Annotated in this window: 53 protein-coding genes and 1 riboswitch (1 of these 54 cut by a window edge); of the genes, 22 read left to right on the top strand and 31 right to left on the bottom strand. The window is 70.7% G+C overall.

Going from position 1 to position 57,508, the window contains the following annotated elements:
* The first annotated feature begins 276 nt into the window (after positions 1-276).
* Entirely contained in the window at positions 277-720 is a 444-nt protein-coding gene (locus NNI01S_RS12290; protein WP_063020209.1) for a Rieske (2Fe-2S) protein, read from the top strand.
* Between the two features lie 10 nt (positions 721-730).
* On the opposite strand, the gene NNI01S_RS12295 is transcribed toward NNI01S_RS12290, so the two are convergent.
* The 3 genes from NNI01S_RS12295 to NNI01S_RS12305 all read right to left on the bottom strand — a co-directional run bounded on the left by NNI01S_RS12295 (position 731) and on the right by NNI01S_RS12305 (position 2,887).
* On the bottom strand, positions 731-1,198 hold the full coding sequence (locus tag NNI01S_RS12295) for a VOC family protein (RefSeq protein WP_063020210.1): 468 nt from the start codon (positions 1,196-1,198) through the stop codon (positions 731-733).
* An 82-nt stretch (positions 1,199-1,280) separates the two neighbouring features.
* Positions 1,281-2,000 carry a sensor domain-containing protein gene (locus NNI01S_RS12300; RefSeq protein WP_063020211.1) on the bottom strand — a complete coding sequence of 240 codons (720 nt, stop codon included), beginning with the start codon at positions 1,998-2,000 and terminating at the stop codon, positions 1,281-1,283.
* A complete protein-coding gene (locus NNI01S_RS12305; protein WP_063917453.1) occupies positions 1,997-2,887 on the bottom strand; it encodes a hypothetical protein in 891 nt (296 codons plus the stop codon). The genes NNI01S_RS12300 and NNI01S_RS12305 overlap by 4 nt, the downstream gene beginning before the upstream one ends.
* Before the next feature lie 209 nt (positions 2,888-3,096).
* On the opposite strand from NNI01S_RS12305, the gene lspA reads away from it, so the two are divergent.
* The 3 genes from lspA to NNI01S_RS12320 are packed head-to-tail and all read left to right on the top strand — an operon-like array spanning position 3,097 to position 5,277.
* Positions 3,097-3,696 (top strand): signal peptidase II, encoded by a 600-nt coding sequence (gene lspA, locus NNI01S_RS12310; RefSeq protein WP_063020212.1) that lies wholly within the window; start codon positions 3,097-3,099, stop codon positions 3,694-3,696.
* Positions 3,693-4,619 (top strand): RluA family pseudouridine synthase, encoded by a 927-nt coding sequence (locus NNI01S_RS12315; protein WP_063020213.1) that lies wholly within the window; start codon positions 3,693-3,695, stop codon positions 4,617-4,619. The genes lspA and NNI01S_RS12315 overlap by 4 nt, the downstream gene beginning before the upstream one ends.
* On the top strand, positions 4,612-5,277 hold the full coding sequence (locus NNI01S_RS12320) for a hypothetical protein (protein ID WP_063020214.1): 666 nt from the start codon (positions 4,612-4,614) through the stop codon (positions 5,275-5,277). Before NNI01S_RS12315 ends, NNI01S_RS12320 begins: the two co-directional genes overlap by 8 nt.
* A 12-nt stretch (positions 5,278-5,289) precedes the next feature.
* On the opposite strand, the gene NNI01S_RS12325 is transcribed toward NNI01S_RS12320, so the two are convergent.
* Both NNI01S_RS12325 and NNI01S_RS12330 read right to left on the bottom strand, forming a co-directional pair.
* On the bottom strand, positions 5,290-6,108 hold the full coding sequence (locus NNI01S_RS12325) for a PhzF family phenazine biosynthesis protein (protein WP_063020215.1): 819 nt from the start codon (positions 6,106-6,108) through the stop codon (positions 5,290-5,292).
* Positions 6,109-6,189: 81 nt separating this feature from the next.
* Positions 6,190-8,613, bottom strand: a complete 2,424-nt coding sequence (locus NNI01S_RS12330; RefSeq protein ID WP_063020216.1) for a cation-translocating P-type ATPase — start codon at positions 8,611-8,613, stop codon at positions 6,190-6,192.
* 33 nt (positions 8,614-8,646) lie between these two features.
* Between NNI01S_RS12330 and rarD the strand changes: the two genes are divergently transcribed.
* Both rarD and NNI01S_RS12340 read left to right on the top strand, forming a co-directional pair.
* The gene (rarD, locus tag NNI01S_RS12335; RefSeq protein ID WP_439956127.1) at positions 8,647-9,591 is read left to right on the top strand and encodes an EamA family transporter RarD; all 945 of its coding nucleotides are present in this window, start codon (positions 8,647-8,649) and stop codon (positions 9,589-9,591) included.
* Positions 9,592-9,859: 268 nt separating this feature from the next.
* Entirely contained in the window at positions 9,860-10,360 is a 501-nt protein-coding gene (locus tag NNI01S_RS12340) for a PaaI family thioesterase (RefSeq protein ID WP_063020218.1), read from the top strand.
* A gap of 106 nt (positions 10,361-10,466) precedes the next feature.
* On the opposite strand, the gene NNI01S_RS12345 is transcribed toward NNI01S_RS12340, so the two are convergent.
* The gene (locus NNI01S_RS12345) at positions 10,467-10,967 is read right to left on the bottom strand and encodes a WKL family lipoprotein (RefSeq protein WP_063020454.1); all 501 of its coding nucleotides are present in this window, start codon (positions 10,965-10,967) and stop codon (positions 10,467-10,469) included.
* 193 nt (positions 10,968-11,160) lie between these two features.
* Positions 11,161-12,489, bottom strand: coding sequence for a DNA polymerase IV (locus NNI01S_RS12350; RefSeq protein WP_157114763.1), 1,329 nt, complete (start codon positions 12,487-12,489; stop codon positions 11,161-11,163).
* A gap of 405 nt (positions 12,490-12,894) precedes the next feature.
* Here NNI01S_RS12350 and NNI01S_RS12355 point away from each other — a divergent pair, with 405 nt between their 5' ends.
* A complete protein-coding gene (locus tag NNI01S_RS12355; RefSeq protein WP_218019187.1) occupies positions 12,895-13,782 on the top strand; it encodes a UTP--glucose-1-phosphate uridylyltransferase in 888 nt (295 codons plus the stop codon).
* A 358-nt stretch (positions 13,783-14,140) separates the two neighbouring features.
* On the opposite strand, the gene NNI01S_RS12360 is transcribed toward NNI01S_RS12355, so the two are convergent.
* The 23 genes from NNI01S_RS12360 to NNI01S_RS12470 form a co-directional block, all read right to left on the bottom strand.
* Positions 14,141-14,692: an NlpC/P60 family protein gene (locus NNI01S_RS12360; protein ID WP_063020220.1), complete on the bottom strand. Its 552-nt coding sequence runs from the start codon at positions 14,690-14,692 to the stop codon at positions 14,141-14,143.
* A 559-nt stretch (positions 14,693-15,251) separates the two neighbouring features.
* On the bottom strand, positions 15,252-18,386 hold the full coding sequence (gene ileS, locus NNI01S_RS12365) for an isoleucine--tRNA ligase (RefSeq protein ID WP_063020221.1): 3,135 nt from the start codon (positions 18,384-18,386) through the stop codon (positions 15,252-15,254).
* A 271-nt stretch (positions 18,387-18,657) separates the two neighbouring features.
* Positions 18,658-18,858: a hypothetical protein gene (locus NNI01S_RS33420; RefSeq protein ID WP_084488747.1), complete on the bottom strand. Its 201-nt coding sequence runs from the start codon at positions 18,856-18,858 to the stop codon at positions 18,658-18,660.
* Between the two features lie 77 nt (positions 18,859-18,935).
* On the bottom strand, positions 18,936-19,793 hold the full coding sequence (gene wag31 / locus NNI01S_RS12375) for a DivIVA-like cell division protein Wag31 (RefSeq protein WP_063020222.1): 858 nt from the start codon (positions 19,791-19,793) through the stop codon (positions 18,936-18,938).
* Positions 19,794-19,862: 69 nt separating this feature from the next.
* A complete protein-coding gene (locus NNI01S_RS12380; protein WP_039797136.1) occupies positions 19,863-20,165 on the bottom strand; it encodes a YggT family protein in 303 nt (100 codons plus the stop codon).
* An 89-nt stretch (positions 20,166-20,254) separates the two neighbouring features.
* Positions 20,255-21,037, bottom strand: a complete 783-nt coding sequence (locus NNI01S_RS12385; RefSeq protein ID WP_063020223.1) for a cell division protein SepF — start codon at positions 21,035-21,037, stop codon at positions 20,255-20,257.
* Between the two features lie 105 nt (positions 21,038-21,142).
* A complete protein-coding gene (locus NNI01S_RS12390; protein WP_063020224.1) occupies positions 21,143-21,904 on the bottom strand; it encodes a YggS family pyridoxal phosphate-dependent enzyme in 762 nt (253 codons plus the stop codon).
* A 52-nt stretch (positions 21,905-21,956) separates the two neighbouring features.
* Positions 21,957-22,685 carry a peptidoglycan editing factor PgeF gene (gene pgeF, locus NNI01S_RS12395; RefSeq protein WP_063020225.1) on the bottom strand — a complete coding sequence of 243 codons (729 nt, stop codon included), beginning with the start codon at positions 22,683-22,685 and terminating at the stop codon, positions 21,957-21,959.
* A gap of 265 nt (positions 22,686-22,950) precedes the next feature.
* Positions 22,951-24,195 (bottom strand): cell division protein FtsZ, encoded by a 1,245-nt coding sequence (gene ftsZ / locus NNI01S_RS12400; protein ID WP_063020226.1) that lies wholly within the window; start codon positions 24,193-24,195, stop codon positions 22,951-22,953.
* Positions 24,196-24,545: 350 nt separating this feature from the next.
* Entirely contained in the window at positions 24,546-25,268 is a 723-nt protein-coding gene (locus tag NNI01S_RS12405; RefSeq protein WP_439956124.1) for a cell division protein FtsQ/DivIB, read from the bottom strand.
* A gap of 6 nt (positions 25,269-25,274) precedes the next feature.
* Positions 25,275-26,714, bottom strand: a complete 1,440-nt coding sequence (gene murC / locus NNI01S_RS12410) for a UDP-N-acetylmuramate--L-alanine ligase (RefSeq protein ID WP_063020456.1) — start codon at positions 26,712-26,714, stop codon at positions 25,275-25,277.
* A 128-nt stretch (positions 26,715-26,842) separates the two neighbouring features.
* Entirely contained in the window at positions 26,843-27,946 is a 1,104-nt protein-coding gene (gene murG, locus NNI01S_RS12415; protein WP_174554397.1) for an undecaprenyldiphospho-muramoylpentapeptide beta-N-acetylglucosaminyltransferase, read from the bottom strand.
* The gene (ftsW, locus tag NNI01S_RS12420; protein ID WP_435825068.1) at positions 27,943-29,298 is read right to left on the bottom strand and encodes a putative lipid II flippase FtsW; all 1,356 of its coding nucleotides are present in this window, start codon (positions 29,296-29,298) and stop codon (positions 27,943-27,945) included. The genes murG and ftsW overlap by 4 nt, the downstream gene beginning before the upstream one ends.
* Positions 29,299-29,611: 313 nt before the next feature.
* Positions 29,612-31,069, bottom strand: coding sequence for a UDP-N-acetylmuramoyl-L-alanine--D-glutamate ligase (gene murD, locus NNI01S_RS12425; protein WP_063020228.1), 1,458 nt, complete (start codon positions 31,067-31,069; stop codon positions 29,612-29,614).
* A 47-nt stretch (positions 31,070-31,116) separates the two neighbouring features.
* The gene (mraY, locus tag NNI01S_RS12430) at positions 31,117-32,193 is read right to left on the bottom strand and encodes a phospho-N-acetylmuramoyl-pentapeptide-transferase (protein ID WP_063020229.1); all 1,077 of its coding nucleotides are present in this window, start codon (positions 32,191-32,193) and stop codon (positions 31,117-31,119) included.
* Positions 32,190-33,728 carry a UDP-N-acetylmuramoyl-tripeptide--D-alanyl-D-alanine ligase gene (locus NNI01S_RS12435; RefSeq protein WP_063020230.1) on the bottom strand — a complete coding sequence of 513 codons (1,539 nt, stop codon included), beginning with the start codon at positions 33,726-33,728 and terminating at the stop codon, positions 32,190-32,192. Before NNI01S_RS12435 ends, mraY begins: the two co-directional genes overlap by 4 nt.
* Positions 33,725-35,308 (bottom strand): UDP-N-acetylmuramoyl-L-alanyl-D-glutamate--2,6-diaminopimelate ligase, encoded by a 1,584-nt coding sequence (locus tag NNI01S_RS12440; protein WP_063020231.1) that lies wholly within the window; start codon positions 35,306-35,308, stop codon positions 33,725-33,727. Before NNI01S_RS12440 ends, NNI01S_RS12435 begins: the two co-directional genes overlap by 4 nt.
* Before the next feature lie 301 nt (positions 35,309-35,609).
* Positions 35,610-37,373, bottom strand: coding sequence for a peptidoglycan D,D-transpeptidase FtsI family protein (locus NNI01S_RS12445; RefSeq protein WP_157114768.1), 1,764 nt, complete (start codon positions 37,371-37,373; stop codon positions 35,610-35,612).
* 131 nt (positions 37,374-37,504) lie between these two features.
* Positions 37,505-38,293, bottom strand: a complete 789-nt coding sequence (ftsL, locus tag NNI01S_RS12450; RefSeq protein WP_084488748.1) for a cell division protein FtsL — start codon at positions 38,291-38,293, stop codon at positions 37,505-37,507.
* Positions 38,294-38,420: 127 nt separating this feature from the next.
* Entirely contained in the window at positions 38,421-39,395 is a 975-nt protein-coding gene (gene rsmH / locus NNI01S_RS12455) for a 16S rRNA (cytosine(1402)-N(4))-methyltransferase RsmH (RefSeq protein WP_063020460.1), read from the bottom strand.
* Positions 39,396-39,578: 183 nt separating this feature from the next.
* Entirely contained in the window at positions 39,579-40,010 is a 432-nt protein-coding gene (gene mraZ, locus NNI01S_RS12460; RefSeq protein WP_039797118.1) for a division/cell wall cluster transcriptional repressor MraZ, read from the bottom strand.
* A gap of 401 nt (positions 40,011-40,411) precedes the next feature.
* Positions 40,412-40,825: an SCO2097 family morphological protein gene (locus NNI01S_RS12465; protein ID WP_063020233.1), complete on the bottom strand. Its 414-nt coding sequence runs from the start codon at positions 40,823-40,825 to the stop codon at positions 40,412-40,414.
* A gap of 153 nt (positions 40,826-40,978) precedes the next feature.
* On the bottom strand, positions 40,979-41,419 hold the full coding sequence (locus NNI01S_RS12470; protein ID WP_063020234.1) for an SAV_6107 family HEPN domain-containing protein: 441 nt from the start codon (positions 41,417-41,419) through the stop codon (positions 40,979-40,981).
* Between the two features lie 169 nt (positions 41,420-41,588).
* Between NNI01S_RS12470 and NNI01S_RS12475 the strand changes: the two genes are divergently transcribed.
* The 5 genes from NNI01S_RS12475 to NNI01S_RS12495 all read left to right on the top strand — a co-directional run bounded on the left by NNI01S_RS12475 (position 41,589) and on the right by NNI01S_RS12495 (position 46,694).
* The gene (locus NNI01S_RS12475) at positions 41,589-42,200 is read left to right on the top strand and encodes a GNAT family N-acetyltransferase (RefSeq protein ID WP_063020235.1); all 612 of its coding nucleotides are present in this window, start codon (positions 41,589-41,591) and stop codon (positions 42,198-42,200) included.
* A 7-nt stretch (positions 42,201-42,207) separates the two neighbouring features.
* Positions 42,208-43,773, top strand: coding sequence for a phytoene desaturase family protein (locus tag NNI01S_RS12480; RefSeq protein WP_063020236.1), 1,566 nt, complete (start codon positions 42,208-42,210; stop codon positions 43,771-43,773).
* Complete coding sequence (locus NNI01S_RS12485; RefSeq protein ID WP_084488749.1) at positions 43,770-44,630, top strand: carotenoid biosynthesis protein; 861 nt, start codon at positions 43,770-43,772, stop codon at positions 44,628-44,630. Before NNI01S_RS12480 ends, NNI01S_RS12485 begins: the two co-directional genes overlap by 4 nt.
* 194 nt (positions 44,631-44,824) lie before the next feature.
* A complete protein-coding gene (locus NNI01S_RS12490; protein WP_157114772.1) occupies positions 44,825-45,493 on the top strand; it encodes an LppM family (lipo)protein in 669 nt (222 codons plus the stop codon).
* A gap of 34 nt (positions 45,494-45,527) precedes the next feature.
* Complete coding sequence (locus NNI01S_RS12495; RefSeq protein WP_084488751.1) at positions 45,528-46,694, top strand: glycosyltransferase family 2 protein; 1,167 nt, start codon at positions 45,528-45,530, stop codon at positions 46,692-46,694.
* A 25-nt stretch (positions 46,695-46,719) separates the two neighbouring features.
* Here NNI01S_RS12495 and NNI01S_RS12500 read toward each other — a convergent pair whose 3' ends face one another.
* Positions 46,720-47,427 carry a hypothetical protein gene (locus tag NNI01S_RS12500; protein WP_063020239.1) on the bottom strand — a complete coding sequence of 236 codons (708 nt, stop codon included), beginning with the start codon at positions 47,425-47,427 and terminating at the stop codon, positions 46,720-46,722.
* 372 nt (positions 47,428-47,799) lie between these two features.
* Positions 47,800-47,893, top strand: a riboswitch (SAM riboswitch).
* A gap of 27 nt (positions 47,894-47,920) precedes the next feature.
* Between NNI01S_RS12500 and NNI01S_RS12505 the strand changes: the two genes are divergently transcribed.
* From NNI01S_RS12505 to NNI01S_RS12550, 10 genes are all read left to right on the top strand, one after another.
* Entirely contained in the window at positions 47,921-48,925 is a 1,005-nt protein-coding gene (locus tag NNI01S_RS12505; protein WP_063020240.1) for an amino acid ABC transporter permease, read from the top strand.
* Positions 48,922-49,689: an amino acid ABC transporter ATP-binding protein gene (locus tag NNI01S_RS12510; RefSeq protein WP_063020241.1), complete on the top strand. Its 768-nt coding sequence runs from the start codon at positions 48,922-48,924 to the stop codon at positions 49,687-49,689. Before NNI01S_RS12505 ends, NNI01S_RS12510 begins: the two co-directional genes overlap by 4 nt.
* A gap of 14 nt (positions 49,690-49,703) precedes the next feature.
* Positions 49,704-50,663, top strand: coding sequence for an ABC transporter substrate-binding protein (locus NNI01S_RS12515; RefSeq protein ID WP_439956125.1), 960 nt, complete (start codon positions 49,704-49,706; stop codon positions 50,661-50,663).
* Between the two features lie 122 nt (positions 50,664-50,785).
* Complete coding sequence (locus NNI01S_RS12520; RefSeq protein WP_063020243.1) at positions 50,786-52,405, top strand: ABC transporter substrate-binding protein; 1,620 nt, start codon at positions 50,786-50,788, stop codon at positions 52,403-52,405.
* Positions 52,406-52,407: 2 nt separating this feature from the next.
* Positions 52,408-53,403: an ABC transporter permease gene (locus tag NNI01S_RS12525; RefSeq protein WP_063020244.1), complete on the top strand. Its 996-nt coding sequence runs from the start codon at positions 52,408-52,410 to the stop codon at positions 53,401-53,403.
* A 146-nt stretch (positions 53,404-53,549) separates the two neighbouring features.
* Entirely contained in the window at positions 53,550-54,347 is a 798-nt protein-coding gene (locus NNI01S_RS12530; protein ID WP_157114774.1) for an ABC transporter permease, read from the top strand.
* Positions 54,344-55,966 (top strand): dipeptide ABC transporter ATP-binding protein, encoded by a 1,623-nt coding sequence (locus tag NNI01S_RS12535; RefSeq protein ID WP_063020245.1) that lies wholly within the window; start codon positions 54,344-54,346, stop codon positions 55,964-55,966. Before NNI01S_RS12530 ends, NNI01S_RS12535 begins: the two co-directional genes overlap by 4 nt.
* On the top strand, positions 55,966-56,478 hold the full coding sequence (locus tag NNI01S_RS12540; RefSeq protein WP_063020246.1) for a hypothetical protein: 513 nt from the start codon (positions 55,966-55,968) through the stop codon (positions 56,476-56,478). The genes NNI01S_RS12535 and NNI01S_RS12540 overlap by 1 nt, the downstream gene beginning before the upstream one ends.
* A 73-nt stretch (positions 56,479-56,551) precedes the next feature.
* Complete coding sequence (locus tag NNI01S_RS12545; protein WP_063020247.1) at positions 56,552-57,358, top strand: DUF1684 domain-containing protein; 807 nt, start codon at positions 56,552-56,554, stop codon at positions 57,356-57,358.
* Positions 57,355-57,508 carry the 5' portion of an LLM class flavin-dependent oxidoreductase gene (locus NNI01S_RS12550; protein ID WP_063020248.1) on the top strand. The gene runs 1,007 nt beyond the window's last position, so only the first 154 of its 1,161 coding nucleotides appear in the window; its start codon is at positions 57,355-57,357; its stop codon lies beyond the right edge, outside the window. The genes NNI01S_RS12545 and NNI01S_RS12550 overlap by 4 nt, the downstream gene beginning before the upstream one ends.

Consider the following 57,508-nt stretch of genomic DNA (forward strand, 5'->3'; position numbering starts at 1 on the left):
CCCCAAGGTGTTCGAATCGATCGCCCGCGGGTAACCACAAAAAGCGGCGGACCCGGCCACGAACAGATGAGGGGGTCCGGGTCCGCCGCTCGCCTTCCCCGCCCCGCCCGCATGCTCGCCGTCCCAGCACGACACGCCCGACAGCGACGCTCGAGCACACCGGATTGAACCGCGCGACGGCCCTACTCCGTTGACGAGGCGGAAAGCGGCACCGGCGCAACGCCGGCCGCGCCGTCGAGCCGCCCAACGGCTCGGTCTTCGGAACGGAAACCTCACATGACATTCGACGAACAGCTCCGCACCCGGCGAAGGGCGGTCATCGCCGCCGGTGCGGGCATCGCCGCCGCGGCGGCGGTCACCGCCTGCACCCCCTACGGCAAAGGCGATACCGCGCCGGAGACCGCGACCGCCGGAGACCGGCCGATCGACGCGGACCGGCCCGCGCACGCGCTCGCCGAGACCGCCGACATCCCCGTCGGGGGCGGCGTGATCGTCGGCGACACCGTGGTGACCCAGCCCACCGCGGGCACCTTCGTCGGGCTCTCCTCGGTGTGCACCCACGCCGGTTGCAAGGTCGCGACGGTGTCCGGCGGCACCATCAACTGCGCCTGCCACGGCAGCAAGTTCGGGCTGGACGGCTCGGTGGCCGGCGGCCCGGCCACCAGACCGCTTGCGCCGAAGACCATCCGGGTCACCGGTGGTTCGGTGGTGGCCGGGTGAGCCGTCCGGATCAGGACCCGCCGAACAAGTCGGCCATCCTGCGGTCCATCTCGTCGGGCGGCACGTCCTCCACATGGGTGGCCACAGTCCACCGGTGGCCCCACGGATCCTCGAAGGCGCCGCTGCGATCACCGTAGAACTGGTCGGTCATCGGTGTGAGCTCCTTCGCGCCCGCGGCCAGCGCGGCGGCGAAGGCGGCGTCGGCGTCCTCGACGTACACGTACAGGTTGACCGGCGTGCCACCGACCGTCCTGGGGTCGAGGAAATCCATATCGGGCGCCGGATCGCCGAGCATGACGACCGAATTGCCGAACATCAGCTCGCAATGCGCGATCTTGCCGTCCGGACCGGGCATCCGCATGCGCTCGGTGGCGCCGAAAACGTTCTTGTAGAAATCGATCGCCGCCGCCGCGCCGTCGATCGCCAGCCCCGGCGAGACCACCGGATAGCCGTCCGGGACGGGTTTGACATCAGACATGGAAAACCTCCGGTCGAGGCGTTGTGTCGGACCATGCCGAGCCTATTCCGGCGACCGGCGCAATTGGCCGGTTCCTCGGAAATCAGGGACCGGCGACACCCTGCAGGCGGCGCACCTGGGCCGCGGTGAGCGCGCCGAGCACCTCGGGGTCCACTGCCTCCGGCGCGGTCACCGCGACCTGCACCAACGTGCTTCCCACCTGGACGATCGCGACCGACGAGCCGAGGCTCAGATCGTCACTGGTGGAGCGCACCTGGAAGGGGGCGGCGGCATCACCCACGGGCGGCTGGACGAGCCCGCCGATGCGGTAGTCCACCGCGATGTCGGAGCCGTCGACACTCGTGTAGTGGGCGCAGCGCCGCAGAAGATCCTGTGCCTGGGTGAACGCGGCCGCGACCGCGCCCGGCGGGTAGCTTGCCGCGTCGATATCGATGCTGGAGAAATTCGGCCCGGCGTATTGCGTGGACGCCTGCGCCGACGCACCGGGGTATTGCGCGCCGAGCGGAGCGAGCACTTTCACGCATTCGGCCGGATTCGTCGGCGAGGAGCCGGTGGCACCCGCTCCGGTGTCGGCGGGCGATGGGAGCGCGGTGAAGCCCGCGGGCAGGTCGGTGTCGCTGAGCAATCGTTGGCGCAACCCCGCGGCGTCGGTCTCGGGACCGGTAATCACCGGGGCCGCGGTCACCACGGGCCCCAGCGGCGGAAGCTCGGGCGGTCCGGACGCGGCGCGGTCCCCCGAGCCACATCCGATGGCGACGACGAGAGGCGCGATCGCGGCCAGCAGCCCGCACGTACGGTTCACTCGGCCCACGACACCTGCGTATCGATCGTCTGCTGCAGCGTGCTGTCGCTGTGCGGGTCGCGGTAGGCCTGGTGACCGCCGACGGTGATGGAACCGGCCACCGGCAGCGGCAGACCGAGATCCACCGTGATGGTGCCCGCGCCCTGCATGACGTAGTCCCGGATGTCCAGAGTCCCCGCGTTGTTCGGCAAATTCCACACCGGCGACTTCGGCTTCTGGGTGACGTGCAGTTCGATGGTGAGCCGGTCGCCGTCGCGTTTGCTCAGCGTCGCGGTGGTCACCTGGTCGAGCAGGACGCCGCTGCTCACCTCTTGGCGCACCGTCCACACCGCGCCCTCGCCGACGGGCTCGTCGGGGAACGCGATCGACCGGTAGACGGCCTGATAGAACGCCTGCTCCAGGGCGGCGCGGGCGGTGTTGGACGCATCCGGCGCGGGCTCCAGCCGCAGTGCGGTGATCGCGCCCAGATCGCTGAGGTCGAAGCCCGCGTGCGAGCCGCCGATCTTGGTGAGCGCTTTGGCCAGCGTCGGGTCCGGCGAGGTGACCGTGCCCAGGGTCAGATCGATGCCCTCCGCCGTGGTCTGCGCGGTCATCGGGATGGTCAGCGCCGGTGTGGAGAAGTCGCGCTTGGGCTGTTCATCGATCTGCTGCTCGATGTGGTGGGCGGTGTAGAGCGTGACCCGCTGCACCGTGCCCGCCGGATACTCCGGCCGCAGCAGCGAGCGGGGCTCCGCGCCCGCCGATTCGACCGTGGCCACCGCGGCCGCGATCGGCACGGTCACTTCCTTGCCGATGCCGAGCGGCTCCGTTCCGTCGGCCTCGCCGCTGGACTCGGCGCCGTCACCGCAACCGACGCCGAAGGCGGAGAGCCCGACCGCGAGCACCATGAGCAGCACACCAGAGCGCGCGCTCCGTGCGGAGCCGGCGCTCCGATGAAGGCGGGGGGAAGACAACACCGTCACGTGCAACAGGGTACGACCGATTCCTGAGTGTCAGCTGGGACATCCGGCTGTGCGCCGCTCGGCGTGCCCCGAACCCAGGGCGCGCCGGGGCGGGGCAATCGGACGCGCGCACCGGGCCTGATTCCGCTCGAGAGATGATGGTCGGTGTGAGTGACGACCGGCCGCCCGAGGAAAGCCCAGCGAACACCGCCGATCCGACGACCGCGTCGGCTCCCCCGCAGCGTCTGCGGGCGCTGCTCGTCCTCGCCGCGGTGGTGTTCGGACTGGATCTGCTCACCAAGACCCTCGCGGTGGCGAAACTGACACCGGGTGAGCCGGTATCGATCGTCGGCGACTTCGCGCGCCTGAGCCTGGTGCGCAATCCGGGTGCGGCGTTCTCCATGGCCACCGGCATGACCTGGTTGTTGACCCTGGTCGCCGCCGCCGTGGTCATCGGCGTGGTGCGCATCGGCCGCACCCTGCGCTCCCTGTGGTGGGCGATCGGACTGGGCATGGTGCTCGGCGGGGCGCTGGGTAACCTGGTGGACCGGCTGTTCCGCGCGCCCGGCCCGCTGCAGGGCCACGTGGTGGATTTCGTCGCCATCGGCTGGTGGCCGGTGTTCAACGTGGCGGACTCCGCCATCGTGTGCGGCGCGATCCTGCTGGTCGTGCTCACCGTGTTCGGCTTCGAACCGAACGGCACCCGAGTGGGCCACGGCAAGACCGGCGGCGCGAGCGAGGGCAGCGCGGCATGAGGGAGACCAGGACCATGCCCGTCCCCGACGGGCTCGACGGCATGCGCGTCGACGCGGGCCTGGCCCGCCTGCTCGGCCTGTCGCGCACCGCGGTGGCCGCGCTCGCCGAGGAAGGCTCGGTGCAGCTCGACGGCATCGCCGCGGGCAAATCCGACCGGCTGACCGCGGGAGCCTGGCTCGAGGTGATCTTCCCCGAACCGAAGCGGGAGCTGACCATCGAGGCCGAGCCGGTGGAGGGCATGAAGATCCTCTACGCCGACGACGACATCGTCGCAGTGGACAAGCCGGTCGGCGTGGCGGCGCACACCGGCGTCGGCTGGAGCGGGCCCACCGTGGTGGGCGGCCTGGCCGCGGCCGGGTACCGCATCTCCACCTCGGGAGCCCACGAACGGCAGGGCATCGTGCACCGCTTGGACGTCGGCACCTCCGGAGTGATGGTGGTCGCGCAATCCGAGCACGCCTACACGGTGCTCAAGCGCGCGTTCAAGCAGCGCACCGTCGACAAGCGGTATCACGCCTTGGTGCAGGGCCACCCGGATCCGAGCAGCGGCACCATCGACGCCCCGATCGGCCGGGCCCGCGGCAACGACTGGAAGTTCGCCGTCACCGCCGACGGGAGGCCCAGCGTCACCCACTACGACACCGTCGAGGCGTTCCACGCCGCCAGCCTGCTCGACATCCACCTGGAGACCGGCCGCACCCACCAGATCCGGGTGCACTTCTCCGCGATTCGTCACCCCTGCTGCGGCGATCTCACCTACGGCGCCGACCCGCGCCTGGCCGAGCGGCTCGGGCTGCAACGCCAGTGGCTGCACGCCCGGTCACTGGGCTTCCAGCACCCCGCCGACGGCCGCTATCTGGAGATCACCAGCGAATACCCCGACGATCTGACACACGCGCTGGACGTCCTGCGCGATGCCTGAGCGCCGGGTGCCGCCGTGGCGCGGGATCGTCCTGGGCGCGACGGCGCTCGCGCTGATCGTGCTGGTCTTCGCGCTGGGCGCGGTGCAGCAGCCGTATCGCGCCGCGGTGGCCACCGACCGGCTCGGGCCCGACCAGGGCGAGCAGGTCGCGGACTACCTCGCCCGAGCTCGCGATTCGCTGAACGCCGACGGTGACGAACCGCGCTGGGCGCTGGTGTCGTTCACCGAATCCTCCGTTCCCGGCGGCATTCCCGCACACAACGGCGGCTTGCGCGTCTCCCAGGTGCTCTACCGGGTGCCGATCGACCGCGTGCAGACGCCGCTGGTGGCCGTGCCCGTACCGGAAGGTGTCGCCGCAGCGGTCGATTCGGCGCGCGACGCGGCCTGGCTGCTGCCCCACCCCGCCGACGATCGCGCCGCTCGGGTGATCGCGTTCTCCGCTGCCCGGCTGCGGGACGGCTGCGGTTGCGTCGTCGGGCTCGTCGTCCGCGGCTCCCCGGCGCGGTTGCGGGACCTGGCCGGGCAGAACGGCATCCGCGCGGTCCAGGCGCTGCCCGCCGACGCGGTGGCGGGCAGTTTCGCGGTGGCGCCGCTGCTGCCCGAGCACCGCGACGTCGTCGCGCCCGGCCCCGACGACGGAGCGGTCCCGCGGCCGTGAGCGCGCGGGCGCTCAGTCCGGCAGGGTGACCACGCCGTCGAGGTAGCGGCGGCACCGCCCGAACAGCAGCACACGCTGGCCCGCCAGTTCACAGCGCAGGCTGCCGCCCCGGCGCGAGAGCTGCCTGGCCCGCAGTTCGGTGCGGCCGAGCTGCTCGCTCCACAGCGGAACCAGCTGAGCGTGCGCGGATCCGGTCACCGGATCCTCCGGGACGCCCACGCCCGGGCCGAAGAAACGGGAGACGAAATCGACCGAGTCGCCGGGGGCGGTGACGATCGCGGCGCGCGGCAACGCGGGGAACGCCGACAGCACCGGCGCGGCGTCGCGCACCTCCTGTTCGGTCGCCACGACGATCACCTCGTCGGTGCCGGAATACGCGCGCACCGGACGCACCCCGAGCGCCGCGACCAGCGCCGGGTCGGGCTGCACGGGAATGCTCGGGACGACCGGCAGGTCGAGGACGAACTCGTCGTCGTCGGTGCGGTCGACGTGCAGCCAGCCGCTGCGGGTGTAGAAACTCACCCGGTCCTCGCCGGGATGCATGTCGACCAGAATCTGCGCGGCGCTGGCCAGCGTGGCGTGCCCGCACAGCGCCACCTCCACCTTCGGCGTGAACCACCGCAGGTGGAAAGCGGGCCACTCGCCCGGCGGCACGCCCGCCTCGGGAGGTAACCGCGAGGTATAGAACGCGGTTTCGGCGAGGTTGTTCTCCTCGGCCAGCTGTTGCAGCAACGCATCCGGCAGCCACGACGGGAGCGGCATCACCGCGGCCGGGTTGCCCGAGAACGGTGCGTCGGCGAACGCGTCGATCTGGTGCAGCAGTACCTCCATAATCTCCAGAAGGTACTCCAACTCTGAATGGCCGCTTCGCACAAGGCTTCTCGTGGCGCGGCGAGTCAGGCGTCCAGTCTGTCAGGCGGCCCCGCCGGGCGAGCTCGGCAGCAGTTGCCGCTCGTCGCCGAGCAGCGCCGCGCTCACCCACCACGCCGCCTCGACCAGCACGATGCCCACCACGCCGCAGGCCACCGCCGCGCCGGTGAGCGTGAGGTCGGAGGGATCGAGTTTGAAGAACTCCCGGGTGAACGGCACGGTGAACAAGAAGACGTACGCCGCCACCGACACCGCGATCAGCACGACTTTCCACCAGACGTACGGCCGCGCGACGATCGCCAGCACCCACACCGCGATCATGATCAGCGTGATGAGGGCGGTGGTGCCCGCCTGTACCTTCTGCTGCTCGGTGGCATCCGGACCCGCGTAGGCGATCAGGTACGCGACGAAGGTGGCCGCGCCGATCACCACGCCCGACGGGATGGCCAACCGCATGACGCGCCCGACGAAACCCGTACGGGCTCGCTCGTTGTTGGGCGCGAGCGAGAGGACGAACGCCGGGATGCCGATGGTGAACCAGGCCGCGATCGTGACGTGGCGCGGCAGGAACGGATACCCGATGGGCTCGTAGTCGAAGATCTGGGAACCGATCCCGGCGACGCCGACCAGAAAGGCGAGCAGGACGGAGTACACGGTCTTGGTGAGGAACAGATTCGAGACGCGCTCGATGTTGCCGATCACCCGGCGCCCCTCACCGACCACGTACGGCAGTGTGGCGAACTTGTTGTCCAGCAGGACGATCTGCGCCACCGCCCTGGTCGCGGGGCTGCCCGAGCCCATCGCCACGCCGATGTCCGAATCCTTCAACGCCAGAACGTCGTTGACTCCGTCGCCGGTCATCGCCACGGTGTGCCCGCGCGACTGCAGCGCCGCCACCATCGCGCGCTTCTGATCCGGACGGACCCGCCCGAAGGTGGTGTTCCCGTCCAGCACGCCGGCCAGTCCGTCGCGGTCTCCCGGCAACTCGCGCGCGTCGATCGGGTGCTCGCCGCCCGGCAGATCGAGCGAGGAGGCCACCGCGCCGACCGAGACGGCGTTGTCACCGGAGATCACCTTGATCGCCACGTGCTGGCTCGCGAAGTAGTCGAGTGTGTCGCGAGCGTCCGGTCGCACCTTCTGCTCCAGTACGACCAGCGCGGCGGGGCGTACGACGCCGGGGGCGTCGGCCGCGTCCACCGCACGGTCGCCGCGCGCCAGCAACAGCACGCGCAGACCGGAGGCGCCGAGCTCCTCGGCAACCCGCGCGTCCGCGGAGCCCGGGTCAAGCAGCACGTCCGGCGCGCCGAGCAGCCAGTCGCCGTGCTCACCGTAGGAGCAGCCGCTCCACTTCTTGGCCGAGGAGAACGGCGCGACGGCGGTGCGCTGCCAGCCGGGACCGTCCGGCAGGGCCTCGGCGATCGCCTGCACGCTCGCGTTGGGACGCGGATCGTCGGCGGCGAGCGCGGCCAGCGCCGCACGCACCTCGGCGTCGTCGAAGGTGTGCAGGGTCTTCAGGTCCGACAGCCGCATGCCGTTCTCGGTCAGGGTGCCGGTCTTGTCCGCGCACACCACGTCCACCCGGGCCAGTCCCTCGATCGCGGGCAGCTCCTGCACCAGGCACTGGTGCCGGCCCAGCCGCACCACGCCGACGGCGAACGCGATCGACGTCATCAGCACCAGCCCCTCCGGCACCATCGGCACCAGCGCGGCCACCATGCCGGTGACGGCGGGCCGCCACGACTCCCCGCTGGAGACCAACTGGTTGTAGATGCTCAGCAGGCCCGCGGGAATCAGCAGATAGGTGATGAACTTCAGGATCTTGTCGATACCGGTGCGCAGCTCGGAGTGCACCAGGGTGAACTTGCTCGCCTCCTCGGCCAGCTGCGCCGCGTAGGCGTCGCGGCCCACCTTCGTCGCCCGGTACGCGCCGGACCCGGACACCACGTAGCTGCCCGACATCACCGTGGCGCCGACGCCTTTGTCGATCGGGTCGGCCTCGCCGGTGAGCAACGACTCGTCCACCTCGAGCTGCGCGGATTCCTCGACCGTGCCGTCCACCACGATCTGATCGCCGGGACCGAGTTCGATCAGGTCGTCGAGCACCACCTCGTGCGGCGCGACTTCGACGGCAGTGCCGTCCCGGCGGACGGTCGGCTTGGCCTGGCTCACGATGGCCAGCTCGTCGAGGGTGCGTTTGGCGCGGATCTCCTGGATGATGCCGACCGCGCTGTTGGCGACGATCAGCAGGCCGAACATGCCGTCGATGATCGATCCGGTGGCCAGCACCAGCACGAACAGGACACCGAGGATGGCGTTGATCCGCGTGAAGACGTTCGCGCGCACGATGTCGCGGACCGAGCGGCTCGCCCGATCCGGGACGTCGTTGGTCAGACCGTCGCGGCGGCGTTGCTCGACTTCGGCCGCGGTCAGTCCGGTGGCGCCGGACGCCTGCACGGTAATCGACATGACCGCAAGGCTACGGGACAACTACGTTCGTAGATCGTGCGGCGAAGCAGGTCCATCCCCGGTGTGGCGTTCGGAGCGAGCGCGTACTTCTTGTGGGGACTGTTCCCCGCGTTCTTCGGCTTGCTGGCGTTCGCCGGCCCGGGGGAGGTGGTGGCGCAGCGGATCGTCTGGACGCTGGTCGTCGTGCTCGCGGTGCTCGCCGTGAGCGGGCGGATCCGCGAATTGCGCGGCATCGGCGCCCGCGTCTGGCGACTGGCGGCCGTCGCCTCCGCCGCGATCGCGCTCAACTGGGGCGTGTACGTCTACGGGGTCACCTCGGGTCACGTCGTGGAGTGCGCGCTCGGCTACTTCATCAATCCGCTGGTCACCGTGGTGTTCGGTGTGGTGCTCTTCCGTGAGCGGCTGACCGGCGCCCAATGGGCCGCCCTCGGGCTCGGTGCGGCCGCGGTGGCCGTGCTCACCGTCGACTACGGCAGACCACCGCTCATCGCCCTGGCCCTGGCCTGTTCCTTCGCCACCTACGGCCTGGTGAAGAAGGTGATCCCGCTGGACGCGCTGCGCGGCATCGCGGCCGAGGGCATCGTCGCCGCGCCCTTCGCGCTGGCGTTCGCGATCGTCCTCGCGCTCGCCGGGCACAGCGAATTCGCCTCCGGTCCAGCGCATACCGCCCTGATGGTGGCCACCGGACCGGTCACTCTGGTTCCGCTGCTGCTGTTCGCCGTCGCGGCCCAGCGAGTCGCGCTGTCCACCATGGGCCTGCTGCAATACCTCACCCCCGCCCTCCAGATGGCGTGGGGCGTCGCGGTCGCGCACGAGCCGATGCCCGCCTCCCGATGGGCCGGCTTCGCCCTCATCTGGGCGGCGCTGGCGATCTTCACCGCCGACGCGCTGCGCCGAGCCGGACGCGCGCGGCACAGGTCGCGCCCGGTCACCGCCGAATCCGGCACTCACGCGAACGAAACGCAGTCCCCGGCGTGAAGTCGCCGACATCATGCCGATACCCCGGCGGCCAGTGGGCGCCCGCCTCGGACGTCCTTCGAGAACTCGTTCGCCTCGGCCCGGATACCACGAGTCTGCGAGAGGAATTGCGCGAGACCCTGACCGACACCACGAATGACCTGCCGTGGTGAACAGTCAACGCGTGCTGGCCGATACGTGCACAGCTTGTGAAGATCTGTCGGAAATGGTCGCAGAAGTGTCGGATCCGACACTTCTGTGGGCTGCGGCTTCCTCGTAGCGTCGACACATGACCGCGCCCAGACCCCTTCGCACCGCCCCGGGGCAGCCACCGGCCCAGACCACTTCCGACCTACTCGGCATGACCGGACGGGAAATCCTGCAGGGAACGCTCGACGGACGATTCCCGGGCGCGCCGATTCTGAGCGCACTCGGTTTCCGGCTGGCCCAGGTCGGCCACGGGTCCGTGGTATTCGAGGGCGAGCCGGACGATCAGTTGCTGGGTCCGGCGGGCGGGATGTACGGCGGCTTCGTGGCGACACTGCTCGAATCGGCCCTCAGCGCGGCAGTGCTGACGCGATTGGCGGGCGGGACGCGTGCCACTTCGGTCAAGATCGGTATGGATATCCACCGTGCCGTGCGTGGCGATACGCGCACGCTGCGCTGCGCGGGTACCGCGATCCACGTCGGCCCCACCACGGCCAGCGCGGAGGCCCGCCTGATCGGCGCCGAAGACGGCGAGCTGTACGCGCAAGCCACCTCGATGTACGCGATTCTGCGCATGCTCTGAGCGGCGCACCGGCGCCGGGGAGCCGCGACTCCCGGTTACGCCGGCGCCACACACAACGACCGGCCGGCCGCCGAGAAGAGCGCGGCGGCCGGCCGGTCGAGTGAACTCAGCTGCAGGCCGCCGACTGCTGGCCGAGGTTGGTCAGCATGGTGCAGGCCCATTGCTTCTGGATCTTCCACTTGCCGTTGTCGGCGACGAACGGCACGTCGACGATGTTCTCCTGGCCGTTGAGGATGAACTTGGCCTTCGCGTTCACGCTGTCGCCGAACGAGGTGACGTCGGTGACCTCGATCTTCACGTCGGCGCCCGCCGCGGCCTGGGACAGGCGGTCCGGCAGCGTCGGATCGGCCTCGGCGCCCTGGACGTTGTCCAGCTTCTCGGCGGCGGGCACCGACGGGTCCAGCGCACGGGCGAGGGCGGTGTTCAGCTCCGCGGGAGTGGGGACCGGCGGCAGGTTCGCGCTCGCGGTCGCCGACGCCTTGGCGCTGGTCGACGTCTTGGCGGCGGGCTTGCTGTCCTTGTCGTCGCCACCGCAGGCGGTCAGGCCAAGCGCGGCGACGATGGCCAGCCCGGCGATCGCGATGCGTCCAGTCTTACGAAGCTTCAACTGCTCGTCCTTTGCGTTCGAGAGGTCCGTGTCGTGTCCACCATGGCAGCCGCCCCCGAACCGGCGGCGCTGCACGAGGTCCCAGGCTACCGGCACCGGGCGGCGCCGCTCGGATCCACACTGGACCGTCGATGGTCGTCGGCAGCGAAGGTACGCGCCCGGCCGGGCGATGTCGAGCCACGGCACGTGCCGGTCAGAGCAAGCTGCCCAGCGGATCGGCCCGGGTGAGCGCGGCATCGCCCGCGGCGAAGGTGCGCGCGGGACCCGGACCGGTAGACCGGGTTTCGAAGCGGACGGTCACGACGCCGAGCCCGGCGCCCTGCACCCAGCCGTGGCCGTACTCGGGGTGCGTCACGTCCATGCCGGGATGCCAGACGGCCACCGGCAAGACCGGCTCGGCGGTATGCGGGGCAGCGTCCAGGCCGGTGGAGCGCGCCGGCTCGGGTTCGGGTCCGGTGGTGGTGATCTCGGCCGCCGGTCCGCGATCCAGTTCGGGGAACAGCGATTCCTGGCGGACGGTCGACAGCCCGCCGTAGCCGACGCCGACGAGGCGGATCGGGCCCAGTTCCCGCGGGTCGAGCGCCGAACGCTGCGCGGCCGCGGCGAGCGTGGCCAAATCCTCGGTGGCGTAGGGCAGAGTGAAGGACCGCGTGACGATGCTCATATCGGATTTCTTCAGTTTGAGCACCACCGTGCGCGCCGCACGCCCGTCACCGGTCAGGCGCCGGTGCGCCGCGGCGGCCATGTCCTCGATGGCCGGACGCAGCTGCGCGAGGCTGACGATGTCGGTCTCGTAGGTGGTCTCGGCGCTGATCTGCTTCGCCTCGGTGCGTTCGGCGACCGGCCGATCGTCGATGCCGCGGGCCAGCCGATGCAGCGCGGCGCCCACGCTGCCGCCGAGAATCGACATCGCCTCCGATTCCGGTAGAGCCGCGAAAGCGCCCACGGTCTCGATGCCCAGCGACCGCAATCGGCTCTCCGCCACCGGTCCGATGCCCCACAGCTTGCGCACCGGCAGACCCGCGAGCAGCTGTGGCTGTTCGACCGGCGAGATCACCCGGACGCCATCCGGTTTGGCCAGGCCGGAGGCGATCTTGGCCAGCTGCTTTCCGGTGCCCGCGCCCACGGAGGCGGTCAGCCCGGTCCGTTCACGCACCACCGCGCGCAATTCCTCGCAGAACGCGTGCACCCGGGCGGCCGTCGCGCCGGCCAGCTCGGCGGGCTCGCCGAACGCCTCGTCGTACGACAGCGTCTCCAGCACCGGGATCCGGCTGCGCAGCGCGTCGAAGACCTGCCCGCTGACCACGCCGTAGACCGCTCCGCGCGGCGGCACCACCACGGCGGTGACACCGACCAACCGGCGCGCCTGGTGCATCGGCATCGCCGACCGGGCGCCGTACACCCGCGCCTCATAGCTGGCCCCGGCCACGACCCCGCGCCCGCCGGTCCCGCCGACGAGTACCGGCCTGCCGCGCAACGTCGGCCGGGTCAGCTGTTCGACGGAGGCGAAGAACGCGTCCATATCTATGTGCAGAACCCAGCGCCGGGCGGCGCTGTCCGCGTCGGCGAGCACCGGAAGACGCCGGGGGCTCGCCGCGCCGTCGCCGCGGGTCGTCCCGATCCCGGCCGGCGGCGCGGTCGCACGCTCGACGCTCGGGTTCTCGGTACGCACGGGTGCAATGTACGCCCGTCCACCGACAATCCGGAGCCGACGGCGACGCTGTCGGATGGCTGTGCGCTAGCTGTCGGTTACCTACCGGTATCGGCACGGGCTCCGGCTCGCCTCCCGGCACCCCTCCGGCCCGCCGGGACAGCCGTGATCTGCCCTTTTCCGCACCGGACCGGGTACGCGACAGTCTCGAAACAACCGCCGACGTGCCGCGGCCACGGAGCCGGGCGCACGGTCCGATATGTGATGATCGGACCCATGAATATCCGCAAGGCCGTCATCCCGGCCGCCGGTATCGGCTCCCGGCTGCTTCCGCTGACCAAGGCGATCCCCAAGGAGATGCTGCCGGTCGGCGACAAGCCGGTCATCGAGCACACGGTCCGTGAGCTGGTCGCTTCGGGCATCACCGACATCACCATCGTGGTCAGCGGCGGAAAATCATTGATCCAGGACCACTTCCGCCCCAACCCCGCGCTGGTCGCGCAGCTGCGCGCGGACGGCAAGACCGCGTTCGCCGACGCGGTCGAGGAGGTCGGCGAGTTGTCCCGCCTCGGCCACATCACCTACCTCGACCAGCACGGCCCGTACGGCAACGGCACCCCGGTGCTCAACGCCGCCCGCAATCTCGGCGACGAGCCGATGCTGGTGCTGTGGCCGGACGACGTGTTCGTCGCGGACGTGCCGCGCGCGCAGCAGCTCATCGATGCCTACGAGGCCACCGGAGCACCCGTCCTCGCGCTGATGCCGATGGACCCCGCCGAGTCGCAGCGCTACGGCGTGCCGGTGGTCGCCGACGACCACGGTAGCGGTCTGCTGCGCATCACCGGGCTGCGGGAGAAGCCCAAGCCGAAGGACGCGCCGTCGTCCTTCGCCGCGATCGGCGGATACGTCGTCACGCCCGGCATCATCGACGAACTGCGCAGGCAGACCGAAGCGTGGTACGAACACCGCACCGGTGAGGTGTATCTCACCGACGCGATCAACGTGCACGCGGCGAACAACCCGGTCTTCGGCCAGGTGATCCGCGGCCGTTGGTACGACACCGGCAACCCGGCCGACTATTTGGTGGCGCAGTTCGCCTCGGCGCTGGCGCATCCGCAATACGGACCGTCGCTGCGCGACCTGGCCGACGGCCTCGACCGCTGACCGCCGGGCCGCACCACCGCGACGACCGAACCGGCGGCGCGACCCGGCCGCACCGACGGCAACCGCCGCCGGACCGTCTCCGCTGACGCCGCCGTCCTCGACGTGGCGTCTCCTGGCCGGAGCGTCACGCCGGTGATCGGTACACCGCCGCTGGGCGCCTTGTACCGACCATCGGCCGGCTCAGAATGTGCCGGATCGGTGCGCTCTCCGTGGGATTCGGCCGCCGGTCGAGCCGCGGGTTGCCGACCTCCTCTGTTCGGCCGGGCAGGACCGGGCCCCGACCACACTTGCTGGTCGGGGCCCGATCAGACCGGGGAGCAGCCGCGATCGGCGTCGCGCGCTCTCCGCGGGTGCACGCTCAGAAGCGGCGGATGGCGTAGATGTCGAATTCGTCCAGCGGGGTGTAGCCCACCGGCACACCCCAGTCGTACGCGTTGAGTACCTGCCCGTTGCCCGCGTAGATGCCGACGTGCGAGCCGTCCCGGTTCAGCACCACTACGTCGCCGAGCGAGAGCGAGCCGAACGGGACCGGCGTGCCCGCCTTCGCCTGCTGCCAGGTGGTCCGCGGAATGCTCACGCCGACCTGACGGTACGCCCACTGCACGAGGCCCGAGCAGTCCCAGCTGAACGGGCCGGTGCCACCCCATTCGTACGGCTTGCCGATCTGTGTAGTCGCCGCGGCCAGCGCGCCGACGCCGAACACACTGGGCACCGGCAGGGCGGCCGAGCCGCTGGCGCTGCCGGAGTCGCTGCCGGGGCTGCTGCCCGAGGCCGAACCGGAGGAGGCGCTGCCCGGCCCGCTGCCGGAAGCGCTGCCGGTGTCGGACCAGGCGGGTCCGGCGAGCAGGAGGATTGCGATGATCGAGAGCAAGAATCCGAGTGCGATGCGGTGCAACGATTTTCTCGGCACGTGCTCGCCCCTTCCATGGGCGCAGTTGACTCGGCCACCGATCGGCAGCCTGGCTAACACATGGCATCAGCAGCGGTCCCCGATGCGGAGCCGCGGCCACCCGCGCCGGAGATAGTCCCAGCGCGGCCAAATTCCACGTACGACACGCCGAAAAGAGAAACTGCCGCCCCGGAGATCCCCTGGGTAACAGCAGCGACACCGCAGATTGTGCCCGGGATTTCGGCGAATTGTCGGGAATCAGCAAACTCTCAGCATGTGATCTATATCACTAGACATGCCGGAAGGTCGCCGTGGGAAGCCGGTCGCGCCTTGCCATCGAGTTGCCCTCGGATAGCGCGCGGCGTGATCGGCCCGCCGCGCAGGCGAAGCCGAGGCCTCGCCGCGCGAGCCGACCGCACGAACTCGTTCGGGAAGGCCGAGACCGTCAGCGGAATGCAGCATGGGCGGGACGACCTCCCCCGCTCACTGCCGCCGGACGGCCCCGAAACGAGCGGAACAAGGCAGCGCGCAGCAGCGAGCGGGGCGGACCCTTTCGGTCCCGCCCCGCTCGCACTCGCGCTCAGGCCTTGGTGATCGTCGCGCGCACACCGCCGACCAGATCGGCGGCCTCCGCCCCCGCGTCACCGAAGGTCAGCGTGGTGGCGAGGATCTCGCCCGCGATCAGATCGCGGTGGGTCCGCGCCCACGCGGCCCGATCCGCGGGAACCTCCAGAACCACGGTGATGCGGTCGGAGACCTCCAGCCCGGCGGACTTCCTGGTCTCCTGGAGATCACGGATCAGGTCCCGCGCCCAGCCCTCGGCCTCCAGCTCCTCGGTGACCACCGAATTCAGCACCACCAGACCGGCGTTCCCGGGCAGCGCCGCGGTCGACTCCGGTTCGGCCGCGACCAGGCGCTGGGTGTACTCCTCGGGCAACAGGGCGAGCCCCGCCGCCCGGACCGTGCCGTCGGCCTCCTCCGACCACTCGCCGGCCTTGACCGCCTTGATCACCGTCTGCACGTCCTTGCCCAGGCGCGGACCCGCGGCGCGGGCGTTGACCACCAGCTCGAAGCGGCCGTGCGCGTCCACGTCGGTGGTCAGGTCCACCTTCTTGACGTTGACCTCGTCGGCGACGATGTCGGCGAACGGCGCCAGCCGCTCGGCGTCGGCCGCGGCGATGGTGACCTCGGCCAGCGGCAACCGCACTCGCAGGTTCTGCGCCTTGCGCAGGCTCAGCACCGTCGAGCACACCACCCGCACCTCGTCCATGGCGGCGACCAGTTCCGGATCGTCCGGGAGCTCACCCTCCTTCGGCCAGTCGGCCAGGTGCACCGAGTCTCCGCCGGTCAGCCCGCGCCAGATCACCTCGGTGATCAGCGGCAGCAACGGCGCCGCCAGCCGGGCGACCACTTCGAGCACCGTGTGCAGGGTGTCCACCGCGTCGCGGTCCTCGCTCCAGAACCGCGAGCGCGACCGCCGCACGTACCAGTTGGTCAGCGCGTCGGCGAACGAGCGCAGTTCCTCGCAGGCGCCCGCGATGTCGTACGCCTCCAGCGCCTCGGTGATGACGTCCCGGGTTCGCGCCAGCTTCGCCAGGATGTAGCGGTCGAGCACATGCGGCGAATCGGTGCGCCACACCCCGGGTTTCGACGCGTACAGCTGCAGGAAGGTCCACGCGTTCCACAGCGGACGCAGCGCGTGGCTCACGCCCTCGCGGATGCCGCGCTCGGTGACGATCAGGTTGCCGCCGCGCAGGATCGGCGAACTCATCAGGAACCAGCGCATCGCGTCCGAGCCGTCCCGGTCGAACACCTCGTTGACGTCCGGGTAGTTGCCCTTGGACTTGCTCATCTTCAGGCCGTCGTCACCGAGCACGATGCCGTGCGCGGCAACGGTCTTGAACGCCGGGCTGTCGAACAGAGCCGTCGCCAGCACGTGCAGCGTGTAGAACCAGCCGCGGGTCTGCCCGTTGTACTCGACGATGAAGTCACCCGGGAAGTGGCTGTCGAACCACTCCTTGTTCTCGAACGGGTAGTGCACCTGGGCATACGGCATCGAGCCCGACTCGAACCAGCAGTCCAGCACCTCCGGCACCCGGCGCATCGTCGACTTGCCGGTCGGGTCGTCGGGATTCGGCCGGGTGAGCTCGTCGATCATCGGGCGGTGCAGATCGGCCGGGCGCACGCCGAAATCGCGCTCCAGCTCGTCCAGCGAGCCGTACACGTCGACGCGCGGGTAGGCCGGATCGTCGGACACCCACACCGGGATCGGGCTGCCCCAGTAGCGGTTGCGGCTGATGTTCCAGTCCCGCGCACCCTCCAGCCACTTGCCGAACTGGCCGTCGCGGATGTGCTCGGGCACCCAGGTGATCTGCTTGTTGAGCTCGACCATCCGGTCGCGGAACTTCGTGACCGCGACGAACCAGGACGGCACGGCCATGTAGATCAGCGGCTGGCCGGAGCGCCAGCTGTGCGGGTAGGAGTGCTCGATCGTCTCGTGCCGCAACAGCTTCCCGGCGGCCTTGAGATCCTTGATGATCACCGGGTTGGCGTCGAACACCATGAGACCCTCGTACGGCGGCACCATCGAGGTGAACTTGCCGCCCGGATCCAGCGGCTGCACCAGCTCGATGCCGTGTGCTGAGGCGACGTCCATGTCCTCCTCACCGAAAGCGGGCGCCAGATGCACGATGCCGGTGCCGGAGTCGGTGGTCACGTAGTCGGCGGTGAGCACCCGGTGAGCGCCGGGATGGCCGACGAAGAAGTCGAACGGCGGCACGTAGGACAGCTCGGCCAGCGCGGCGCCGTCGAACTCGGCGAGCACCTCCGGCTCCGCGCCGAACTCCCGCGCGTAGTGCGAGACCCGTTCGGCGGCGAGCACATAGCGTTTGCCGTCGGCGGCACGCAGGTGCACGTAGCGGACGTCGGGGTGCACCGCGATCGCCAGGTTGGACGGCAGGGTCCACGGCGTGGTGGTCCAGATCAGCGCGTTGGCGCCGTCGAGGTCGTGCAGCGGATGCTCGGCGGGCACGCGCAACGCCATGTCGACGGTCACCGCCGGGTCCTGGCGCATCTTGTAGGCGTCGTCGAGGCGGGTTTCCTGATTCGACAGCGGCGTCTGCTCGTACCAGCTGTAGGGCAGCACCCGGAAGCCCTGATAGATCAGCCCTTTGTCGTACAGCGACTTGAACGCCCACATCACCGACTCCATGAAGTCGGTGTCCAGCGTCTTGTAGTCGTTGTCGAAGTCGACCCAGCGGGCCTGGCGCGTCACGTAGTCGCGCCATTCCCCGGTGTAGCGCAGCACCGAGGTTTTGCAGGCCGCGTTGAATTCCGCGAGCCCCATCGCGTCGATCTGTGATTTGTCCGTGATACCGAGCTGTTTTTCGGCTTCGATTTCGGCGGGCAATCCGTGACAGTCCCATCCGAATCGCCGGTCGACCCGCTTGCCGCGCATGGTTTGGAAACGCGGGACGAGGTCTTTGACGTATCCGGTGAGCAAATGTCCGTAATGCGGCAGACCGTTGGCAAAGGGCGGTCCGTCATAGAAGACGAATTCCGCTGCGCCGGAACGGTTTTCGATGCTGGCGCGGAAGGTGTCGGCGGCCGCCCACGCGTCGAGCACGCGGCGCTCCATCTCGGGGAACGACGCCCCGTTGCCGACGCTCAGGTCGACGCGCGGGTACGCGCTGTTGCTGGAAGTCTGGTCCGCCATGGCGGATACGTCTCCTCGTGCCGAGTCGTTGGCACGGGGACGACGACGGCGCCCGGTGCGCCGTAACCGCGGTACCACCCCGCTTGTCCGGTGTGGCGGACACCGGACCTCTCATTGCCGAGCTGTGACGGGCTCACCCGTTCGGTTCTACTGAGCGCCCGGCCCGCAGGCCGTGCCGCCGTTCTTCCGAAGGCTCCCCGGTGATAGCCGGATCGACGCCGTATTCATGTTTGATTCTAGCCGGAGCGGTCAACTCACTTTGTGAGGCAGGTCAGCGTTTGGCATGACGACCGGGAGGCGGCGGGGAATCACCATCCGGACTCCGCATGGACAAAGCACTTACCAGCAAGAGCATCGCGCCGATGACGCACACCACGATGCAGCCCCACGCCCAGATCACCGATCCGGTGGTGAGCGCGGCCACGAGCAGGGCGAAGCCGATCGCGGCAAGGACGAGTGTCAAGACGAGCATGGTGACCCCCAAGGCATGCCGGGCGGCTCGACAGTTCCTCTAACGGTATGCGAACTGCTGTGCTGGGGCGCGGCGCGTTACTTGCCGCCCTTGGCGAACGACGCCGGCGCGAGGTTGTTCGCCGTGTTGGCGTCCGCGAAGGCTTCGCCGCCGTCGACCGGAACCGCCGAACCACGGTTCTCCAGCTCCTCGAGCTGCGACTCCAGGTACGACTTCAACCGCACCCGGTACTCCCGCTCGAACGTCTTGAGCTGCTCGATCCGGCTCTCCAGGACGCTGCGCTGCTGGGTGATGGTCGCCATGATCTCGGTGTGCTTGCGCTCCGCGTCCGCCTGCAGCGCGTCGGCCTTCTCCTTGGCCTGGCGCAGCTGGCTGTCCGAGCGGCTCTGCGCGTCCGACAGCATCGCGTCCGACTTCTGGCGGGCATCGGCGATCATGGCCTCCGACCGCGTCCTGGCATCTCCGACCAGTCGCTCGGAATTCGCCCGGGCATTCGACAGCAAGCTCTCCGCCTCGGCCTTGGCGTCGCTGGTCAGCCGGTCCGCCATCTCCTGGGCGAGGCTGAGCACCTTGGCGGCCTGCAAGTTCGCGTCCGCGCCCGGAGCGTCCTTGGCCACCGGCGCGGCGGGCATCGGGGCGGGCGGCGCGGCGGGCACCGGAGGCTTGATCGGTTCCGGCGGAGGCGGCGGGGCCTGCGGAATCGGCGCTTTCACGGTGTTCGCCACGGCCGGGCCGCGGTTCTTCTTGGCGTCGGCCAATTCCGCGTCGAGTTCGGCGACCCGCTGGCGCAGATCGGCGTTCTCCTCGATGAGGCGCGAGAGCTCCTGCTCCACGAGATCCAGGAACGCGTCGACTTCATCCTCGTTGTAGCCGCGCTTCCCGATCGGCGGTTTGCTGAACGCGACGTTGTGCACATCGGCTGGGGTCAGCGGCATGGAAGGATCCCTTCACGCGTCTTTTGGAGATCTAGCAGATCTAGCAAGCTGTCTTCACGGCCCATTCTGTCACACCGGAGCTACCGGTTGCCCGAGCCTGCCCACGATCGACATCAGGATGAAGACGATGAAAAGCAGGACCATAATCGACAGATCCAGGCGAATTCCGCCCAGCGACACCGGGGGTATCAACCGCCTCAGCAGTTTCACCGGGGGATCGGTGATCGTGAAGATCACCTCCAGGACGACGACCACGACACCGGTAGGACGCCAGTCTCGGGCAAAGCTACGGATGAACTCGACGATCACCCGGCTGATCAGCAACAGCCAGAAGATGAACAGTACGAAGTACAGCACCGCGAACAAGGCCACGAGTTCACTCTGCCGCAAAAATCGCTTCGCGCAAAATGACCGCGCCGCACAACCTGCACCCGGTCTGCTTCACCCCCCAGATCACGAGCTTATTTCTGGTTGTAGAAGCCGGTTTCCGCGATGCGCCTGCGTTCTTCCGCTGATACGTCGACATCCGCCGGTGAGAGCAGGAACACTTTCGTCGCGACCTTGTCGAACGATCCGCGCAGCGCGAAGGCGAGACCCGCGGCGAAGTCGACCAGCCGCTTGGCGTCGGCGTTGCTCAAATCCACCAGATCCATGATCACCGGATTGCCCTCACGGAAGCGCTCGCCGATGATCCGAGCCTCGCTGTAATCGCGCGGGCGCAGCGTCGTGATCTTGGACAAGGGGCCTCCGTCCTCGAAGATCCCGGGCCGCCGCACCGGGGCGGGCTCGGGACGCACGCGCTCCTCCAGCCTGCGCTCCTCGACGTCGGGGTCGACGGCGAGCGCGCCTCGTGTCGCACCGCGCAGCGGTGGCGCGCTCCCGCCCGCCCGGAACCGGCCCGACGGGGCGGACTCGATCCGAGTGGGACGCCGGGGTGCGTCGTAGCGATCGTCGCCGTAGGGCTCGTCGACGTAGTCGTCGCGGCGCGACACCGAGTAACCCGGCTTGTACGGGGACTTGTAAGCGGGCTCGGGATAGTCGACATCATCGAAACGGCCTGCGCCGTACCGATCCTCGCCGTAGCGGTCGACGTAGCCGTCGCGGTCGGAGTAGTCACGGGGCCGGGGACGGCGAGCACCGCGCTCGTCCATGCCTCGGGGGGCGCGATCGTCGACGTAGTCGTCTTCGTAATCCTCGAGCGGAACCATGCCGAAGTACGCCTTGAACTTGTGCAGCGTGCTCATTGGTCGACCTTCCTTCGGCCCCGGTGGCGGCCGGGTGTTGAAGTCTTGCTCAGCCCTCGTCAGATCCCAGCATATGTGTCGAATGTGACTGATGAGGTTTCTTTGCTAGCCCGAGGTTATCGGTCGCATACCCATCAAGGCGGTACCGACACGCACAACCGTCGAACCGTGTTCGATCGCCGATTCCAGATCACCGGACATTCCCGCGGAAAGCTCTGTCGCGTCCGGATGATCGGCGAGCAACAACGTGTGCAACATCGCAAGTCGCGCAAATGCGGCATCGGTCTGCGCCCCCAGCGGGGGAATGGCCATCAGACCCGACAAACGTAATCCCGGGGCGTCCGCAATCCGTTCGGCGAGCGCGGGAAGATCGTCCGCCGTGACGCCGCCTCGCGCGGGGTCGTCGTCCAGGCTCACCTGGAGCAACACCCGCAGCGGTTCGGTGCGCTCGCCCGCCTCCAGCGCAGCCACGGCACCGGCGTCAAGAGCGGTTGCCAGACGTTCGCTGTCGATCGAGTGGACGGTGTGCGCCCAGCGGGCGACGCCGCGCGCTTTGTTCCGCTGCAACCGCCCGATCATGTGCCAGCGGATGCCGGTGAGGTCTTCCTCACGCAGGGCCGTCACCTTGGCGGCGGCTTCCTGCTCGCGCGACTCGCCGAACTCGCGCCGGCCGAGCCGGTGCAGGATCGCCACGTCCGAGGCGGGGAAGAATTTCGTCACCGGCAGCAGCCGCACCGAATCCGGCGCCCGCCCGGCCGCGCGGCATGCCGCGTCGATGCGAGCGAGCAGGCCCGACAGATTGTCCGACAGCTCGGCGGTGCGGGCCGCGAGCGTACCGTCCACCGCGGTCTTCGCTTCGGCGCTCATGCCAGCGCCCCGGCCACGCTCGACGGCACCCCGCGGGCGGCAGCTCGCGCGCTCACGCGGCGGCCTCCATCCAGATCACGCCGCCGATCCGTCCGGTCGGCGCGCCACGGCGATGGCTGAACAGCGTGTGGTCCTCGATGGTGCAGCGCGGGTCGACGGCGATCGCCCGGACGCCTGCCTCGGTGAGCTGCCGGGAGATGCCCGCGCGCAGATCCAGCCCAGGGGTGCCGCGGACCGTGGTGGTCGCGCTGCCGGGCAGATGCGCTTCGACGTCGGCGCGCATGGCGGCCGGGACCTCGTACTGACGGCCGGAGGCGGCAGGCCCGAGCAAAGCGCCCACCCGGTCCAGCCGGGCGCCGACCGACACCATGGCCTCGAGCACGCGCGGCACGATGCCGATGCGAGCGCCGATCCGCCCCGCGTGCACGGCGGCGATCACGCCCGCCTCGTCGTCGGACAGCAGGATGGGCACGCAGTCGGCGGTGAGCACGACCAGCGCGAGCCCGGGCACGGTGGTCACCAGCGCGTCGGTGGCGGGAACCGGTTCGGCGCGCGGGCCGTCGACGATCTCCACGGTGCGGCCGTGGATCTGCTCCATCCACACCAGGCGCTCGGGCGGCAGGCCGATGCCCTCGGCCAGGCGGTCGCGGTTGCGCCGCACGGCCGCCGGATCATCGCCGACGTGGTCACCCAGATTGAACGAGTCGTAGGGGGGCGCCGAGAAGCCTCCGGACCTGGTCGTGGTGACCCGTCGGACAGTGATGGTCGGCGCGATAGTCATGGCGACGAGCGTAGTGGCGCTCCCCGAACGGCGTCGAAATGCCCAGGTAGAGAGCTGATCTTCCCCCGGGGCGGGGACGGTTGCCCCGCGTCGGGCACTCGAGCCCGATCCCGCCCGGCCGGCCTACGCGCCGGCGTTCCCCGTGTTCGTTCGATAGTCGTGCTGCGGGACACCACTCCCCGTGTCCCTCCGACGCGTCCCGGCGCGAGCCGGGATCGCTCTTTCCAGCTCGGTCCCGGCCTGCGCCGGAACCACACTCCAGCGCTCAGCCCCGCCGCATGAACGACGGCACGTCCACGTCGTCGTCATCGTCGCCCGCGTCCGGCGGCGTGATGTGCGATCGCGAGTTGCTCGTCACGGTCGGCTCGCCCAGGGTGCGCGGTCGTTCGGTGTCCCGGTAGCTCGGCAGCGTGCCACGACCCGTCGTGCCGGTGGGAGACGTGCTCGGGGTGCTGTCGCTGCCGCGCGCCGCGATCTCGCTGGTGCGGCTCTGCCCGATCTCCCCCGAGCGCGCCGTGCCGATGGCGCCGCGACCCGCGCTCTCGAAGGTGCGCCGGGCCGGGCCGCCGCCGTCGAAGCCCGCCGCGATCACGGTGACCCGGACCTCGTCTCCGAGCGAATCGTCGATCACCGTGCCGAAGATGATGTTGGCCTCGATGTGCGCGGCCTCCTGCACCAGCGATGCCGCCTCGTTGATCTCGAACAGACCGAGGTCCGACCCGCCCGCGATCGACAGCAGCACTCCGTGCGCACCGTCCATGGACGCTTCCAGCAGCGGTGAATTGATCGCGGACTCGGCGGCCTTCACCGAACGGCCCTCGCCACGCGCCGAACCGATGCCCATCAGCGCGCTGCCCGCGCCGGACATCACGCTCTTGACGTCGGCGAAGTCGACGTTGATCAGACCGGGGGTGGTGATCAGGTCGGTGATGCCCTGCACACCGTTGAGCAGCACCTCGTCCGCGGAACGGAAAGCGTCCATCAGACTCACGGCCGCGTCGCCGAGTTGCAGCAGCCGATCGTTCGGGATCACGATCAGCGTGTCGCACGACTCGCGCAGCAGGTTGATGCCGACCTCGGCCTGGTTCCCGCGCCGCTTGCCCTCGAAGGAGAACGGACGCGTGACCACGCCGATGGTGAGCGCACCGAGCTTGCGGGCGATCTGCGCGACGACCGGGGCGCCACCGGTGCCGGTGCCGCCGCCCTCGCCCGCGGTCACGAAGACCATGTCGGCGCCCTTGAGCACCTCTTCGATCTCGTCCTTGTGGTCCTCGGCGGCCTTGCGCCCGACCTCGGGGTCCGCGCCGGCTCCCAGACCGCGGGTCAGCTCACGGCCGACGTCGAGCTTGACGTCGGCATCGCTCATCAGCAGCGCCTGGGCGTCGGTGTTGACCGCGATGAACTCGACACCTTTGAGTCCCTGCTCGATCATCCGGTTGACGGCATTCACACCGCCGCCGCCGATACCGACGACCTTGATCACCGCAAGGTAGTTGTGCGGGGGCGTCATGGGCTCTCGCCTTCCTTCGATCTAAAGCCTGTCGTTTCCGGATTCTCGGCACGCCGCTTCGCGGCCCGCTCCGGGGTCGGGTCGCTGGAAAAGCGAACCGCGGCTCGGGCAAACTCTAAAGCTCAACCATAGGGTTAGCGTTATGTCAAGTATCCGACTGTTGCGGAACGCTATTCGCAGCCGACGCGATACGCGCGCAGGCGCGCCGAAACGAAAGCCAGAATCTTGCGTGATCCCGCTCGTCTCGCCGCTCCACACGTCGTATGGTGAACGGTTGCCCCCCGGCCCCCTTCTCCGCGCCGGAACTCCTTCCGGACCGCCGAAAAATACCTGGGCGCAATGGGTGTGGATCACTTTACCGTGACCAGATTGGGACTCGACACATCGAACACCGTTCCGGGGCGCGTCAACAACGGCAACACCACCGCCGCCTTTCGTTCGGCGTCGTCGCTCCCGCCCCAGAGTACCGTGCGGCCGTCCTTCAGATTCAGCGAAATGTCCGAAAGGGACCGCGCCGCAACCTCACTCACCTGAACCGCCAGCGCAGGCGGCACGATGGCGAGTATCGCGACCGCCGCCCTGGTCACCGGATCGGCGCTGCCGGGATGATCGGTGATCAACTTCGGCACGCCGATCGGCGCGGGCTCGACCGCGAATTCCACGCCGTCGGCGTCCAGCAGATGCGCGCCCTCCTGGCTCTCGTAGAACAACACCGCCGCGCGCTCGACGACCGTCACCCGGATCGTGGACGGAAATATCCGCTGCACGCGCGCTGTGCGCACTTTCGGAATGCTCGCCACCCGCCGTGCCATGGCGTCGGTGTCGATCCGCAGTATCGAGCGGCCGGACGGGATTTCGAGTCGATCCCGTACTTGCTGCTCGGGCGCCGCCACCGCCCCGTCGATCCGCACGGTGCGCACCGAGAGCACAGGGGTGAACCAGGCGACGGCACCGACCACTGCAAGGACGCACACGCTCAGCAATCCCCACAGCCGGACCCGGCGCCATTCGACCTCGCCGAACCGTTCACCCACGCGACGCCCGGCCGCGCGCGCCGACCCGACTACGCGCACCCCCGGTCACCGTCCGTGCTGGGGACGCGCCCGTAATCCGTCGAGAATCTGGCTGCCGAGCATCGTCACGTCGCCCGCGCCCATGGTGATCACCACGTCGCCCGGCAACGCCAGCCCCGCGACCTGGCGCCCGACCCGCGACATATCCGGTTGATAGTGCACCGGCTTCGTCACCGACTGAGCGACCAGCGCTCCGTTCACGCCGGGCAACGGCTTCTCCCGCGCGCCGTAGACATCGAGCACGACGACCTCGTCGGCCAGGCTCAGCGCGGCGCCGAAGTCCTGCGCGAAGGTCGCGGTGCGGCTGTAGAGATGCGGCTGGAAGACCACGATCACCCGGCCCTGCCTGGAGCGGGCGCCGTCACGGGCCTCCTGCTGAACCAATTCGGCGGCGGCGCCGAGCACGGCTCGCACCTCGGTGGGGTGGTGGGCGTAGTCGTCGAACACCCGCACGCCGTTCTCCCGCCCGGCGAACTGGAACCGGCGGTGCACGCCGCCGAACCCTTCCAGGCCCTGGACGATCTCCCCCACGTCGGCGCCGGTGGCCCGGGCGGCGAGCAGGGCCCCGAGCGCGTTGAGCGCCATGTGCCTGCCCGGCACCGACAGGCGCACCGTGCGCGGCGCGGCCTCGTCGGCGAGCTGGAACTGCGCGATGCCGCCGACGTCGCGCGGCTCCCAGCTGTGCAACCGGGCGCCCACCGGGACCGGCGCGTCCGCGAGGTCACCGGAGCCGTAGCCCAGGACCTGGACGTTCCGCTCGGCCAAGCGCTCACCGACCCGCTCGGCCAGTGCCCGCGAGCCCGGATCGTCCAGGCACACCACCAGCAGGCCGCCCGCGGCGAGCCGATCGGCGAAGTCGTCGAAGACCTGCACGTAGGCCTCGTCGGAGCCGAAGAAATCCAGGTGGTCGGACTCGATGTTGGTGACGACGGCGACGTCGGGGTCGTACTGCAGCAGGGAGCCGTCGCTCTCGTCGGCCTCCGCCACGAAGATGTCGCCGGTGCCGTGGTGGGCGTTGGTGCCCGCCTCGTTCAGCTCGCCACCCACCGCGAAGGACGGATCGAGACCACAGTGCTGCAACGACACGATGAGCATCGAGGTGGTGGAGGTCTTGCCGTGCGTGCCGGAGACGAGCAGGGTGCGATGCCCCCGCATGAGCGCGGCCAGCACCGCGGGGCGCAGCAGCACCGGGATCTCACGCCGACCGGCCTCGACCAGTTCGGGATTGGTCTTCGGGATGGCCGCGTACGTCGTGACCACCGCGGTCGGGCCGCCGGGCAGCAGATCCAACGCGGAAGCGTCATGGCCGATCCGCACCTGCGCGCCGCGAGCGCGCAACGCCAGCACGCCCCGGCTCTCCTTCGCGTCCGACCCGGAGACGGCGCCGCCGCGGGCCAGCAGGATCCGCGCGATACCGGACATCCCGGCCCCGCCGATGCCGACCATGTGCACGCGCTCCAGCTCCTGGGGCAGGCCGGTCCGTTCGGCGGTGTTGTCCGGCGCCACCCGGTCGGCGGTGCCCGGCGCCACCCGGTCGGCGTTGTCCGGCGCCACCCGGTCGGCGGTCGTGTCGCTCATCGGCGCGCCACCTCCATCGCGATCCGCGCCACCTCGTCGGCGGCGTCGCGGTGCCCGGCGCCTGCGGCGGCCCGGCCCATCTCGATCAGCCGTTCGGGGTCCATGAGCAGCGGAATCACCTCATCGATCACGTACTTCGGCGTCAACTCGGAATCGGGGACAATTCTGCCACCGCCCTGGCGCACCACGGGCCGGGCGTTGAGTTCCTGCTCCCCGTTGCCGTGCGGCAGCGGCACGTAGAACGCGGGCAGCCCGACCGCGGAGACCTCCGCGACGGTCATCGCGCCCGACCGGCAGACCACCGCGTCGGCGGCGGCGTAGGCGAGGTCCATCCGGGACAGATAGGGCACCGCCACGTACCGGGCGACGTCCGCACCGGCCTCGTCCACCTCGAGAGTGTTCTTGGGACCGTGCGCGTGCAGCACCGAGATGCCCGCGGCGGCGAGCTGCGGAGCGGCGCCGGATACCGCCTCGTTCAGCGTCCGCGCGCCCTGCGAGCCACCGAAGACCAGCAACACCGGCCCTTCGGCCGGAAGACCGAAGTGCGCCCGCGCCTCGGCGCGCAGAGCGGCCCGGTCCAGGCCGGTGATCGAGGCGCGCACCGGGATGCCCACCACCCGCGCGTCCGGCAGACCGGAGTCCGGGACCGCCGCGAGCACCCGCGCGGCCCGGCGAGCGCCGACCTTGTTCGCGATACCGGCCTTCGCGTTCGCCTCGTGCACCACCACCGGGACCGGACGCCTGCGGCGCAGCATGCCCGCGCCCGCGGCGAGATACGCCGGAAGCGCCACGTAACCGCCGAAACCGATGATCACGTCGGCCTCGACCGCATCGATGATCGCCCGGGTGGCGGCCATCGAGGCCCGCACCCGGCCGGGCAGCCGCAACAGATCGGCGGTGGGTTTGCGCGGCAACGGGACCGGAGGGATGAGTTCGAGCGGATAGCCGCGTTCGGGGACCAAGCGAGTTTCCAGGCCGCGTTCGGTGCCCAGTGCCGTCACCCGGACGGAATCGTCGAGCCGCCGCAACGCGTCGGCCACCGCCAGTGCCGGTTCGATGTGGCCCGCCGTGCCGCCGCCCGCGACGATTACCGAGATCACCTGGATCTTCCCCGTTCTCTTGCGTGATTGACCGGATAGCTGGGTTCCCAAGCCCGGGTGGCGCGCGCCGAGCTGGTGCCGCGGCTCTCCGGCGAGCGGCGCCGCGCCGGTTCCGCGCCGAACCGGCCGCCCCGCCCCCGCGGGAGCGCCGACGGTCCGCGGTCGGCCTGCCGCGGCGCCCGGCCGCGACGGGACCCGCTCGCCCGAGCCGGTGCGTACACCTCGGGTTTGGGCAACCGCAACAGCCTACTGAAACGACCGTCCTGTCCGGCGTGCAGCGCCGCGACGGCCTCCGGCTCGTGTCGCGCGGCGTTGGCGATGAGCCCGAACATGAGCAGGGTGATCGCGAGCGACGAACCACCGGCCGACACCAGGGGCAGCTGCAGCCCGGTGACCGGCAGCAGACCGACCACATAGCCGATGTTGATCATGGCCTGTCCGGCGATCCACGTCGTCGCGGAGGCGGTCAGCAATTGCAGGAACGGGTCAGCCGACCGGCTGGCGATGCGCAGTCCGGTGTAGACGAACAGCGCGAACAGCCCGAGCACCAGCGCGCAGCCCAGAAAGCCCAGTTCTTCGCCGATGATCGCGAAGATGAAATCGTTGTGCGCGTTCGGCAGGTAGCTCCACTTGGCCCGGCTCTGTCCCAGCCCTCTGCCCCAGATCCCCCCGTCGGCAAGGGAATACAGGGCTTGACGCGCTTGGTAGTTGTCGCCCTGCGGATCGGAGCCCGGGTTGAAGAAGGACCGGACCCGATTGGACCGATAACCGGCCGACATGGCGAGCACGCCCGCGGCCACGACACCGGAGATCGCGATCGTCACGAACAGCCGGACCGGCAGACCGCCGAACCACAGCAGGGCGCCGAGGATGATGCCCACCGCGACCGTGGTGCTGAGATTCGGCTGGACCACGATCAACAGACACACCAGCACACCCGCCGGGACGAGCGGCACGAGGATGTCGCGCAAGCTCGATCCGATCGCGCGCCGGGAGACCAGCAGGTGCGCGCCCCAGACGATCAGGGTCACCTTCACGACCTCGGAGGGCTGCACCGAGACGGGGCCGAAGATCAGCCAGCGACGCGCACCCTGCACCTGCGTGCCGATACCCGGGATGAGAACCAGGACCAGCGCCAGCACCGATATCGCGAACAGCGGGAACGACGCCTGGCGCAACAGGCGCAGCGGAACCCGCAGGGCCAGATAGAACAGGACGGCGCCGATCGCCGCGAACAACGTCTGCTGGATGAACAGGGAGTAGGCCGACCCGCCCTCCGCGTACTCCACGACTCCGGACGCCGACAGAACCATGACCAGGCCGAGCGCCGTCAGCAGCGTGGCGATCGTCACGACCAGATGGAACGACGCGAGCGGCCGCGCCAGCCACGACGCCGGACCTCTTCCTGCCGCACCGCCACGCGGTGCTTGCGGGCCGGCCTTTCGCGCGGCCGAGGTCCGGGCTGCCCTACCGGTCCAACGCTTGCCGTTACCCGAAATCACGAAACGCTCTCCCGCCCTGCCCTCTGTCGTCGCGCTCGGAGGGCGTCCTGGCCGCGGCTGGAAGCGCCGCGACGGCGTTCACCGGTGTGGCTGCCGTTCGGACCGGGGAGACGACTCGGCCGACCGGGGCGGGCGTCCACACCGGACCCGCCCCGGTCGGCAGTCACCGCAAACCCCCGGCGTCGGTGGTTCCCAGGTCACCGTCTTCCAGGGCGTGCACCGCCGCGGCGAAGCTGCGGCCCCGATGGGTGTAATCCTCGAACATGTCCAGCGACGCGGCGGCGGGTGCCAGCAGCACGGTGTCGCCGCGGCGGGCGAACCCCGCGGCCGCTCGCACCGCCCGCGCCATGACGGCGTCGGCCGCGGCGGCTTTCGACGCTTCGTCACCCATCTGTGCATCGTCTCCCGCGACCAGCTCCACCACGGGGACCTCGGGCGCGTGTCGCGCCAGCGCCGCCGCGAGCACCGGCGCGTCCATGCCGATCAGCACCGCCGCGACCAGCCGGTCGGCGACCTCCTCGACGAGGTCCTCGACGTGCGCGCCCTTGAGCTGGCCACCGGCCACCCAGACCACCTGCGGATGCGCCAGGATCGATGACCGCGCGGCATGCGGATTGGTGGCCTTGGAGTCGTCGACGAACTCGACGCCGCTCAGCTCGCGCACGAACGCCGCCCGGTGCGGGCCGACCTTGTGCTCGATCAAGCCCTCCCGGACGAACTGCGGCGCCACGTCGATCGCCCTGGTCAGCGCGGACGCGGCGAGCGCGTCGGCGACGCCGGCGGGGCCGGGCGGGCTGATGTCGCCGACCTCGGCCAGGATGGCGGCCTTGGTGAACGCGCGGTCGAGCAGCTTGCCGTCCACCACACCGAGCTCGCCGTCGGCGGGCACTCCGACCCGGAAACCCACGGTCCGGCGGGCCTTGGACTTGCGGGCCAGCGAGGCCGCGACCGGATCGTCCAGGCCGACCACGCCGACCCGGCCGACCAGCGCCCTGGCCTTGGCCGCGGCGTAGGCGTCCAGGCCGCCGTGCCAATCCAGGTGATCCTCGGCCACGTTGAGCACGACCCCGGCCTCCGGGCGCACCGACGGCGCCCAGTGCAGCTGGAACGACGACAGCTCGACCGCGAGCACCTGCGGACCGGGGTTGCGCCGCAGGGCGTCCAGGATGGGAAGGCCGATATTGCCGCAGGCGACGCTGGCGATGCCCGCGGCGCGCAGGATCGCGTGGGTCATCTGGGTCGTGGTGGTCTTGCCGTTGGTGCCGGTGACGACCAGCCATTTGCGGACCGGGCCGTAGATCCTGGCCTGGTCGACCCACCAGGCGAACTCCACGTCGCCCCACACCGGCGTGCCCTCGGCCACCGCGGACGCCAGCACCGGCGAGTCCGGCCGCCAGCCCGGGCTGGTGATCACCAGCGCGAAGCGGCTCCAGTCCGCGTTCTCCAGTTCCGCGGTGGTGGCCACGTCCAGCCCGAGTCCGGCCGCCTCCGCCAGCGCCGCCGCGCCGCCGTCGGTGACCACCGGGCGCGCGCCGATGTCGAGCAGCGGTTCGACCAGCGAGCGTCCCGACACTCCCCAACCGGCGACCAGGACGTCGCGGCCGCGCAGGAATTCCAGCATGGGCCCTGGTGAGCGCAGGGCCCGCGGAGAATGTTCGACCATCTCGCTCACCCGACCGCGGAGAGGTATTCGCTGTAGAACAGCCCGAGTCCGACAGCGGAGGCCATCGCGGCCAGCAGCCAGAATCTGATGATCACCGTAGTCTCGGCCCATTTGCTGAGCTCGAAGTGATGGTGGAACGGCGCCATCTTGAACAACCGGTTGCGCGTCGTGCGGAAGACCGCGACCTGCAACACCACCGACGCCGTCTCGGCGACGAACAGCGCGCCGATCACGATCATCAGCAGTTCGGTCCGGGTGGTGATGGACAGGCCGGCCAGCAGGCCGCCCAGCGCGAGCGAACCGGTGTCGCCCATGAAGATCTTGGCCGGGGCGGCGTTCCACCACAGGAACCCGACGCACGCCGCCGCGCCCGCGGCGCAGACCAGCGCGAGGTCGAGCGGATCGCGCACGTTGTAGCAGCCGGTCTCCGGCTTGGTCTCGCAGGCGTGGTAGTACTGCCAGAACGTGATGATCACGTATCCGCCCAGCACCAGGCTCATCGATCCGGCGGCCAGCCCGTCGAGTCCGTCGGTGAGGTTGACCGCGTTGGACCAGGCGACCACCACGAAGCAGACGAACACCAGGAAGACGACCACGCCCATGGTCACCGTGCTGATGTCACGCACGTAGGACAGGTGCCTGCTGGCCGGGGTCAGCCCGCTCGCGCCGCGGAACTGCAGGGCGAGGAAGCCGAAGATCACGGCCGCCGACAGCTGGCCGAGATACTTGCCCGCCGCGGTCAGACCCAGGTTGCGCTGCTTGCGGATCTTGATGAAGTCGTCGATGAAACCGACCGCGCCCAGGGCCGTGGCCAGGCCGAGCACCAGCAACGCCGACGCCGACGGCCCGTCGGCGTCGTAGCCGATGCCGATCAGATGGGAGCCGAGGTAACCGGCCCACATGCCGACCAGAATGGCGACGCCGCCCATGGTGGGCGTCCCGCGCTTGGCCTGGTGGCTGGCGGGACCGTCGACCCGGATCTCCTGCCCGAAGCCCTGCTTGGCGAACAACCGGATCAGCAGCGGGGTGAGCAGGATCGAGACCGTCAGCGCGATCGCCGCGGCGAAGAGAATCTGTCTCATCCTGCTGCCTCCGTGTCCTGTCCCACCCCGCTGTTCGCCGCGCCGCCGCGTGCGGCCGCGGTGCCCGGGTCGGTCAGATGCTCGGCGACCTCCCACAAGCCGACCGACTTCGATGCCTTCACCAGCACCACGTCGCCCGGTTCGACTTCCCGCTCGAGCAGCGCGATCGCCGCGCCGATGTCGGGTACCAGGACCGATTCCTCGCCCCAGGACCCTTCCATCACCGCGCCCTGGTGCAGGGCGCGGGCGGGCCGTCCGGTGCCGACCACGACCACCCGGCTGACGTCCAACCGCACCGCGAGCCGCCCGATGGCGTCGTGCTCGATGACCGATTCCTCGCCGAGCTCGGCCATCTCGCCCAGCACCGCCCAGCTGCGCCGCGGCGTCTCGGCCGCGCGCGCCATGCTGACCAGCGCCTTGAGCGCGGCGCGGACCGAATCCGGATTGGCGTTGTAGGAGTCGTTGACGACGGTGACGCCGTCCGCGGTGGTCCGCACGTCCATCCGGCGGGCGGACGCGGCGCGCGCAGCGGACAGGGCCGCGGTGACGGTGTCCAGGTCGGCGCCGCATTCCAGGGCGACCGCGATCGCCGACAGCGCGTTGCCCACCTGGTGCTCGCCGTGCACAGCCAAGCGCACCGGAGCGCTGCCCGCGGGCGTGTGCACGGTGAACGCGGCCCTGGCCTGGTCGTCGAGCCGGATGTCGGTGGCCCGCACGTCGGCGGTCGCGGCTTGCCCGACGGTCACCACCCGCGCCGTTGTGCGCGCGGCCATCGCCGCGACCTGCGGATCGTCGGCGTTGAGCACGGCCAGCCCGGTCGGCGGCAACGCCTCGACCAGTTCGCCCTTGGTCTTCGCGATGGCCTCGCGGCTGCCGAACTCACCGAGATGCGCGGTGCCCACGTTGAGCACCACGCCGATACTCGGCGGCGCCACCTCGGCCAGCGCGGCGATGTGGCCCGGCCCGCGCGCGGACAGCTCGAGCGCCAGGAAACGAGTGCTCGCGTCGGCGCGCAACGCGGTCCACGGGTGGCCGAGCTCGTTGTTGAACGAACCCGGAGGGGCCACCACCGTGCCCAGCGGCGCCAGGACGGCGGCCAGCAGGTCCTTGGTGGAGGTCTTGCCGGACGAGCCGGTGACGCCGACGACGGTGAGCCCGCCTGCGGCGACGAGACGCGACACGCTGGCGCGGGCCAGCGCGGCGAGCGCGGTCAGCACGGCGGCGCCGGATCCATCCGAATCATGGCTGAGCGCAACCGAACTCGACGGTACGGCGCCGCGGGCGGGGGTGACCACGATGGCGGGCACACCTACCGGCCGCGCCGCGAGCACCGCCACCGCGCCCGCGGCGATCGCCGCGTCCGCGTAGTCGTGGCCGTCGGAGCGCTCGCCCGGCAGCGCCAGGAACAGGTCGCCGGAACCGATTCGGCGCGAATCGAATTCGACCGCGCCGGTCACTCGCACCTCCGGGTCTGCGACGTCGTGCAGCGTGCCGCCGACGACCTCCGCGATCTCCCGCAGTGTCATCTCGATCATGAAACCGTCAAGTCCTCCGCGTGGTTACCTTGCGGACTACGTCTTTCCAATGCGGCCGCGAGTACGTCGCGGTCGTCGAAGGGGTGCTTCACGCCCTGGATCTCCTGCCCTGCCTCATGTCCCTTGCCCGCGATCAGCACCACGTCACCGGGGCGCGCCCACGCCACCGCCGCCGCGATGGCTTCTGCTCGGTCACCGATCTCCCGCACCTCGCCGCGTTCGGCCTCCGGGACCTCCAGCGCACCGGAGCGCAGGGCGGCGCGAATGGCCGCCGGGTCCTCGGTGCGCGGGTTGTCGTCGGTGATGATCAGCAGGTCGGCGCCGCGCGCGCTCACTGCGCCCATCAGCGGCCGCTTCGCCGCGTCCCGGTCGCCGCCCGCGCCGACCACCACCGCGAGCCGTCCCGCGGTGTCCGCCGCGAGATGACCTCGCAGCGTGGCGATCACCGACTCCAGCGCCGCGGGCTTGTGCGCGTAGTCGACGATCGCCAGGAAGTCCTGTCCGCGCTCCACCCGCTGCATCCGGCCGGGGACGTCCACGGTCGCCAGCGCGGGCGCCGCGACCGACGGATCGACGCCGGCGGCGGCGCACACCGCTACCGCGAGCAGGCCGTTGGCGACGTTGTAGTGGCCGGGAAGCCGCAGCCGCACCGGGATCTCCCCGAGCGGGCCGGCCGCGGTGAAGTCTTGTTCGCCGCCGTGCGCCGCCACCGCACCGGCGACGCTCCAGGCGGCGGCCCGGGTGGTCGACACGGTGACGGGGCCGGGCAGACCGGCGGCCAGCCGCCGCCCCCACTCGTCGTCCACGCAGACCACCGCGGTGCGTGCCGCGACCGGCGAATCCGGTTCGAACAGTTTGCGTTTGGCGGCGAAGTAATCCTCGAAGTCGGCGTGGAAGTCGAGGTGGTCCTGGGACAGGTTGGTGAACGCGCCCACCGCGAACCGCACCCCGTCCACCCGGCCCAGCGTCAGCGCGTGGCTGGACACCTCCATCACGACCGCGTCCACGCCCTGCTCGACCATCAGCGCGAACATCGCGTGCAACTGCGGCGCCTCGGGCGTGGTCAGGGCGCTCGGCACCCGCCTGCCGCCGATCCTGGTCTCGATGGTGCCGATCAGCGCGGTGGACAGGCCGGCGGCGGCCAGGCCCGCCTCCACCAGGTAGGAGGTCGTGGTCTTGCCCGAGGTGCCGGTGATCCCCACGATGCGCAGCCGCTCGGACGGATTGCCGTAGATCGTCGCCGACAGCTCGCCGAGCACGGCTCTCGGGTTCTCCCGCACCAGCACCGGCACATCCAGCGGCCCGGCCAGCTCCGCGCCCGCCGCGTCGGTCAGCACCGCCACCGCGCCCCGGGCGACGGCGTCGCGCGCGAATCGCGCACCGTGCGCGCGGGCGCCGGGCAGCGCGGCGAACAGGTCACCGGGCAGCACGGCGTTCGAGCGCTGCTCGATGCCGGTGACCGACACGCCGCGCACAGCCGACTCGGGACCCGTCGCAGCCCCGATGACGGCGGCCAGCGACGCCAGCGGCGTTGACGGCGAATGCTCTGGCCGCAATGCGCGCGGTTGACCGGACTGCACAGAAACCAGGCTCCTTTCGGGGGCGGTGATCGACGTGTCAGGTTACCGGCGACCGGTCACGGCGGGACCATGCGCCCCATCGCAAGGCCCGGGAGGTCGCCCACCGCACCCTACGGGTTCGCCCGCCCGGTCCGGACCGCGCCACGCGGCACCCGGACGCCGCCGCTCGAGGACGCGGTGCGCACGGCGGGCCGCCGCGCGTCCTCGCCCCCCGAATACCGCACTCACCTGCTGTTTCCTCCGCACAGGTCCGACGTCTCGCACCGATCGCAGACCCGGCGCGCCGGGCGGGACAGCGCGCTCACCCCGCCTGCAGCACGAATTGCCGGGACGGCTGGGAGGACGGTGGAATGCGGTCGCGCTGCAGCGCCCACGAAGCGATGTTGTGGAACAACGGAGCCACCGAACCGCCGCCGGAGCCGTCGGAACTGCGGACGGGCGCGTCGAGCATGAGCCCGATCACGTACCGCGGATTGTCCGCGGGGACCATGCCCGCGAACGTGATCCAGAACGACGACGTGGAGTAGCACCGGCAATTCCGGTCCACCTTCTGCGCGGTACCGGTCTTGCCCGCCACCTGATAGCCCGTGATGGCCGCGGGCCAACCGGTGCCGTTCTGGTTGGCGTTCATCGGGTCACGCTGCACCACCGCCTGGAACATCGTCCGCAATGTAGCGGCGGTCTGCTTGCTCACCACCCGCACGCCGTCGGGCTGGGTCTCCTCGGTGCGCGCGCCGTCGGGCGCGATCTTCGCCCGCACGATCCGGGGCGGGATCCGGACGCCGTCGTTGGCGATCGCCTGGTACATGCTCGCCATCTGCAGCGTCGTCATCGAAAGGCCCTGCCCGATCGGGAGATTCGCGAAGGTGCCGCCGGACCACTGCTCGCGGTCGGGCATCAGGCCCGCGCTCTCGCCCGGCAGGCCGATGCCCGTGCGCTGCCCGAGCCCGAACCGGTGCGCCATGTCGGCGAAGCGGTCCTCGCCCACGCGCTGCGCGAGCATCAGCGTGCCCACATTGGAGGACCTGCCGAAAATGCCGGTGGTCGTATAGGGCTCGACACCGTGCGACCACGCGTCGTGCACCGTGACACCCGCCATCTGGATCGCGCCGGGCACCTGATGCACCTCGTCCGGATCGGTCAATCCGTAGTCGATGGCCGCGGCCGCCGTGACGATCTTGTTCACCGAGCCCGGCTCGAACACGTCCGTGACCGACGGGTTGCTCAGCTGGGCATTGGCCCACTTCTGCGGTCCCAGGTCCGGGTTGAAGGTGTTGTCGTTGGCCATCGCCAGGACCTGCCCGGTCTTGGCGTCCAGGACGACGGCCGAAGCGCTACCCGCACCGGAGACGTCCTTCGCCTGCTGCACCTGCTGCTGCACGTAGTACTGCAGATCGGAGTCCAGGGTGAGTTCGACGGCGGACCCGTTGACCGCGGGTTGTTCGTCGCGCCAGCTACCCGGGATCACCGCGCCGTCGGAACCGCGATCGTAGGTGTGTGATCCGTCGGTACCGGCCAGCGCCGAGTCGAGCGACGACTCGAGCCCGATCTGCCCGTGACCGTCCCAGCCGACCGCGCCGACGACATTCGCCGCCAGCGACCCGCCGGGATACACCCGCGGACTCTGCTGGTCGGAGCCGACTTGCGGGAATTTCTCGGTGATCTCGTCCGCGACACGCGGGTCGACGTTCTGGGCGAGGAACACGAATTGCTCGTCGCTGTTCAGCTTCGCGAGCAGGTCCGATTCCGCGGGCGCGTCTTTGCCGAGCTTCTCGTGGACGGTCCGCGCGATGTCGCGCAGCCGCTGGTCCGGGTCGGGCGCTTTGTCGTTCTTGGCTCTGGCGTCCGCGAGCTCCTTCCGGACGGCGACCGGCCGGAAGTGCAGCGCCTTGGCCGACACGGTGAAGGCCAGCGCCTTGCCGTTGCGGTCGGTGATCGGCCCGCGAGTGGCCGGATCGGGCTGATGGGTGGTGCGCTGGCTGGCCGCCTGCGCGGACAGTCCGGGCGCCGCGACGCTCTGCACCCACAGCAATTGCAACGCGACCACCGCGAGCGCGACGAGCATGACCACCCGCCCGACGCCGAGGCGCAACCGTAACGGACCGTCCGAGACAGCTGCCGCGGACGACCGCGGCCTGCCCGTGGCACGTGGTGCCGCGGGCCCGCGACGACGGCGCGGAGCGGGCCCGGGATGCGTCACTGGGCCGCTCCCTCGGGCGCCTGCTGCGGCGACGGTGCGACTTCCGGATCCGGCGAGGTGGCTTCCGCGGGCGGCTGGGAGGCGGCGGCCGACGGCGCGGGCGCTTCCGCCTGCGGCGGGACCACCGGCGCCGGGACTGGCGGGACCGGGCTGCCCGGCGCGGGCGCCGCGTTCACCTGCGCGTTGGCCGGCGGCCCGGTGTTCGGCCGGCCCGGCACCGGAGCTCCGGGCGTGGTGGTGACCGGAACCACCCGCTCTCCCTGCGGCGATCGCGACGAGGGCGAGGCGTTCAGCGGCGGCACGGGAGTGCCCTGAGCCGGAGCGGGCTTACCGATCACCGTGACCGAGCCGTCCGGTCCGATCAGCAGACGGGCCGGGTCCTTGGCGGGGATCATCCCCAGTTCGCGCGCCCGCAGGGCCAGTTCCGGCGCCGAATCGGCGACCTCGACCTCGCGCTGCAGCGCCGCGCGCTCGTCGGCCAGCCGCCGGTTCGTCGCCCGCGCGTCGCCGAGTTGGTAGCTGTCCTCGGCAGCGCGGGTGGTCAGCAGCAAGGTGAGCGCGAGGCCGCACCCGAGCAGGGCGATGATAGCCGTGACGAACGGAATGCGGGCGGTCATCGCCGAGCGCCGCACAGTGGGCAGGAACGTACTGTCCGACCCGGTCTCGGCACGCATCCGCCGTCGCGCGTAGGCGCGCTGCGCGGCGCCCGATTTCACCCGTTCGGCATCCTGGACCCGCCGGGCGACCCGGCCCGGCGCTTCGACGGTCCGCGTCCGCACGCTCATCGATTCCCTCCCTCTGTCCGCCCGGGACGCCGGATCGGCACAGCGCGCCGCTGTCTCATCCGGCCTCCGCCGGCTGCGCGGGATATCCGCGCCCGGCCGACGCGGCGAAGCGCCGGGTACTGCTGGCTCACCGCGCCTCCTCGATCCGCTCGGCGGCGCGCATCCGTACCGGGGCCGCCCGCGGGTTGTCCTCTATCTCCTGTTCGGTCGCCTTCTCCGCGCCTCTGGTCAGCATCCGGAACTCCGGGCCCATGCCGGGGAGTTCGACCGGCAGGTCCATCGGCGTCCGGGACGCGGTGCGCGATGCGAGCTCCTGCTTGACCACCTTGTCCTCCAGTGATTGGTAGGACATGACGACGATGCGGCCGCCCACGCGCAGTGCGGCCAGCGCGGCGGGCAGCGCGGCGCGCAGGGAGTCGAGTTCGCTGTTGACCTCCACCCGCAGCGCCTGGAAGGTGCGCTTGGCCGGATGCCCGCCGGTGCGCCGCGTCGCCGCGGGAATCGTGGCGTAGAGCAGTTCCACCAGTTCGGCGCTGGTACGGAACGGTTTGACCTGGCGACGGCGGATCACCTCGGCGGCGATCCGTCCGGCGAAGCGTTCGTCTCCGTAGGTCTTCAGCACCCGGGCGAGGTCACCGTGGCTGTAGGTGTTGAGCACGTCGGCGGCGGTGGGCCCGCTGGTCGGGTCCATGCGCATGTCCAGCGGGGCGTCGACGGAATAGGCGAAGCCGCGGTCGGCCTCGTCCAGCTGCATGGACGAGACGCCGAGGTCCATCAGGATCGCCGAGACCGAACCGGTGGCGGACAGCCCCGCGTCGCGCAGCGCGTCGGCGATACCGTCATAGCGGGTGTGCACCAGCGTGATTCGGGCCGCGAACGGTGCGAGCCGCTCGCCGGCGAGCTTCAACGCGGTGGTGTCGCGGTCCAGCCCGACCAGATGGATGCCGGGATAGGTGCTCAGGAAGTGCTCGGCGTGCCCCCCGAGGCCGAGCGTCGCGTCGACGTAGACCGCGCCCGGCTCCGACAAGGCCGGACCGAGCAGCGCGTCGGCCCGCTCGAGCAGAACCGGAACATGGCGGGGACCGCGCTGTTCACGGTTCACCTCGACCTCCCGGAGTCTGCCTCGCGTCGTCGCGCACCGCACACGGGTCGCCTTGATACACAGTGCTTTCGATAGAAGTGCGAATGCCCCGTGGTCTCTGACCGAACTTCGGCACCTGGCGTCGGGGAAGTACGTCAGGGTCCGCGTCCGGGCAGAGACCGCGTGGCACTCGCGCGCCCGCGGCTAGAAGATTCCGCCCAGCGACTCGTCTCTGGCTTGCGAGAAGTCCTCCTCGTGCTCGGCGAGGTAGGACTCCCACGCCTGCTTGTCCCAAATCTCCAGGAAGTCGACCGAACCGATCACCACGCAATCCCTTTGCAGGTTGGCGTAACGGCGATGGTCGGCGGACAACACGATCCGGCCCTGCGCGTCCGGACGCTGCTCGTCCGTTCCGGCCGCGAGAGCCCGGACGAACGCACGGGCCTGCGGATTGCTTCGAGACGCGGCCGCGGCTCGCCGGGCGAGCGCGGTGAACTCCTCTTTCGGGTACACGGCAAGGCTGTGGTCCTGCCCCTTCGTGACCATCAACCCTCCCGCCAGATCGTCTCGAAACTTCGCAGGCAACGTGAGTCGCCCCTTGTCGTCCAAGCGAGGTGTGTAGGTACCGAGAAACATCTCGATACCTCCCTAACGATCACCTCGATGGTCGGCCCTTCAGTACTGCGCGCTCCACATTACCCCACTTTCCCCCACTTTCAATCGAAACAAGCGGTGATCTGGCTCCCGACCCAGACGATTCCGCAGGTCATGCCAGCTATCACCGGCGTGGAGAACTTTCGCGAGTTCTGCCGACACGCGCCACCCTCGCGGACAAACGCCCGAAAACACCCAGCAAACACCTCTGGCGCCTCCCGCGCGGGGGCGCGGTGGGGAACTTTGTGGGGAGGTGTGGGGGAAGGCGGAAGTGCGACACGGAGATCATCCCTGACGCGCAGGGCCACAGACGCAACCGGCGACGCCGCACCATCGCGGTGCGGCGTCGCCGGTCGTACTGGAATTGTCAGGCTACGGGTGAGCTATTCCTGCTCGAACCGCCGCCGGAAGCGATCCTCCATACGCTCGGAGAAACCGCCCGATTTCCGCTGACGGCCCCGGTTGCCCGAGCCGCCGGAGGCCGCCTGGCCGCCGGACCGATCGTTCTTGGCGATGTTCTTGGAGGTGCCGACCAGCAGGAGCACGCCGGCGCCGAACATCACGATGAACCCGATCAGGCTGATGATCGGGAAGCCGCCGGGCTTCACGGGTGCGGCGATGCCTGCGACGAGGAGAAAGAGGCCGAGGACGAACAACGCCGCGGCCTGGAGTCTGCGACGACTCGAGGTCGAACGTAGCCGTCCACCGCGGACGGACGAGGCGAACTTGGGATCCTCAGCATAGAGAGCGCTCTCGATCTGTTCGAGCATGCGCTGCTCGTGCTCGGAGAGTGGCACGGTACCTCCCCCGGCACTAGGACGTGGCTGTCGCCTCCGGGTAGACGACAGATAGCCGACCTTGGCGGCCATCTGACACCAATGATACGAGTTCGATCAGGGCCAGACCACCTAATGTGCCCAGTCGGACGTAGTCCGTCTTCAGCCTGTTAACTAAGCGGTCATCCCGCCGGACAATCCCGGGGCGGGCCGCAACCGAGCCGATGCCGCGAGGAGATCTTCCACGTCGTGGAGGAATGCCGCCACCCGCGAAGAGAACTCGTCCGCCTCGTGTTCGTCGACCTTCCGGTCGAGCCCGGCCTCCAGCGCCGCCCGGATCTCCGAGCGCGCGCTGAAGTAATCCGCCCACATCACGAATTCCGGCGCGGCGCGCTGCATCAGCACCCACGCGTTGCGCGAGCGCGCCCGGGGTGCGGCGTCGGCGCCCGTGAGCGCGATCACCGCGCCCGCGCCGCGCAGCGCCGCCAAGTAGGCGGTGCGGAAGCGCTCCCGCGGATCCCGTTCCCCCGCTGCCTGCATGAGCAACCCGTCCGCGCGCTCCAGCAGTTTGCCGGCCCGGCCGGGCCGGCCCGGTTGTTCCACTCGACCAGACATCGCCGTCCCTCCACCATCGCGTACCTTGGCCCGTATCCGCGCTGGAGGCGGCGTCCCCCACCGCTTTCCAGCACCGCCCGGACCGAACAGGTATTCGAACGTTTGAATTGAGCTTCAATATAAAGACGCCCACCGACAAACTTCCGCGTCCGCGCGACCGACGAGAGCCATGACCGCCGTCAAGCCCAATCACACTCCCGCACCCGCCGTCATCGATCTCTCGGTGGCGGCTCTGCGCTCCCGGCTGCACGACGCGCTGGCGGTCTACGTGGCCGCCATGGACTACCCGCGCGGGACCGAGAACCATCGCGCGCCGATGTGGACCGAGCACACCACCCGCCCCGGCTGGCAGGCGGTGGCCGCGGTGCTGCCCGACGACTCCGGCCGGATCGATATGCGCACCGCGCCGATCGTGGCGGTCGCCTACGGCTATCGCGGCGCGGCGCACCAGTGGTGGCACCAGCAGGTACACAGCGGGATGCGGCGCTCGGGCTGGCCGGAACACTCCACGCGCGAACTGCTCTCGGACTACTTCGAGCTCACCGAGCTGCACGTGCATCCCGCCGCGCAGGGCCGCGGCATCGGCGGCACGCTGCTGGAACGGCTGCTGCGCGACCGCCCGGAGCGAGCCGTGCTGCTGTCCACGCCCGAGGTCGCCGGTGAGGACAACCGCGCCTGGCGGCTCTACCGCAGGCAGGGATTCACCGATGTGGTCCGCAATTTCGTGTTCGCGGGCGACAACCGGCCCTTCGCGATCCTCGGCAGGCGGTTGCCGCTGTGAGGGTCACGTGACGGTGGTCGTCGTCGGGTCGGGCCACAACGCCTTGGTCGCCGCGTGCTATCTCGCCCGCGCCGGACACGAGGTCGAGGTGCTCGAAAGCGACGACGTCCTCGGCGGGGCGGTGTCGACGGTCGAACGGTTCCCCGGCCATCGCGTCGATCGCGGCTCGTCGGCGCACATCATGATCCGCCACACCGGCATCGTCGAGGAACTCGAACTCGACCGCTTCGGCCTGCGGTACATCGACTGCGACCCATGGGGTTTCACCCCTGCGCACGGCGGCCGCCCCGCCCTGGTGTTCCATCGCGACCTGGAGGCGACCTGCGCTTCGATCGCGGCGGCCTGCGGACCGCGCGACGCCGACGCCTACCGCCGGTTCGTGCGGGTATGGGGCCCCCGCAGCGCACGGGTGATGCGCGCCTTCGGCGGCGGACCGACGCCGGGCCGGCTGGTGCGGTCGTTCTGGGGACTGGACGCCCGGGACGGCGGCAGCGCCCTGTCCCGGGAGTTCCTGCAATCCGGTGACGCGCTGCTGGACGCCTGCTTCGAGGACGAACGGTTGAAGGCGTCGCTGGCCTGGTTCGGCGCGCAATCCGGCCCGCCGATGTCGGAGCCCGGCACGGCCCCGATGGTGGGGTTCGCCGCGCTCATGCACACACTGCCGCCGGGGCGCGCGGTCGGCGGCAGCGGGGCGCTGACCACGGCGCTGGTCGCGCGGCTGCGCGCCGACGGCGGAGTGGTGACCGCGGGCGACGCGGTGTCCGCGCTGCGCCGCGACGGGGAGCACTGGCGGGTGCGCACCGCGTCGGGCCGGGAGCTGCGCGCGGACATCGTGATCGCGGGCTGCCATGTGCTCACCACGCTGGAGCTGCTGCGTGGCGGCGGCTTGGACGGCGCGCTGCTCGACGGCTGGCGCAGCCGCATCCGCGTCGGGCCCGGAATCGGGATGGTGGTGCGGGCCGCCACCACGGCACTGCCCCGCTACCCCGGCAGCCCGGCCGATCAGTCCGCCCGCGGCCTGCAATTCCTGGTGTCCGATCGAGCACAGTTGCGGCGGGCGCACGGCGCGGCGCTGGCCGGAGACCTGCCGCCGCGACCGGTTGTCCTCGCCATGAGCTTCAGCGCCCTCGACCCGACCATCGCGCCGCCCGGCGAGCATCAGTTGTCGCTGTGGGCGCAGTGGCATCCCTACCGGTTGTCCTCCGGTGCCGAGTGGGCCGATCTCGCACAGCGCGAAGGCGAGCGGATCATCGCCGAAGTCGATTCGTACGCGCCCGGTTTCGCGGACACGGTGACGCGCACGCACGTGCAGACGCCGGTGGAGCTGGAGCGCGAGCTCGGGCTCGTCGGCGGCAACGTCATGCACGTGGAGATGTCGCTGGACCAGATGATGCTGTGGCGCCCGCTGCCGGAGCTGGCGGGACAGCGGGTGCCCGGTGCGCGGGGGCTGTATCTGACCGGCGCCTCCACCCATCCCGGTGGCGGCGTCTCCGGCGCGAGCGGCCGCACGGCCGCCGCTCTCGTACTGCGCGACCTGAACCGGCGCGGCTTGTCCCGGTGGCTACGCCGATGACGAGTTCGGGTGACCCGTCGCCGGGCCCCACGAATCGGACCGCGCCCAGCCCGCTCGTGGACTCCCGGGCCTCGTATCGTTCGGCGACCTTCCTGCTGCCCCTCGCCCTCGTCGTCCTGACGGTCCTCGCGCAAATCGGATATCCGCTGGCCACGGGCGACGCGCGCGACCGCGTCACCGTGGCGGTCGTGCTGCTGTCCGCCTGCGCCGCGCTGGCGCACGCGACCGCGACCAGGGGCGTCCGCTACGCCGTCGGCTTCCTGGTCATCGTTTCCGGCATCGGACTCACGGCGGAGGTGATCGGCACCGCGACCGGCGTCCCGTTCGGCTGCTACCAGTACGCGACCGGCCGGCTCGGCCCCGCCCTGCTCGAGGTGCCGCTGCTCGTGCCGCTCGCCTGGACCGGCGGGATGTATCCGGTGTGGGTGGTGGCCGGGATGGTGGCGCCGCGCACCGCCGCTCGGGTCGTGGTGACGGCGGCGGGCGCGGTGGGCTGGGATCTGTTCCTCGATCCGCAGATGGTGTCCGACGGGCAGTGGACCTGGTGCGCCACCCACTCCGGACTACCGGGGCTGGCGTGGATTCCGGTGACGAACTATCTGGGCTGGTTCGCCGTGGCGCTCGTGATGGGTGGATTGCTCGCGGTCTGGGAGCGGGCGGCGCCGGATCCGGTGCGGGTGCGCGGCCGCGCGACCGCGCGCACCGTACCGGTGGCCTTGTTCCTGTGGACCTGGCTCGGATCGGCGCTGGCCCACGCGGTGTTCCTCGACCTTCCATGGTCCGCAGGCTACGGCTTCGCCTGCATGGGCCTGCTGGGCGTTCCCCTGCTGGTGGCCCTGGTTCGCGAGCGCCGCTGACCGGGCCCGCCCTCCGGCGCGCGGTACGCCGACGCGCGCTGCGACTGGCGCGTTTCATTACGGGCGGTTGGCCTGGCACGATGTCACCCGTGCAGCCGAGTCCCGTCACCACGAAACCCGATGCCCCGGACCTTGCGCCGCGGCGGGCCCCACGCCGCGGCGCGCGCGTCGCTTCGGTCGTCCTGCTCGCGGCGATGCTGGTCCCGATGCTCGCCGGCTGCCTGCGGGTGCAGGTCTCGATGGGGGTCTCGTCCAACGACCGGGTGTCCGGACGGATCGTCGCCGCCGTGGTGCCCGCCGATCCCGGAGACAAGGGCCCGCAGCTCAAGGCGCCCGAGACGCTGGCGGCCAAGGTGCGGGTGGAGCCGTACGCCCAGGACGGATACGTCGGCAGCCAGGTCTTCTTCGAGGACCTGTCCTTCGGTGAGGTACAGCAGCTCGGGCAGCTGTCGGAGCAGACCCAGGGCATGTTCCAGTTGCAGTTCCAGCGCACCGGCGACCTGGTCAGCCTGACCGGGCGGGTCGACCTGAAATCCGTGCCGCCGCACGGCTCGGACGTGCAGTTCACCATCGCGTTCCCGGCCCGCGTCGCCAAGACCAACGGCAGCCGCGAGGGCGACAATGTCGTGTCCTGGAAGCTGCCGCCCGGTGATGTCGCCACACTGCGCGCCGAGGTCAGCTACGCCGACCCGAACACCCGCTCGTTCGCGGGCTGGGCGGGCATCGCGGGCGGGATCACGCTGGCGGTGGCCGCCATCGTCGCCGCGATGGCGTACATGGACCGCAATCCCGCCGCGCCCGGCGCGCCGGAAGTCGGCTTCTCGCTGAGCCGCTGGTGGCGCTCGGTGACGCAGAATCGCTGAGCGCCGGGTCGGTGCGCCGGGATAGCGTGGCCCCATGGTGAGTGCCGACCTGCCGAAGACGTTGCGTACGAACTCGATTCTGCCTGCTTGCGCCACCGGGGTGGCGGCGCTCGGCGCGGGCCTCGCGCTATACAACCGGGTCACCCTGCGGCGGTTGACGAACACTCCGACGACGGTGATCGAGCCGGTGACCGTCTGCGTTCCGGCCCGGAACGAAGCCGAACGGCTGCCCGATCTGATCACCGACCTGCGCGCCCAGGTGGGCGTACCGCGCCTGGCGGTGCGCATCCTCGACGACGCCTCCAGCGACGACACCGGCGCCGCCGCCCGCGCGGCGATCGACGACGACCCGCGCTTCACCCTGCTGCGTACCGAGTCCGACCCGGTTCCCGGCTGGACCGGGAAGGCCGCCGCCTGTGTCCGGCTGGCCGAGGACGTGTCGACGCCGGTGCTGATCTTCTTGGACGCCGACGTGCGGTTGGCGCCGCAGGCGCTCGCGGCGGCGGTCGGCGCGCTGCGGGGTCGGCGAGCCGCGCTGGTCTCCCCCTGGCCGCTGCAAGTGGCGGGCTCCGTGGCAGAAGCCGTGGTGCAGCCCCTGCTGTGCTGGTCGTGGGCCTCGACGCTGCCGGTGGCCGCGGCCGACCGGAGCCTGCGGCCCACGACAGCGGTGGCTTGCGGTCAGTTCCTCGTATTCGATAACGCCGCGTACCGCGCGGTGGGCGGTCACACGGCGGTGGCCGGAAGCGTCACCGAGGACCTCGACATCGCACGGACGCTGCGGCGATCGGGTCACTCCACCGTTCTGGTGGCCGCGGGAGGGCTGGCCCGCACCAGGATGTATCGCGGTGCGGCCGAGGTGGACGCGGGCTACACCCGCTGGCTGTGGTCGGCCTACGACGGCACGATAGCGGGCGGAGCGGCGGTGGGACTAGTTGCCGCCCTTGCCTATTGGGTGCCGCCGGTGACCGTGGCGGTCGGCCGTGGCGCGGTCCGCTGGACCGGCCTGATCGGCTGGCTCGCCGCCGTGGCCGGACGACTGCTGGCCCGCTCGACCGAAACCGGCGGCCCGGTGCGAGGCGCGGATGTGGCGGCCGCCGTGGCGCACCCGGTGTCGGTGGCGGCGTATCTGCTGCTGTGGGCGCGTTCGCATCGCGCCCGCCGCCGCGGCACGGCGCGCTGGAAGGGTCGCTCGCTCACCTGAGCGACCGTGCCGCGGCGGGCGGAGCTCACGGCACCGCGGTGATCCCGACCGTCGGCAAGAACATGCACGACTTGGCGCCGTTCTGCACCATACCGAAGACCGCGGCCAGAACGGTGCCCTTGCCGGTGTCCACCGGAACCGCGCGCACCCCGCCCATCGGGAGGGAGGCGACGAGGAAGTCCCGGATCGCCTGCTCGGCCGCGGGCCGCAGGTCCGCGGGAACCGCGGCGGGGATCATCGAACGGGCGACCTCCGGCAGCGGGCCCATGGCGGCCGTACCGCTGCGGCCGTTGCTCAGGTTGAGCCAGGCCACCTGCATGCCCCCGGTGTTCGAGCCGTCCGGCCCGAGGCCGTAGGGCACGAAGGTGAACATGGTCTGCCCCGCTTTGACGGCGCTGAGGTCCTGGCCGGGAATCTGCACGGTGTTCTTCGGCCAGGGCCCCGGAATGGCGCCCGCCACGGCAGGCGCCAGACCGGCCGTGGTGTTGTCGAGGCAGAACGCCGACGCGCTCGGATAGGCGAAGGGCTGGATACCGAGCGCGCGCAGCGCGTCGATCGCGGCTTGGTAGGCGCCGAACAGATCACCGGGAGCGGCGACCGGCACGGAGTGATCGGAGAACGCGGGAATCGTGGCATCCGGAGCCGCGAACGCGGCAGCCGGACCGGCGAGCACGAGGGCGACGGAACTGGTCGCGACAGCGGACAACTGGGTCAGACGGCGCAATATGGTCACGAAACCTCCTCATCGGCGGAACGATCGAGGGGCACAGTACTCCGGCAAACGCCTCCAACAGCCCGGATTGCGCACAGCAATTTTATGGCGAGTCCTGTTTGCCCGGAACGGACTTCCGCGCGCCCGACCGGCGTTCCCCCACCGTGGCGATAGCCGTATGCTGCATCGGGCCGCCGTTTCCTTCGCCGGGTCCTCGTCCTCCGCGACGCGCCGGGCCCGGAGCGAGCAGCGCATGCCTGGTTACTACAAAGATCCGATGAATCCGCGTCGACAAGATCTACGCTCACGCTGATTACTTCCCTTGTTCCGGGCTTCCCTTGCTGGGCATCATGATTCGGCTCGCCCCTGACATCCGTTGACAGGGGTCGGCGCCAACCATCCAGAGCGACCGAGAGACCTGGCTCGTCGACGTCGCAGCAACCCCCCGGTCACCGGGTGCGGGTGCTTCCGCCGGGACCGATGGAGGAACCGAAGTGATCATCGAGGACCCGTCATGAGTGCGTCCACCGCCTCCGACGCCGCTCCGGAAACCGTCGCGCCCAGCGCACCGGCCCCGGCCGTCCCCGCGCCCGCCGACTCCGGCACGACGCCCACCGTGGCCAAGACCCGGCACCTCGTGCGCTGGGTGGTCAGCGCGGTGGCGCTGATCCTGCTCGCCCAGTTCGCACACGGGCTGGCCACCAATCCCGGCTGGGACTGGCCGACGTTCGCGCAGTACATCACGGCGAAGTCGGTGCTGTCGGCGCTGCGGGTCACCCTGGAGCTGACCGCCTGGGGCACGGCGCTGGGCTTTCTGCTCGGCACCGCCCTCGCGATCGCCCGGCTGTCGAACAACCCCGTGCTGCGGGTGATCTCATGGATCTACATCTGGGCGTTCCGTTCGATTCCGCTGATCGTGCAGCTTCTGTTCTGGTTCGACATCGCCTACCTGTATCAGACCCTCTCGATCGGCGTGCCGTTCGGGCCCGCGCTGTTCACCTTCGAGGTGAACGGGGTGATCAGCGGTTTCACCGCCGCCGTGATCGGCCTGGCCCTGCATCAGGCGGCGTATTCGGCCGAGATCATCCGGGCCGGGTTCATCTCGGTGGACTCCGGCCAGCTGGAAGCCGCCGCCGCGCTGGGGATTCCCCGGCTGCGGCAATTCCGCACGGTGGTGGCGCCGCAGGCCATGCGCTCGATCCTGCCGAACGCGAGCAACGAGGTGATCAGCCTGTTCAAGGGCACCTCGATCGTGTCGGTGATGGCGATCGCGGAGCTGTTCTACCAGGTCCAGGTCATCTACGGCCGCAACGGGCGGGTGGTGCCGCTGCTGATGGTCGCGACGGTCTGGTACATCGTGCTCACCACCGGGCTGTCGGTGGCGCAGTACTACATCGAGCGCCACTACGCCAAGGGTGCGCACCGCACGCCGCCGCCGACTCCGCTGCGACGCGCCTGGCGGAGACTGCGCGAGGTCGCCGAGGCCGGTCCCGCCGCACCGCGCGGAGCCACCCGATGAGCGCCGCACCCGCCGTCGAGATCCGCGGCGTCCGCAAATCCTTCGGCGCGCAGCCGGTGCTGCGCGGCATCGATCTCACCGTGCGCTCCGGCGAGGTGGTCGGCGTCATCGGCCCGTCCGGCTCCGGCAAGTCGACCCTGCTGCGCGTGGTGAACCACCTGGAGACCCTCGACGCGGGCACGGTGCACATCGACGGCGAGCTGATCGGCTATCGGCTGCGCCGCGACCGCCTGCACGCGCTGCCCGACCGCGAGGTGCGCAAGCAGCGCTCCCGAATCGGCTTCGTCTTCCAGCAGTTCAATCTGTTTCCGCACCTGACCGTGCTCGAAAACGTCACGCTCGCACCGCTTTCCGCGCAACGGCGAGACCGGGCCGAAGTGGAGCGCGAGGCGCGCCTGCTGCTGGAGCGGGTCGGCATCGGACAACTGGCCGACGCGTATCCGCGCAGGCTGTCGGGCGGACAGCAGCAGCGGGTGGCGATCGCCCGTGCGCTGGCGCTGCGGCCGCGCGTGATCCTGTTCGACGAACCCACCTCCGCGCTGGACCCGGAACTGGTCGGCGAGGTACTCGACGTGATCCGCGACCTCGCGCACGGCGGCACCGCCCTGGTGATCGTCACCCACGAGATCGGTTTCGCCCGCGAGGTGGCCGACACCGTGGTGTTCCTCGACGAAGGCGTCATCGTCGAGCAGGGTCCGCCCTCGGCCGTGCTCGATAACCCCGAACATCCGCGCACCCGCGCCTTCCTTTCCCGAGTCCGCTGATGAACAGGTTTCCGATGAAGCTCTCCGCCCTGGTCACCGCCGCCGCGACCGCGGTCGTGCTGCTGGCCACCGGCTGCACCGACCCCGAGGCGGACAACGCCGCGCAGCCGGCCGGTTCGATCACCTTCGACCTCTCCCCCGCCCAGGCCGGTCGCGTCCGGGCCGCCAGGGTCGACGCCATCGCCGCCGAGGTGCCGAAGGCGATCCGCGACCGCGGCACGCTGGTCGTGACCGGCGCGTCCGGCGCCGCGCCGCCCCTGCGGTTCTACGCCACCGACGACAAGACCGTGGTCGGCTCGGAGGTCGACTTCGCCTCGCTGATCGCCGACATCCTCGGTCTGAGACTCGACGCGCAGGTGGCCGACTGGTCGCAGAACTTCGTGCGGGTGGACTCCGGCGAGGTGGACGCGTTCATCTCCAACGTCACCGTCACCGAGGAGCGCAAAGAGAAGTACGACTTCGCGACCTACCGCAAGGACAACGTCGCGCTGGAGGTGCCGATCCAGAGCAAGCTGGAGTACCAGGACCGGACGAGCCTGGCGGGCAAGCGGATCGGCGTCGGCAGCGGCACCAATCAGGAGCAGTTGCTGGTCAAGTGGAACGAGCAGAACCGGGCCGAGGGCCTGCCGCCGATCGATATCGCCTACTTCCAGCAGGTCACCGACTACTACCTGGCGCTGGCCTCGCAGCGGCTGGACGGCTATCTCGGCCCCAGCCCGACCGCGATCTACCACGCGGCCACCGCGAAGCAGACCAGGATCGTGGGCACCTTCTCCGGTGCGGGCGAGGCGCTGCAAGGCGAGATCGCGGTGCTCACCAGGAAGGACAACGGGCTGATCACCGCCGTGCAGCACGCGTTGGCCTACGCCATCGAGCACGGCGCCTACCAGCAGGTGATCGACCGCTGGGGCCTGCGGAGCGAGACGGTCACCGAATCGCGGATCAACCCGCCCGGCCTGCCGAAGAAGCGGTGAGCCGAGGTGGCGCCCGAGCTGCGCCGCCGCATCCCCAGCCGGCCGTCGGCGACCCGCGTCGCCGACGACGAACCCCGACAGGGCGAGCAGTTCGCCCGCACCGAAGTATCTGGAGTTGCCCCGTGATCCGAACCCGTCACCGAATCGTCGCGCTGGCCGGCGCGCTCGCCGCGGCCACCACCGTGGCCGCCTGCGGCAGTGATTCGGCCGCGCCCGGCGGCGACGCGGGCCCGCCCCAGCCGGGCGGCACCCTGCGCTACGGCCTGTCCCAGGCGCCGACCTGCTCGGACCCCGCCCAGGCGGGCACCAACCAGACGCTGTACGTCGCACGGCAGATCGTGGATTCGCTGACCGACCAGGACCCGTCCACCGGTGAGCTGAAGCCGTGGCTGGCGCAGAGCTGGGAGGCGAGCCCCGACGCGAAGGTCTTCACCTTCCATCTCGTCGACGGCGTCACCTTCAGCGACGGCACGCCGCTCACCGCGGACTCGGTCCGCAAGACGTTCGACTCGGTGGTGCGGCTCGGTTCGGGCAAGGCTCCGCTGGGCAGCAGCTATCTCACCGGCTACGTCGGCACCACGGCCGTGGACCGGCTCACCGCCCGGGTGGAGTTCAGCAAGCCCAACGCGCAATTCCTGCAGGCGTCCTCGACCGCCCAGCTCGGCATCCTGGCCGACGTGACCACGGCCGAGCCCGCCGAGCAGCGCTGCCTCGGCGACAACGTGGGCAGCGGGCCGTTCACCTACGCGGCCTACCGCCAGGACGCCTCGGCGACGCTGGTCAAGCGCACCGGCTATCACTGGGGTTCGGCGGTGTTCGCCCATCGCGGCGAGGCCTACCTCGACAAGATCGAGTTCACCGTGGTGCCCGAATCCGGGGTGCGTACCGGCAGTCTCACCTCCGGACAGCTGGACGCGATCAGCGACGCGCTGCCGCAGGACGCCGCGCAGATCGAGGGGGCGGGCGGGCGGGTGCTCAGCACCGCCAACCCCGGCGTGCCGTTCGGTCTGCAGCCCAACGTCACCCGCGGTCCGTTGCGCGATCCGGCGGTGCGCCAGGCGCTGCTGCCCGCGATCGATCGCAAGCAGCTGGTGGACACCGTCCTCGGACCGCAGTTCAAGCCCGCCACCAGCACACTGGCCGGCACCACCCCCGGCTACACCGACCTCTCGGCACGCCTGGCCTACGACCCGGCGAAGGCGCGCACCATCCTGGATCAGGCTGGGTGGACGCCCGGCGCCGACGGCATCCGGGCGAAGAACGGTGAGCGCCTGTCGTTCTCGGTGCTGTTCAGCCAGGTGTTCGCGGGCAACCAGGCGATCCTCGAACTGGTGCAGCAGCAGCTGCGGCAGGTCGGCGTCGAGCTGAAGCTGGATCTGGTCTCGGTGGCCGAGACCACGGCGCGGCAGGGCAGCAAGGACTTCGACACCTCCTACGGCAACACCACCCGCGCCGACGGCGACATCCTGCGCACGTCTTTCGGTCTGGACGGACGCAATCTCAACGCGCGCGGTCCCATCCCCGCGTTGGACGACGCGCTCAACGGGCAGGTCGGCACCGTGGACACCCCGACGCGCAACGGGCTCATCCGCACCGCACAGCAGCAGGTGCTCGACGCCGGGCTACTGATCCCGACCGTCGAGCTGTCCCAGGCGATCGGAGCGGGCGCGAACACGCGGGATCTGAAGTTCGAAGCCTCGGCGCGATTGCAGTTCTTCGACACCTGGCTGAGCGGACGATAGTCATGGTGCGCTATCTGGCCCTGCGGGCGCTGCAGGCGGTCTGGGTGCTGTGGGCGGCGTTCACGCTGTCGTTCGTGGTGCTGTACCTGCTGCCCGCCGACCCCGTCTCGATCGCGGCCGACGGCGGTGGCTCGGGCACCCCGGTGGACAAGGCCGCCATCGCCGAATTGCAGGCCCGCTACGGGCTGGATCGGCCGCTGTGGGAGCAGTATGGGAACGCGCTCGGGCACGCCGTCCGCGGCGATCTCGGACACTCCATCGCCACCGGGCAGCCGGTCACCGGCGCGATCGGCGACGCGCTGCCCGCCACCCTCGAATTGACCGTCGCCGCTTTGCTGTTCGCCGTTGTCGCAGGCGTGACACTGGCGTTCGCGGCGACCCAGACCCGGCGGCCGTGGCTGCGCAACGCGTTGGCCGCGCTGCCGTCGCTGGGCGTCTCGGTGCCGACCTTCTGGACGGGCCTGCTCCTGCTGCAGGTGTTCTCGTTCCAGTTGCGGCTGGCGCCCGCGTTCGGGGGCCACGGGTTCGCGGGCACGGTGCTGCCCGCACTCACCCTGGCCCTGCCGATCGGCGCGGTCATCGCGCAGGTTCTCACCGCCGGGCTCGAAGCGACCTGGCGTCAGCCGTTCGTCGACGTGGCGCTGGCCAAGGGCGGATCGCGCTGGTGGGTGCAGCGCACGCACGTGCTGCGGCCTGCCAGCGTGCCCGCGTTCACCATCGCGGGGGTCCTGGTGGGCAACATGCTCGCCGGATCCGTGGTGGTGGAGACGGTCTTCGCCCGCCAAGGGGTGGGGCGGCTGACCCAGACCGCGGTACTGGCGCAGGACATCCCGGTGGTGCAGGGCATCGTGCTGCTCACCTCGCTGGTGTTCGTCAGTGTGAATCTCGCGGTCGATTTGCTGTATCCGCTGCTCGACCCGCGCATCGGCGCCCGTTCCCGGGCCGTGCGCGGCGAATCCGAGCAGGCCGCCGCCGAGGAGGCGATCGTCCGTGCCTGACGCCACTTCCGTCATTTCCGTAGCCGCCGGATCTGTGCCCGGCGCGCCGCTCGCCGAGGAGGTGAGGATTCGTGGTTGACGTCACCGAGGAGCAGCGCCGAGCGGTGCTGCCCGGCCTGCGGCGGCCGACGCTGAGCTGGAAGCGGGTGCGCGGCAACGCTGGAATACTGGTCGCGGGCGCCGTCGCGCTGCTGGCGCTGGGGTGGGCGCTGGCGCCGTCGGTCTTCGCCGGCGGCGACCCGCTGACCGGTGTGCCCGCGCAGAAGCTGCGCGGTCCCAGCGCCGAACACTGGTTCGGCACCGACAATCTGGGACGCGATCTCTACACCCGGATGGTGCACGGGGCGGGACTCTCGCTGACCGCCACCCTGGCCGCCGTCGGCATCGCGCTCGTCGCCGGGGCGCTGCTCGGGCTGCTGGCCGGTGCGCTCGGCGGCGTGGTCGACGCCGTCGTCATGCGGCTGGTCGACGTGCTGCTGTCGGTGCCCGCGCTGCTGCTGTCGCTCGCGCTGGTCACCGCGCTCGACTTCGGCACCGGCAACGTGGCGATCGCGGTGGGCGTTTCGCTGGTGGCCAATTTCGCGCGCGTGATGCGCTCGGAAGTGCTGCGGGTCCGCCAGGCGGTGTACGTGGAGGCGGCCCACGCCGCGGGCGTGCGCTGGTACACGGTGCTGGCCAGGCACGTGCTTCCGAATTCCCTCCAGCCCGTACTCGCCTTGGCCGCGGTCGAATTCGGCATGGCGGTGCTGGCGGTGTCGGCGCTGAGCTTCCTCGGTTACGGCGCGAAACCGCCCACGCCCGAGTGGGGCACGTTGATCTCCGAGGGCCGCAACTACCTCGCGACCGCATGGTGGATGACCACCCTGCCCGGCTTCGTCATCATCGCCGTCGTGCTCGCCGCCCAGCGTCTCGGCCGCGCCATCGGGAAGGGAGCGCACGCATGAGCGCCCCGGCCGCACCGCTGCTGCACGTCGAGGACCTCCGGGTTCGGTACCGGTCCGGCTCGGGCGCGGTCACCGCGCTCGACGGTGTGTCGCTCACCGTGGCCCGCGGCGAGGTGGTGGCGCTGGTCGGCGAATCCGGCTCCGGCAAGTCCACGCTCGCCCACGCCGTGATCGGCCTGCTCGGCCCGAATGCCGCCATCACCGGCGGAACCGTGACCTTCGACGGCGCCGTGGTTGACACCGGCTCCGAACGCGCGCTGCGGCGGCTGCGCGGCGCTCGCGTCGGTTTCGTCCCGCAGGACCCCGGTCTGTCGCTGAACCCCGTCCGGCGCGTCGGCGACCAGGTCGCCGAAGCACTGCTGGTGCACCGGCTGGCCGACCGCAAGGCGGCGCGGGCGCGGGCGATCGAACTGCTGGCCGACGCGGGACTGGACCGGCCGCAGCTGCGGGCCGCCCAGTACCCGCACGAACTGTCCGGCGGCCAGCGCCAGCGGGTGCTGATCGCCGCGGCGCTGGCCTGCGCACCCGACCTGATCATCGCCGACGAGCCGACCAGCGCGCTGGACGCGACCGTCGCGCGCCGGGTGCTGGACCGGCTCGCCGAGCAGATCGCGGCGCGCGGCACGGCGGTGTTGCTGATCACCCACGATCTGGCCGTCGCCGCCGAACGCGCGGACCGGCTCGTCGTACTCAACGGCGGCGAAGTGGTGGAGACCGGCCCGACCGCCGACCTGCTGGCCGCGCCGCGTCATCCGTACACCAAGCGCCTGCTCGCCGCCTCGCCCAGCCTCGCCCCGGCCGGGGGCTACCGCGAACCCAAGCCACGCGACGGCGAACCGCTGCTGGTCTTGCGCGAGGTTCACAAGACATTCCGGGCGCACGGAGGCGACAGCGTGACGGCGGTGGCCGGCATCGGCTTCGAACTCGGCCGCGGCGAAACCCTCTCGCTGGTCGGCGAATCCGGGTCGGGCAAGTCCACCACCGCACGGATCGCGTTGCGGCTCACCGAACCCGACCGCGGCGACGTCGTCTTCGACGGGCAGCCGCTGTCGCAGGCCCGCGGGTCGCGACTACGCGCGCTGCGCAAACGCTTCCAGGTGGTGTACCAGAACCCCTACGCCTCCTTGGACCCGCGCTGGCGGGTGGGCGCGATCGTCGAAGAACCGCTGCGCGCGTTCGGCGTCGGGAATCGCGCGCAACGGCGCGACCGCGTAGCGGAGCTGCTCGCGCAGGTCGCGCTCCCGGCGGGGTTCGCTCAGCGCAGGCCCGCGGAGTTGTCCGGCGGACAACGTCAGCGCGTCGCCATCGCCCGCGCGCTGGCGCTGCATCCCGAGCTGCTGGTGCTCGACGAACCGGTCTCCGCGCTGGACGCCTCGGTGCAGGCGCAGATCCTCGAACTACTGGACCGCCTGCAGGCCGAGCTGTCGCTCAGTTACCTGTTCATCTCGCACGACCTGGCGGTGGTGCGCCGCATCAGCGACCACGTCGCGGTGCTGCGGCACGGCCGCATCGTCGAATCCGGCCGCACCGCCGAGATCTTCGGCGACCCGCGGCACGAGTACACCCGGGAGCTGCTGTCGGCCATCCCGGCCCCCGCCGTCGCGAAAGGCGTGTCCTGATGCCGAATCCGACCTACCGGCACAGCCGGGTGCTGCACCGGACGCAGCGCTGGGCGCCGTGCCGCAGCCGCCCGCAACCCGCACGGTCCTCCGCGATCACCCCTCCCCGCTCACCGGAGCCCACCACCGGCCACAAGCCGACCACGTGGTGGTACCGACCGAAAAGGATCGCCCTGATGGTGTACTCCGCCTTCAACCGGAAACCGGCCGCCACCGACGCCGAACCGTCCACGGCCCCGGACCTTCCCGCCGCCCCCGTCGCTTTCGGACCGGATCCGGCCCGGTGGTGGCGCACCCGCCTGCGCGCCCCCCGCGCCGCCGATACCTCCGGCAACGCGCGGGTGCACGCCGTCGCACCGGCCCGCGCCGAGCGCGACCGCCGCGTCATCCGGTCCTCGCCCGGCGCGCACGCCGCGCTGTGGCAGCAGGCGCTGTTCCTGGCGCCCGACGTCGCCGCGGCGGGAACGCACCCGGCGCTGCGGGCGCAGATCGACGCGGAGGGCACCGCCTGATGAAGCGTTCCGTTCACCTCGGCCCGCGCCGTCCGCACCCTCACACCACCGCCAACGAAGGAGCCCCAGCGTCATGACCACGAGCATCACCAGCGTTTTCGAGACCGAGTGGGCGCGCTGGCACCACGCGCGGGAGGACCAATTGCGCGATCCCCTCGGCTTTCTCAGCCTGACCGGGCTGCACTGGCTCACCGACCGCCCCGAACGGCTGCCGGACCTGCCCGGCACCTGGTGGGTCACCGACGAGAAGGTGTTCATCACCGCCCAGCCCGCCGACCGGCTGGAATACGACGGGCTCGGCATCGCGGGCGTGCAGATCGTCAGGCCGGCCGAAGGTGCGCCCGGCCTGCACGTCCGGCAGGAGCGGCGGGTGCTGGAGGTGATCCGCCGCTCGGGCCGCTACGCAGTGCGCGTGCACGACCCGGCCGCGCCCGCCCTGCTGACCTTCGACGGCATCCCGGCCTACCGGCCCGATCCGCGCTGGGTGCTCCCCGGGCGGTTCACGCCGTTCGAGCAACAGCGGACCGTCGTCACCGGCGCCGTGCTGGACGGCCTCGAACACCACCACAGCGCCGCGGGCACCATCGAATTCCGCGTCGGCGAGGTGACCGAGCGCGTCGTCGCCTTCGGCGGCCGGGACGATCTGCGGGTGCTGTTCACCGACGCGACCAGCGGCGTGACGACCTACCCTGCGGCGCGTTCGCTGGCCGTCGGCGCGCCGGACGCCGACGGCACGGTGCTGCTCGACTTCAACCGCGCGGCGAATCTGCCCTGCGCCTTCACCGATTTCGCGACCTGCCCGGTGGCGCCCGAGCAGAACCGGTTGCGGGTCGCGATCGAGGCGGGCGAGCAGGATCCGCGGCAAGGGCGGGCGGCATGAGCGGGCGACCGGTTCCCCTATCGATCCTGGATCTGTCGCCGATCAGCGCGGGTTCGACGGCGCAGCAGGCCCTGCGCAACACCGTCGACTTGGCTCAGCACGCCGAACAGTGGGGCTACCACCGGTACTGGCTGGCCGAACACCACTTCG

The sequence above is a fragment of the Nocardia niwae NBRC 108934 = DSM 45340 genome (assembly GCF_001613465.1).
In the GTDB taxonomy this organism is placed as follows: domain Bacteria; phylum Actinomycetota; class Actinomycetes; order Mycobacteriales; family Mycobacteriaceae; genus Nocardia; species Nocardia niwae.

Coding starts and splice junctions, on each gene's coding strand:
- NNI01S_RS12305 (WP_063917453.1), bottom strand. CDS start 2,887: ATGGTGCTCGCGGTCGGGCTCTCCGCCTTCGGCGTCGGTTGCGGTGAC.
- NNI01S_RS33420 (WP_084488747.1), bottom strand. CDS start 18,858: ATGCTCGTCTTGACACTCGTCCTTGCCGCGATCGGCTTCGCCCTGCTC.
- ftsZ (WP_063020226.1), bottom strand. CDS start 24,195: ATGACGCCCCCGCACAACTACCTTGCGGTGATCAAGGTCGTCGGTATC.
- NNI01S_RS12330 (WP_063020216.1), bottom strand. CDS start 8,613: ATGTCGATTACCGTGCAGGCGTCCGGCGCCACCGGACTGACCGCGGCC.
- NNI01S_RS12340 (WP_063020218.1), top strand. CDS start 9,860: ATGACCGCGCCCAGACCCCTTCGCACCGCCCCGGGGCAGCCACCGGCC.
- NNI01S_RS12545 (WP_063020247.1), top strand. CDS start 56,552: ATGACCACGAGCATCACCAGCGTTTTCGAGACCGAGTGGGCGCGCTGG.
- mraY (WP_063020229.1), bottom strand. CDS start 32,193: ATGAGACAGATTCTCTTCGCCGCGGCGATCGCGCTGACGGTCTCGATC.
- ileS (WP_063020221.1), bottom strand. CDS start 18,386: ATGGCGGACCAGACTTCCAGCAACAGCGCGTACCCGCGCGTCGACCTG.
- NNI01S_RS12350 (WP_157114763.1), bottom strand. CDS start 12,489: ATGGACGCGTTCTTCGCCTCCGTCGAACAGCTGACCCGGCCGACGTTG.
- NNI01S_RS12485 (WP_084488749.1), top strand. CDS start 43,770: ATGACGAGTTCGGGTGACCCGTCGCCGGGCCCCACGAATCGGACCGCG.
- NNI01S_RS12505 (WP_063020240.1), top strand. CDS start 47,921: ATGAGTGCGTCCACCGCCTCCGACGCCGCTCCGGAAACCGTCGCGCCC.
- NNI01S_RS12435 (WP_063020230.1), bottom strand. CDS start 33,728: ATGATCGAGATGACACTGCGGGAGATCGCGGAGGTCGTCGGCGGCACG.
- lspA (WP_063020212.1), top strand. CDS start 3,097: ATGATGGTCGGTGTGAGTGACGACCGGCCGCCCGAGGAAAGCCCAGCG.
- NNI01S_RS12515 (WP_439956125.1), top strand. CDS start 49,704: ATGAAGCTCTCCGCCCTGGTCACCGCCGCCGCGACCGCGGTCGTGCTG.
- wag31 (WP_063020222.1), bottom strand. CDS start 19,793: ATGCCGCTGACCCCAGCCGATGTGCACAACGTCGCGTTCAGCAAACCG.
- NNI01S_RS12390 (WP_063020224.1), bottom strand. CDS start 21,904: ATGAGCGCCGAAGCGAAGACCGCGGTGGACGGTACGCTCGCGGCCCGC.
- ftsL (WP_084488748.1), bottom strand. CDS start 38,293: ATGAGCGTGCGGACGCGGACCGTCGAAGCGCCGGGCCGGGTCGCCCGG.
- NNI01S_RS12290 (WP_063020209.1), top strand. CDS start 277: ATGACATTCGACGAACAGCTCCGCACCCGGCGAAGGGCGGTCATCGCC.
- mraZ (WP_039797118.1), bottom strand. CDS start 40,010: ATGTTTCTCGGTACCTACACACCTCGCTTGGACGACAAGGGGCGACTC.
- NNI01S_RS12540 (WP_063020246.1), top strand. CDS start 55,966: ATGCCGAATCCGACCTACCGGCACAGCCGGGTGCTGCACCGGACGCAG.
- NNI01S_RS12445 (WP_157114768.1), bottom strand. CDS start 37,373: ATGCTCGTCGCGCTCGCGGTGGTCGCGTTGCAATTGCTGTGGGTGCAG.
- murD (WP_063020228.1), bottom strand. CDS start 31,069: ATGCTGGAATTCCTGCGCGGCCGCGACGTCCTGGTCGCCGGTTGGGGA.
- NNI01S_RS12325 (WP_063020215.1), bottom strand. CDS start 6,108: ATGGAGGTACTGCTGCACCAGATCGACGCGTTCGCCGACGCACCGTTC.
- NNI01S_RS12525 (WP_063020244.1), top strand. CDS start 52,408: ATGGTGCGCTATCTGGCCCTGCGGGCGCTGCAGGCGGTCTGGGTGCTG.
- NNI01S_RS12295 (WP_063020210.1), bottom strand. CDS start 1,198: ATGTCTGATGTCAAACCCGTCCCGGACGGCTATCCGGTGGTCTCGCCG.
- NNI01S_RS12315 (WP_063020213.1), top strand. CDS start 3,693: ATGAGGGAGACCAGGACCATGCCCGTCCCCGACGGGCTCGACGGCATG.
- NNI01S_RS12535 (WP_063020245.1), top strand. CDS start 54,344: ATGAGCGCCCCGGCCGCACCGCTGCTGCACGTCGAGGACCTCCGGGTT.
- NNI01S_RS12320 (WP_063020214.1), top strand. CDS start 4,612: ATGCCTGAGCGCCGGGTGCCGCCGTGGCGCGGGATCGTCCTGGGCGCG.
- murC (WP_063020456.1), bottom strand. CDS start 26,714: ATGGTCGGCATCGGCGGGGCCGGGATGTCCGGTATCGCGCGGATCCTG.
- NNI01S_RS12355 (WP_218019187.1), top strand. CDS start 12,895: ATGAATATCCGCAAGGCCGTCATCCCGGCCGCCGGTATCGGCTCCCGG.
- NNI01S_RS12470 (WP_063020234.1), bottom strand. CDS start 41,419: ATGTCTGGTCGAGTGGAACAACCGGGCCGGCCCGGCCGGGCCGGCAAA.
- NNI01S_RS12495 (WP_084488751.1), top strand. CDS start 45,528: ATGGTGAGTGCCGACCTGCCGAAGACGTTGCGTACGAACTCGATTCTG.
- NNI01S_RS12490 (WP_157114772.1), top strand. CDS start 44,825: ATGCTGGTCCCGATGCTCGCCGGCTGCCTGCGGGTGCAGGTCTCGATG.
- NNI01S_RS12385 (WP_063020223.1), bottom strand. CDS start 21,037: ATGAGCACGCTGCACAAGTTCAAGGCGTACTTCGGCATGGTTCCGCTC.
- NNI01S_RS12510 (WP_063020241.1), top strand. CDS start 48,922: ATGAGCGCCGCACCCGCCGTCGAGATCCGCGGCGTCCGCAAATCCTTC.
- pgeF (WP_063020225.1), bottom strand. CDS start 22,685: ATGACTATCGCGCCGACCATCACTGTCCGACGGGTCACCACGACCAGG.
- NNI01S_RS12475 (WP_063020235.1), top strand. CDS start 41,589: ATGACCGCCGTCAAGCCCAATCACACTCCCGCACCCGCCGTCATCGAT.